49 protein-coding genes (2 of these 49 only partly in view) are annotated in these 57,671 nt (G+C 44.3%); 22 read left to right on the forward strand and 27 right to left on the reverse strand.

Annotated elements, in window-relative coordinates; translation table 11 throughout:
- The 4 genes from SCB77_RS09510 to SCB77_RS09525 form a co-directional block, all read right to left on the reverse strand.
- Window positions 1-87: the 5' portion of a hypothetical protein gene (locus tag SCB77_RS09510; protein ID WP_320186197.1), read on the reverse strand. The gene continues 1,392 nt to the left of window position 1, outside the view; only the first 87 of its 1,479 coding nucleotides appear in the window; the start codon lies at window positions 85-87; the stop codon falls past the left edge of the window.
- A 110-nt stretch (window positions 88-197) separates the two neighbouring features.
- Window positions 198-1,379 (reverse strand): DUF4369 domain-containing protein, encoded by a 1,182-nt coding sequence (locus SCB77_RS09515; protein ID WP_320186198.1) that lies wholly within the window; start codon window positions 1,377-1,379, stop codon window positions 198-200.
- 55 nt (window positions 1,380-1,434) lie between these two features.
- The gene (locus SCB77_RS09520) at window positions 1,435-3,771 is read right to left on the reverse strand and encodes a glycoside hydrolase family 95 protein (protein ID WP_320186199.1); all 2,337 of its coding nucleotides are present in this window, start codon (window positions 3,769-3,771) and stop codon (window positions 1,435-1,437) included.
- A gap of 3 nt (window positions 3,772-3,774) precedes the next feature.
- Window positions 3,775-5,661, reverse strand: a complete 1,887-nt coding sequence (locus SCB77_RS09525) for an alpha-L-fucosidase (protein ID WP_320186200.1) — start codon at window positions 5,659-5,661, stop codon at window positions 3,775-3,777.
- Window positions 5,662-5,994: 333 nt separating this feature from the next.
- On the opposite strand from SCB77_RS09525, the gene tpx reads away from it, so the two are divergent.
- Window positions 5,995-6,492: a thiol peroxidase gene (gene tpx, locus SCB77_RS09530; RefSeq protein ID WP_320186201.1), complete on the forward strand. Its 498-nt coding sequence runs from the start codon at window positions 5,995-5,997 to the stop codon at window positions 6,490-6,492.
- A gap of 61 nt (window positions 6,493-6,553) precedes the next feature.
- Here tpx and SCB77_RS09535 read toward each other — a convergent pair whose 3' ends face one another.
- The gene (locus SCB77_RS09535) at window positions 6,554-7,726 is read right to left on the reverse strand and encodes a trans-sulfuration enzyme family protein (RefSeq protein WP_320186202.1); all 1,173 of its coding nucleotides are present in this window, start codon (window positions 7,724-7,726) and stop codon (window positions 6,554-6,556) included.
- A gap of 404 nt (window positions 7,727-8,130) precedes the next feature.
- On the opposite strand from SCB77_RS09535, the gene SCB77_RS09540 reads away from it, so the two are divergent.
- From SCB77_RS09540 to SCB77_RS09550, 3 genes are all read left to right on the forward strand, one after another.
- The gene (locus tag SCB77_RS09540) at window positions 8,131-9,351 is read left to right on the forward strand and encodes an OmpP1/FadL family transporter (RefSeq protein ID WP_320186203.1); all 1,221 of its coding nucleotides are present in this window, start codon (window positions 8,131-8,133) and stop codon (window positions 9,349-9,351) included.
- Between the two features lie 5 nt (window positions 9,352-9,356).
- On the forward strand, window positions 9,357-10,649 hold the full coding sequence (locus SCB77_RS09545) for an SGNH/GDSL hydrolase family protein (protein WP_320186204.1): 1,293 nt from the start codon (window positions 9,357-9,359) through the stop codon (window positions 10,647-10,649).
- A 266-nt stretch (window positions 10,650-10,915) separates the two neighbouring features.
- A complete protein-coding gene (locus SCB77_RS09550; RefSeq protein WP_320186205.1) occupies window positions 10,916-11,332 on the forward strand; it encodes an OsmC family protein in 417 nt (138 codons plus the stop codon).
- Here the strand turns inward: SCB77_RS09550 and SCB77_RS09555 are convergent.
- Entirely contained in the window at window positions 11,319-12,371 is a 1,053-nt protein-coding gene (locus SCB77_RS09555; protein ID WP_320186206.1) for a DUF2157 domain-containing protein, read from the reverse strand. The two genes, SCB77_RS09550 and SCB77_RS09555, sit on opposite strands and share 14 nt — an antisense overlap.
- 159 nt (window positions 12,372-12,530) lie before the next feature.
- Between SCB77_RS09555 and uvrA the strand changes: the two genes are divergently transcribed.
- Window positions 12,531-15,380, forward strand: a complete 2,850-nt coding sequence (gene uvrA / locus SCB77_RS09560) for an excinuclease ABC subunit UvrA (protein ID WP_320186207.1) — start codon at window positions 12,531-12,533, stop codon at window positions 15,378-15,380.
- Between the two features lie 17 nt (window positions 15,381-15,397).
- Here uvrA and SCB77_RS09565 read toward each other — a convergent pair whose 3' ends face one another.
- On the reverse strand, window positions 15,398-16,057 hold the full coding sequence (locus SCB77_RS09565; protein ID WP_320186208.1) for a helix-turn-helix domain-containing protein: 660 nt from the start codon (window positions 16,055-16,057) through the stop codon (window positions 15,398-15,400).
- Window positions 16,058-16,160: 103 nt separating this feature from the next.
- On the opposite strand from SCB77_RS09565, the gene SCB77_RS09570 reads away from it, so the two are divergent.
- The 6 genes from SCB77_RS09570 (at window position 16,161) to SCB77_RS09595 (ending at window position 25,252) form a co-directional block, all read left to right on the forward strand.
- The gene (locus SCB77_RS09570) at window positions 16,161-16,550 is read left to right on the forward strand and encodes a type III secretion system chaperone family protein (protein WP_320186209.1); all 390 of its coding nucleotides are present in this window, start codon (window positions 16,161-16,163) and stop codon (window positions 16,548-16,550) included.
- 4 nt (window positions 16,551-16,554) lie between these two features.
- The gene (locus SCB77_RS09575; RefSeq protein ID WP_320186210.1) at window positions 16,555-17,232 is read left to right on the forward strand and encodes a PspA/IM30 family protein; all 678 of its coding nucleotides are present in this window, start codon (window positions 16,555-16,557) and stop codon (window positions 17,230-17,232) included.
- A 2-nt stretch (window positions 17,233-17,234) separates the two neighbouring features.
- Window positions 17,235-17,429, forward strand: a complete 195-nt coding sequence (locus tag SCB77_RS09580; RefSeq protein ID WP_274267147.1) for a DUF4177 domain-containing protein — start codon at window positions 17,235-17,237, stop codon at window positions 17,427-17,429.
- A 14-nt stretch (window positions 17,430-17,443) separates the two neighbouring features.
- Window positions 17,444-18,127: an OB-fold-containig protein gene (locus tag SCB77_RS09585; RefSeq protein WP_320186211.1), complete on the forward strand. Its 684-nt coding sequence runs from the start codon at window positions 17,444-17,446 to the stop codon at window positions 18,125-18,127.
- A 13-nt stretch (window positions 18,128-18,140) separates the two neighbouring features.
- The gene (locus SCB77_RS09590; RefSeq protein WP_320186212.1) at window positions 18,141-20,255 is read left to right on the forward strand and encodes an SPFH domain-containing protein; all 2,115 of its coding nucleotides are present in this window, start codon (window positions 18,141-18,143) and stop codon (window positions 20,253-20,255) included.
- A 152-nt stretch (window positions 20,256-20,407) separates the two neighbouring features.
- Window positions 20,408-25,252, forward strand: coding sequence for a DNA repair ATPase (locus SCB77_RS09595; RefSeq protein ID WP_320186213.1), 4,845 nt, complete (start codon window positions 20,408-20,410; stop codon window positions 25,250-25,252).
- Between the two features lie 34 nt (window positions 25,253-25,286).
- On the opposite strand, the gene SCB77_RS09600 is transcribed toward SCB77_RS09595, so the two are convergent.
- Complete coding sequence (locus tag SCB77_RS09600) at window positions 25,287-26,813, reverse strand: TPM domain-containing protein (RefSeq protein WP_320186214.1); 1,527 nt, start codon at window positions 26,811-26,813, stop codon at window positions 25,287-25,289.
- A gap of 145 nt (window positions 26,814-26,958) precedes the next feature.
- On the opposite strand from SCB77_RS09600, the gene mutL reads away from it, so the two are divergent.
- The 4 genes from mutL to SCB77_RS09620 are packed head-to-tail and all read left to right on the forward strand — an operon-like array spanning window position 26,959 to window position 31,526.
- Window positions 26,959-28,845 carry a DNA mismatch repair endonuclease MutL gene (mutL, locus tag SCB77_RS09605; RefSeq protein ID WP_320186215.1) on the forward strand — a complete coding sequence of 629 codons (1,887 nt, stop codon included), beginning with the start codon at window positions 26,959-26,961 and terminating at the stop codon, window positions 28,843-28,845.
- A gap of 32 nt (window positions 28,846-28,877) precedes the next feature.
- Window positions 28,878-29,531, forward strand: a complete 654-nt coding sequence (locus tag SCB77_RS09610) for a rhomboid family intramembrane serine protease (RefSeq protein ID WP_320186216.1) — start codon at window positions 28,878-28,880, stop codon at window positions 29,529-29,531.
- An 8-nt stretch (window positions 29,532-29,539) separates the two neighbouring features.
- Window positions 29,540-30,415, forward strand: coding sequence for a rhomboid family intramembrane serine protease (locus SCB77_RS09615; protein WP_320186217.1), 876 nt, complete (start codon window positions 29,540-29,542; stop codon window positions 30,413-30,415).
- A gap of 1 nt (window position 30,416) precedes the next feature.
- Complete coding sequence (locus SCB77_RS09620) at window positions 30,417-31,526, forward strand: endonuclease/exonuclease/phosphatase family protein (RefSeq protein ID WP_320186218.1); 1,110 nt, start codon at window positions 30,417-30,419, stop codon at window positions 31,524-31,526.
- Between the two features lie 48 nt (window positions 31,527-31,574).
- Here SCB77_RS09620 and SCB77_RS09625 read toward each other — a convergent pair whose 3' ends face one another.
- Entirely contained in the window at window positions 31,575-32,657 is a 1,083-nt protein-coding gene (locus SCB77_RS09625) for an alkene reductase (protein WP_320186219.1), read from the reverse strand.
- A gap of 196 nt (window positions 32,658-32,853) precedes the next feature.
- Here SCB77_RS09625 and SCB77_RS09630 point away from each other — a divergent pair, with 196 nt between their 5' ends.
- Window positions 32,854-33,846: a bile acid:sodium symporter family protein gene (locus tag SCB77_RS09630; protein WP_320186220.1), complete on the forward strand. Its 993-nt coding sequence runs from the start codon at window positions 32,854-32,856 to the stop codon at window positions 33,844-33,846.
- Window positions 33,847-34,017: 171 nt separating this feature from the next.
- Here SCB77_RS09630 and SCB77_RS09635 read toward each other — a convergent pair whose 3' ends face one another.
- Window positions 34,018-35,046: a methionine synthase gene (locus SCB77_RS09635; protein ID WP_320186221.1), complete on the reverse strand. Its 1,029-nt coding sequence runs from the start codon at window positions 35,044-35,046 to the stop codon at window positions 34,018-34,020.
- 20 nt (window positions 35,047-35,066) lie between these two features.
- A complete protein-coding gene (locus SCB77_RS09640; protein WP_320186222.1) occupies window positions 35,067-36,074 on the reverse strand; it encodes a DUF1852 domain-containing protein in 1,008 nt (335 codons plus the stop codon).
- Window positions 36,075-36,537: 463 nt separating this feature from the next.
- Between SCB77_RS09640 and SCB77_RS09645 the strand changes: the two genes are divergently transcribed.
- Window positions 36,538-37,020 (forward strand): Lrp/AsnC family transcriptional regulator, encoded by a 483-nt coding sequence (locus tag SCB77_RS09645; protein WP_320186223.1) that lies wholly within the window; start codon window positions 36,538-36,540, stop codon window positions 37,018-37,020.
- A gap of 30 nt (window positions 37,021-37,050) precedes the next feature.
- On the opposite strand, the gene SCB77_RS09650 is transcribed toward SCB77_RS09645, so the two are convergent.
- Window positions 37,051-38,667 (reverse strand): S41 family peptidase, encoded by a 1,617-nt coding sequence (locus tag SCB77_RS09650; protein WP_320186224.1) that lies wholly within the window; start codon window positions 38,665-38,667, stop codon window positions 37,051-37,053.
- A gap of 192 nt (window positions 38,668-38,859) precedes the next feature.
- Between SCB77_RS09650 and SCB77_RS09655 the strand changes: the two genes are divergently transcribed.
- From SCB77_RS09655 to SCB77_RS09665, 3 genes are all read left to right on the forward strand, one after another.
- A complete protein-coding gene (locus SCB77_RS09655) occupies window positions 38,860-39,429 on the forward strand; it encodes a hypothetical protein (protein WP_320186225.1) in 570 nt (189 codons plus the stop codon).
- An 84-nt stretch (window positions 39,430-39,513) separates the two neighbouring features.
- Complete coding sequence (gene fumC / locus SCB77_RS09660) at window positions 39,514-40,911, forward strand: class II fumarate hydratase (protein ID WP_320186226.1); 1,398 nt, start codon at window positions 39,514-39,516, stop codon at window positions 40,909-40,911.
- A gap of 4 nt (window positions 40,912-40,915) precedes the next feature.
- Entirely contained in the window at window positions 40,916-41,449 is a 534-nt protein-coding gene (locus tag SCB77_RS09665; protein ID WP_320186227.1) for a fumarate hydratase, read from the forward strand.
- 89 nt (window positions 41,450-41,538) lie between these two features.
- On the opposite strand, the gene SCB77_RS09670 is transcribed toward SCB77_RS09665, so the two are convergent.
- Complete coding sequence (locus SCB77_RS09670) at window positions 41,539-42,648, reverse strand: toxic anion resistance protein (RefSeq protein WP_320186228.1); 1,110 nt, start codon at window positions 42,646-42,648, stop codon at window positions 41,539-41,541.
- On the reverse strand, window positions 42,649-43,437 hold the full coding sequence (locus tag SCB77_RS09675) for a hypothetical protein (RefSeq protein WP_320186229.1): 789 nt from the start codon (window positions 43,435-43,437) through the stop codon (window positions 42,649-42,651). It abuts the gene before it with no gap.
- Between the two features lie 213 nt (window positions 43,438-43,650).
- Here SCB77_RS09675 and SCB77_RS09680 point away from each other — a divergent pair, with 213 nt between their 5' ends.
- The gene (locus tag SCB77_RS09680; protein WP_320186230.1) at window positions 43,651-44,652 is read left to right on the forward strand and encodes an acyltransferase; all 1,002 of its coding nucleotides are present in this window, start codon (window positions 43,651-43,653) and stop codon (window positions 44,650-44,652) included.
- On the opposite strand, the gene SCB77_RS09685 is transcribed toward SCB77_RS09680, so the two are convergent.
- The 9 genes from SCB77_RS09685 to SCB77_RS09725 all read right to left on the reverse strand — a co-directional run bounded on the left by SCB77_RS09685 (window position 44,642) and on the right by SCB77_RS09725 (window position 52,926).
- A complete protein-coding gene (locus SCB77_RS09685) occupies window positions 44,642-45,856 on the reverse strand; it encodes an MFS transporter (RefSeq protein ID WP_320186231.1) in 1,215 nt (404 codons plus the stop codon). The genes SCB77_RS09680 and SCB77_RS09685 overlap by 11 nt on opposite strands.
- An 82-nt stretch (window positions 45,857-45,938) precedes the next feature.
- Window positions 45,939-46,388: a copper resistance protein NlpE gene (locus tag SCB77_RS09690; RefSeq protein WP_320186232.1), complete on the reverse strand. Its 450-nt coding sequence runs from the start codon at window positions 46,386-46,388 to the stop codon at window positions 45,939-45,941.
- Between the two features lie 130 nt (window positions 46,389-46,518).
- Window positions 46,519-47,082, reverse strand: coding sequence for a nitroreductase family protein (locus SCB77_RS09695; protein ID WP_320186233.1), 564 nt, complete (start codon window positions 47,080-47,082; stop codon window positions 46,519-46,521).
- 39 nt (window positions 47,083-47,121) lie between these two features.
- Window positions 47,122-48,384, reverse strand: a complete 1,263-nt coding sequence (gene pepT, locus SCB77_RS09700) for a peptidase T (protein WP_320186234.1) — start codon at window positions 48,382-48,384, stop codon at window positions 47,122-47,124.
- Window positions 48,385-48,507: 123 nt separating this feature from the next.
- Entirely contained in the window at window positions 48,508-49,296 is a 789-nt protein-coding gene (locus SCB77_RS09705) for a DUF4197 domain-containing protein (RefSeq protein ID WP_320186235.1), read from the reverse strand.
- Between the two features lie 60 nt (window positions 49,297-49,356).
- Complete coding sequence (locus SCB77_RS09710; RefSeq protein WP_320186236.1) at window positions 49,357-50,190, reverse strand: endonuclease/exonuclease/phosphatase family protein; 834 nt, start codon at window positions 50,188-50,190, stop codon at window positions 49,357-49,359.
- Between the two features lie 81 nt (window positions 50,191-50,271).
- Window positions 50,272-51,033 (reverse strand): glycerophosphodiester phosphodiesterase family protein, encoded by a 762-nt coding sequence (locus tag SCB77_RS09715; RefSeq protein ID WP_320186237.1) that lies wholly within the window; start codon window positions 51,031-51,033, stop codon window positions 50,272-50,274.
- 77 nt (window positions 51,034-51,110) lie between these two features.
- Window positions 51,111-51,761 (reverse strand): HD domain-containing protein, encoded by a 651-nt coding sequence (locus SCB77_RS09720; protein WP_320186238.1) that lies wholly within the window; start codon window positions 51,759-51,761, stop codon window positions 51,111-51,113.
- 4 nt (window positions 51,762-51,765) lie between these two features.
- The gene (locus tag SCB77_RS09725; protein WP_320186614.1) at window positions 51,766-52,926 is read right to left on the reverse strand and encodes a THUMP domain-containing class I SAM-dependent RNA methyltransferase; all 1,161 of its coding nucleotides are present in this window, start codon (window positions 52,924-52,926) and stop codon (window positions 51,766-51,768) included.
- A 69-nt stretch (window positions 52,927-52,995) separates the two neighbouring features.
- Here SCB77_RS09725 and SCB77_RS09730 point away from each other — a divergent pair, with 69 nt between their 5' ends.
- Entirely contained in the window at window positions 52,996-53,370 is a 375-nt protein-coding gene (locus SCB77_RS09730; protein WP_189627043.1) for a DUF3127 domain-containing protein, read from the forward strand.
- A gap of 58 nt (window positions 53,371-53,428) precedes the next feature.
- On the opposite strand, the gene SCB77_RS09735 is transcribed toward SCB77_RS09730, so the two are convergent.
- The 4 genes from SCB77_RS09735 to SCB77_RS09750 form a co-directional block, all read right to left on the reverse strand.
- Window positions 53,429-54,070, reverse strand: coding sequence for a hypothetical protein (locus tag SCB77_RS09735; RefSeq protein ID WP_320186239.1), 642 nt, complete (start codon window positions 54,068-54,070; stop codon window positions 53,429-53,431).
- Window positions 54,060-54,611 (reverse strand): RNA polymerase sigma factor, encoded by a 552-nt coding sequence (locus SCB77_RS09740; protein ID WP_320186240.1) that lies wholly within the window; start codon window positions 54,609-54,611, stop codon window positions 54,060-54,062. Before SCB77_RS09740 ends, SCB77_RS09735 begins: the two co-directional genes overlap by 11 nt.
- Window positions 54,612-54,714: 103 nt before the next feature.
- The gene (locus SCB77_RS09745; protein ID WP_320186241.1) at window positions 54,715-55,968 is read right to left on the reverse strand and encodes a YeiH family protein; all 1,254 of its coding nucleotides are present in this window, start codon (window positions 55,966-55,968) and stop codon (window positions 54,715-54,717) included.
- Window positions 55,969-56,121: 153 nt separating this feature from the next.
- Window positions 56,122-57,671 carry the 3' portion of an acyl-CoA dehydrogenase family protein gene (locus SCB77_RS09750; RefSeq protein WP_320186242.1) on the reverse strand. 229 nt of this gene lie beyond the right edge of the window, so the window shows 1,550 of its 1,779 coding nt (coding positions 230-1,779); its start codon lies off the right edge, out of view; it ends in the stop codon at window positions 56,122-56,124.

The following is a 57,671-nucleotide window of genomic DNA, read 5'->3' on the forward strand; positions in this document are numbered from 1 at the left end:
CGGATAAGATTCTCGCTTACAGGAACTAGCAAAAATGATGGTTAAAATGGAAAAGCTATACCATAATGTGTAGGTACATTTTCTCATAATACGCCGAGCAAGTTTTAATCGGTCAGACTAAAGTAAGCGATAAACGGCGTACTGAAAAATGTATTTCAAAGATAAGAGATATTAAATACTTAAAAACGGATACAACGCTATTTCGCCAATTCTTCTTTTAATTTTCGTTCCAACTGTCCGTCAAGAGGATACGTAAAAGCATAATTGATGAGCTTCAAATCCTTAGCATTTACCAACAAGTAATGCGGCAATTTTCGGACAGCATAATTCGTTACCATAAACTCTTGGTCGGCTGCATTCAGTCTGTAATTGTGCTTGCCTAAAGACAGGTCTTTACTGGCTTTCTCCCAAGCGTCGAAATCCTTTTCCCAAGTAAGGAAAATAGGTTGAACGCCCAATTTGTGTAGTGCGGCCGACTTATTTTTTAATTGCTGTATATCGGCCTTGGCTTCCTTGTTCCAGCTCCCCCAGATCACAAACAACAGGCTGCCATCAGCGCGTAGATCAGCCAAATTGAGACTGTCACCAACGATATTACGCGGATGGATATCCGGAAAATCGGGCATTTTCGCAAAAAAATCATGTACCTGTTCTACTTTGCTCATCGCTTGTTTATACATCGATAGTTGCTTTAAACTATCGGGCATACCCGTCAAAATCTGATAGTACGTACTATGGTTATCTTTTCCTATTTTGGATTCTTTGATCAAATAGATCTTAAAAGCCGCAGCGACGGTCGGGTCGTCAAGATATCGCTTTCTTAACTGATCCGGATGACTGTCACGTTGCTTGGATAACCGTTCATACTGTTCTACAGCCCCCTGATAGGTCTTCGGGTTATCAAAGGACAAACGAAGTTCCGCAGATTTTTTCTGCAAAGCTGCCAACTCCTGTTTCAGCACGTTCTCCATCGTTTGATAATTGTTCTGGGCGACAGAATTTGTTTGGAAAGAGCCCGATTTAATTGTTCCTCCCGACACATTCCCTTCAAAATGATAATCCTTTCCATTTTCAATATACACTTTAAACTTCTGCTTCTGCATCACTACATTGTAGAAGTTCGGTTCATCCAATTCGCCCGACAAGGTGAAGGATCCGTTTAAAACGCGTGCAGAAAGCAGCGGTTGCATCGTGTTTTCATCTGTGTTAATGTACACTTGGGTACTGTCCGGCAAATCAACCTTTCCTGTCAACTTTACCTTTACCAAATTGGGGTAAACCACGCTATCCTGCTGTTCTACATTCTGCTTGGCAGTAGGGTTACACGCTAGAAATAGAAATCCGACAAAAAGAAAAATAAGGAAGTGCAATCTGTTCATAACTGATTTATTTATCTAAAAATATAGAAAAAATAGCGATAGCTCGCTATTTTCCCTATATTTTTTTTGCGACCTTCTTGCCATTCACCAATACGGTCACCATCTTGCCTTTAGCTCCCGAAATTCGATAATCGACAACGACGCCATCTTGCCACCTGATATCCAAGACATAGTTACCACGTGCTTTAAGTCCCTTGACCTCGCCATCGCGCCAAGCGCTTGGCAACGCCGGCAGCAGATGTATGTAGCCATCGTGCGACTGCAAGAGCATCTCGGCTATGCCAGCCGATCCGCCAAAATTTCCATCTATTTGGAAGGGTGGATGCGCACAAAATAAATTAGGATAAGTTCCGGCTCCCACGCCCTTGTATCCTATATCATCCGCAAAAGCAGGCTTCAACAGCTGTCTTAATATCTCTAAGGCATGGTCTCCATCATGCAATCGAGCCCAAAAAAGAATCTTCCATGCTCTAGACCAACCTGTACCCTCGTCGCCCCGTACTTCCAAGGTTTTCCGTGCTGCATCTGCCCATTCGGAAGTCGATATCGGCGATATGAATTGAGCGGGATATAGCCCATAGAGGTGTGAAACATGTCGATGTTGCGGCTCAACTTCGGGATAATCCTGCAACCATTCCATGACGCGACCCGAGGCACTCACAACAACGGGCGGAGGAATGTTCTTCAACTGCCTTTCCAACTCCACCACAAAGGGATCCTGAAGGTTTAAAATCTTGCTTGCCTCCAACACTGATCCATAAAGCTCGCGCACAATCTGGTTGTCGATCGTTGGCCCCATCACAACCGCTGTTGTTTTACCATTCGCTAGGCGAAACGCATTCTCCGGAGATACCGAAGGCGAAGTCACCCACCAGCCCGTCTTTGGATCCTGCACTAGGGTAGCCTGATAAAATGCCGCGGCTCCTTTCAAAATGGGATAAATCTCAGCAAGGTATTCGCGATCCTGCGTAAAAAGATAGTGTTCCCACAGGTGATTGCAAAGCCAACCCGATGCCGTACTCGCTCCCCAAGAAGCCTGTTCGCCTGGAGCGGAATATCCCCAAATATTGGTCATCATATACACCACCCAGCCGGGTGCATTGTAGTAAGCTTTTGCTGTACTTTCACCCGATTTTGCGATACGCTTGATCAGCTCAATAAAAGGACGATGGTACTCCGATAAATTTCCGGTTTCCACCCCCCAATGGTTCATCTGCGCATTAATATTGAGATGGTAATCCCCATTCCATGGCGTTTGGATCTGATGGGCCCACAAGCCTTGCAAATTCGGTGGTAATGCCTTTTCCACGTGCGGAGCAGTACTACAGATACTTAAATAGCGTCCAAACTGGTAGTACAATGCAGCAAGTCCATTATCTTGTGCGGGGTCTTGATAAAACCGCTGAATGCGCATATCCGTAGGTACCGTATCTCGGCTTTCAGCATCTTTTAAATGTAAAGAAACACGATCAAATACCTGCTTATATCTATGTTGATGACGCGCTAATAATTTCTTGAACCGCCAGTGATCTGCACCCTGAAGTATATCTTGATTCGCTTGTATGGGATCATGCCCATAATAATCTGTGGATGCCGTAAAATAAATCAACACCTCATCGGCATTTTTGATGATGATTTGGTTGTCATATACCTGCCGAGTACCTCCCTTAGCTTCGATTCTAACCCGCCCGGCAAACTGCAGTCCGTTCCCTCCTTTTCCATCGGGTAAGGTTCCTTTCCAGTTCAGCTCTTTTTCAGAAACCTGCATATCCTGAACACGCTCATCTCGATAAAAATGGGTAGCAAAGCTAATCGCTTTTTTTTGGCTCGCCGTCAGACGGATCACCCCCATATTTTGATCAAATGACGTGAAATACTCGCGCAAATACCGGATATCCCCTGCACGGAAGGAGGTGCTGGACACCGCGCGCGAGATATCCAACGTACGCCTATATTCCGAAATATCTCCGGAAATGCTATGCAAAAAATTCAAGTAACCAAAATTCTGAAAACAACCGTATGGAACATTTGCTCCATTTCCGTAACCAGAACCAGCACCTCGACACACAAAATTTTTATTGACCAGACGTTCGGCCTCGTCATTTTTGTCAGCAAACAGCAGTTGCTGTATGTCCGACACACTTTTATACGCTTCGTAATTATTTGGATCTTCTGAACTTCCAGACCACATGGAAATCTCATTGAGCACAACGGATTCATCATGTACTTTTCCATTTGGCATCATGCCTATCCGTCCATTACCCAATGGAAGACTCTCCTCCCATCGCGCTGCAGCCTTATTATACCACATCGTCAGGGACTGCCCTTTCAATCCCGCACCATCAAAAGAGCCCGCTGCAAGCAGCAAAAAAATTAGAAAGCGTATCATCATAATCTATTTAAAGAAAGAGAAAGCAGCTACAGAAAAGGTTCCCCCTACCGTTTCCTTAGGCACAAATCGAAGAAATTTAGTCGATACAGGCTTCTCGAAATAAATAACCTGCTCAATAGGATTCGCTTTGATATTTGCATATTCGCCAGCTTTCAAAGGCGTCCACTTTTTCCCATCATTACTTGTTGACACTTCATAGCGCAAAACCACACCATCGGTTTTGCCATCTTGCCGAGGCAAATAGCCGATGGCAGATACAGGCTGCTTCAACTCAAAGTCAACAGCAGTAACTACAGAACCAATCGCTTCAAATGTCTCATTCTTACCATCCATCGCCTTTGGAAGACCTTTTAGATTCTTTATACTAAACGCTGCTGTAGTCAACCGCTGCTGCTCAGATTCTCCTTCATCGTAAGCAAAATCTTCTGCATACTCGGAGAACAACCCGAAATCACTTAGCGTAGGTGCTACCGGCGCATATAATTTGACCTGAAGCTTTGAAGCCGTCATCGGCTGCGCTAATTTGATCAATCTGTTTGCTCCAACACTCGTTGCTGACACCAAATGTTTCCAAGCGCCATCTCTGTAAACGTCGATAGAAACGCTATCCAAACGTTGCCCCAGTTTAATATTCTCCCGTAAACGAATGATATCAAAGGTTTTTTCGCCGTCCAATGTCAAGGTCAACGTCGGATTTAAAACCGCATCGTCCGAAGCATAATAGCTATATCGGTCTTCGTCTAATATCCATTTAGGCCCAAATTTATCCGAACTTGCACGTACATTGGATGCCGTAACATCTGCGCCCTTGGCCAGATTTTTCGAAAAAGTAGCCTTAATTTTTTCTCCAAATGCTTTCAACGATTTCACATCGTTTGCATGTAAATAGCCATTTGGCATCGGAGCAAGACCAAGGTTCATGTTGGCTCCGCGGCCGACCGACTTCAAGTAAATTTCGAAAAGCTCATCCGGTGTCTTGACTTTATTATCTTGATCAGCATGGTAAAACCATCCCGGACGTTGTGGTACGTCACATTCCGCAGGAATCCAATGGCTGCCGTTGCGTGTTCCGGAAGGCGACTCCGAATAATCGGATTGCCCGGGAACCGGCGGCTTTCCATCAACGCCTTTGGGCGTGAAGGTAGCCCAACTCGTTTCATCCGCAAAGCCATGCTCATTCCCGACCCAGCGCATATCAGGCCCCACATCGGAAAAGATCATCGCCATAGGCTGTTTCTCTCTTACGATAGGCCAGGTTTTCTCGTTCCAAGCATAATATGTGGTACGATCTATTGTGCGCTTTTCATTTCTTCCCCCATAATAGCCATCTCCGCCATTGGCACCATCGTGCCATGAGGTGAAGAGGGTTCCATATTGAGTCATCAGTTCCGTCAGCTGCGCCCGATAGGCATCTGCGTAGGCCGCCGTCCCATAGCGAACGTCGTTTCTATCCCATGCCGACAGATACACACCAAACTGCATACCCTGTTTGTGTGTTGCTTCCATGAATTCCTTCACCATATCGCCCTTGCCGTTTTTGTAGGGCGAGCTTGCAATACTGTAGCTCGTCGTCGCTGTAGGCCATAGACAAAATCCATCGTGATGCTTCGCGACGGATATTAGCCCCTTGAATCCTCCTGCTGCTGCAGCACTGGCGATTTGGTCAGCATCAAAATGCTGCGGATTGAAAATCTCGGGGTCGGCATCGCCATAGCCCCATTCCTTATTTTGGAAGGTCGTTGGTGTAAAATGTATCAAACAATATGTTTCCATTTCGTGCCAACGCAATTGACGTTCAGAAGGCAACACTCCATATGGCTTAGGTTCTTCTTGAGCCTGCAAACAAAGCGGCAGCATTAACGAAAACAAAAACGATTTATATCTTTTCATGATAGCTTACTTGAATTGGTGAAAATAATAATAATTGACGAGATATTAAACACGTCTTCTTGAGAAAAAAACGAGCATATCTATTTTGCGACTTCGGGAAATAGGCAAACTTGGCGACAAGGCCGCTAAGCGTCAGAAAAACTGTTCAACAACCACTAGATCAACAGGAAACATCATAAAAATATTACAAAACTTTGCGTGTCAAAACACCACTCCGACGCAGTTTCGAACAAACATCCTACAACTAGCACAATGGCCTTTTAAGCGGTAAAAACACCCACTATGTTGATTATATTTCGTATCTTAATGCACATTATTTCAAATTTGTAAAAAATGGCAACAATAACATTCAAAGGTACAGCGATAAACACGCACGGTGAATTGCCAGCAGTTGGCTCAACCGCACCTGATTTTAAATTAACCGCAGGTGATCTTTCTGAAAAAGGCTTAAGTGATTTCAAAGGAAAGAAGATCATCTTGAATATCTTCCCCAGCGTGGATACCGGAACCTGTGCAGCGTCGGTACGAAAATTTAATGAAGAAGCAGCAGGGTTAGCCAACACCGTGGTATTATGTATATCGCGTGACCTACCCTTTGCACAGGGGCGTTTCTGCGCAGCAGAAGGAATAGAAAATGTCGTTTCTCTTTCCGAGTATAAAGACAGTAATTTTTCGGATGCCTATCAACTAAAAATCGTAGACGGTCCCTTAGCTGGCTTACTAAGCCGCTCCGTGGTCGTGATTGATGAGAATGGACAGGTGGCATACACCGAACAGGTAGCTGAGACAACGGAAGAGCCTAACTACGAAAAAGCGCTGGCTGCGCTGTAAATAAGAAGCGAAAGAACAAGATATGTAAAAGGCGGGAAATCCCGCCTTTACTATGCTATATCTATTTTGTCGCCTCTAGTGCTTGCAAAATATCGCCAATAATATCATCCTTGTCTTCAATACCGACGGAAAGACGGATACTTCCCGGCTTGATACCCAGACCAAGGCGTTCTTCCTCCGACAACTTTGAATGCGTAGTAGAGCCGGGGTGAGTCGCAATCGAGCGCGCATCACCCAAATTGGAGGTGTATAGAATCATCTTTAGGGAATCAAGAAACCTGTAAGCGCGTTCTTTGCCTCCAGCCACCTCAAAAGTCACTATTCCGCCGCCCGCTTTCATTTGCTTTACGGCCAATTCATATTGTGGGTGAGAAGGTAAGAAAGGATATTTAACATCCACAATCTCGCTATGCTTTTCCAAGGTTTCGGCAAGCGCCAGCGCATTACTGCAGTGCCTATCCATCCGCAAACCGAGTGTATCAATACTTTTAGACAACACCCAAGCGTTAAACGGAGACATCGCCGGACCAGTGTGTCGTATAAAGAACATCAGCTGATCAATCAGCTCCTGCATACCAACGATGACACCGCCCAACACGCGCCCCTGACCATCCATGTACTTGGTGGCCGAGTGTATCGATAAATCGAACCCATAGTCCAGTGGCTTCTGCAGGTAGGGCGTTGCAAAACAATTATCGATAGCAAAGATGATATGCGGATACTTCGCTTTTAGTTCTCCCAAAAAAGCAAGATCGGCCAATTCCAACCCGGGGTTGGAAGGCGACTCCAAGAAAACGATTTTTGTGTTTGGCTGAATAGCCTTTTCCCAAGCTTCGCTATCTACAGCATCCACATACGTATGCGTAACACCCCAACGCGGAAACAGCTGCGTAAATAGCTGATGCGTCGACCCAAAGATTGCTCGTGAAGAAACAATATGATCTCCGTTACGGATAAATCCTGCAAAAGATGCGAAAACGGCCGCCATGCCCGATGCGAAAGCCAAACCAGCTTCAGCATTCTCCATGATGCACACCTTATTGATAAATTCTGTGGTGTTTGGGTTTGCATATCGTGAATAAACCATTCCCTCTTCTTCTTCCGCAAAAATTGCCCGCCCCTGTTCAGCACTATCGAAAATAAAGCTTGATGTTAAATATAACGGAACCGAATGCTCCCGCGTTGCTGAGCGCGGGGCCTGTTCCCGAATGATTTTAGATTGATCTTTTTCCATGATGAGCAAATTTAATTTTTTTAGTCTAGTACTTTGATATGTTTTTTAATTTTTCTGTTGCTAAAAGCAAAAACTACAGCAACGCAGTACGCAACAAGAGCCCGACAGGCTGATGTAAACCATCCGCCGTTTTTCGTAAATAAACTTTGTACCGCTCAGAAAGCGTTAAAAATCTATTTTTCAACTTTTGGGGAATGATTTTTGCACCTTGTTTAGAAGCGCCAATACGTACATGAGTAAAAGCAACAGAATTTAAAAAAGACCGCTAGAGCGTTAAAGGGAAACTTAAAATCGGCTAAAAACGATTTATTTATTTTAGCCAAAAATTTGCTTTCTTGTATTTAAAATACTATGTTAGCATATTATTTTAATTGTACAAAATCCGCTAACCAAAAAGTATTTGTATGAAAAGATTACTACTCGGATTAATGCTAGCCAGCCCTTGCCTACTATGGGCACAAGGGTCGCAAGTAAACACACAAAGCCAAAAAGCCGTCGGGATGTCAGGCGCCGGCTCCGCACTATTTATTGATGAAGCCTCGATCTTTTATAGCCCAGGCGCGCTTTCAAAGATGGACCACAATGCCATCACTGTTGGTGCTAGCGGTGTAATGTATCGCTCAGCATTCCAGCAAATGGGCAGCAGCGACGTTCATAACACGAAGTTTAAGATCACACCTCCCTTTGCAGCGTTCGCGACCTTTGGCCCAAGCAACAGTTGGTGGAAAGCTGGTATCGGCGTATACACGCCGTTCGGGGGTTCCGTAGATTGGGGCAATGAATGGCCCGGCCGCTATGAGTTGAACCATTTGCAGCTGCGTGCGATTTTCATACAGCCCACAGTGAGCTTCAAAATCACCGAAAACTTCGGTATCGGCGGTGGTTTCGTGTATAACTTTGGACAGGTCGATCTTTCACGCTCCTTACCCATAGCCAATACGGATGGACAGCCTGCACAGGCACAACTAACCGGTGTAGGTACAGGCATGGGCTTCAACGTCGGCGTACATTACCACTTGGAAAATGAATTTGCTGTATCATTAAGTTATCGATCGAAGGTTGTCACCAAACTGCGTGATGGAGATGCCGAATTTACGGTGCCAGCGGCAGTCGCGGCATCCTTTCCTAACACAACCTTTGATGCGGAACTGCCCTTACCTGCTTCGTTCAACCTCGGACTAGCTTTTCCTGTAGGGGAAAAAGTGGACATTGCTGCAGATGCTACACTGATCGGGTACGACATTTACAAAGAATTGGTCTTCGATTATCAAGACAACACCCCTCTTCTGCAGGATACCAGACAAGTTAAAAACTACCAAAATGCCTTTTCTGGAAAGGTGGGCGTAAACTATCAAACCACCGATCATCTTGCTCTCCGTGCTGGTGCTGGCTATGTGTATACGCCTGTGCAAGGCCCGTATGTATCTCCCGAAACGCCGGACAACAACCGTGTGATGGGATCCGTGGGATTCACCTATGACATCAACGACCGTTGGGACATCACGGGAGCCTACGTCTTCCAGCGTCTCTTGGAGCGTTCGGTGACAAGCGCCGCCACAGGCCTCTCGGGAACGTACAAAACGAACATCCATGCACCAGGTATATCACTAACTTATAAATGGTAATCAACATGAAAAGAGCATTTAATCATACATCGCTTTATATAGGTCTTGCAGCACTGGCTTTAGCCGCCTCCTGTAAACCAGAGATAGATAGCTTCGAAGCGCAGGCAGGAGAGGCAAACTTTACAAAATACATCGCCGTTGGAAATTCACTGACCGCTGGATTTGCAGATGGTGGACTCTACTTGGAAGGACAAGACGTCGCCTACCCCAACTTGATTGCCGAACAGCTGAAGCAAGTTGGAGGTGGCGAATTCCGCAGTCCTTTATTTTCCGAAGACCAACGCAATGGGTCTGGCTATTTGCAATTGGCAGCCTTGGTGGACGGGCAACCGCAGATGACCAATGTCACCAGTAACCTCGCCTATCGAAGTTCGAACAGATTGACGAAATTTACAGGAGAGATCGAAAATTTGGGCGTTCCCGGCATGCGTCTTGATCTGGCTTTTGCTCCGCAATTCGGTGCCCTGAATATGTACTTTGAACGCCTACTTACCGATGCCGAAGTTAACCAAAGAACCTACTTTGACTTTGCCGGCGGCAGAAACCATACGTTTTTCAGCTTCTGGCTGGGCAACAATGATGTTTTGGGCTATGCGATGAACGGCGCCGTGCAAAACCCGCAAGATCCTACCACGACACTTACCAGCGTCAACACATTCAATACTAGATACACAGCTTTCATTGATAAGCTAACGGAAAATCAGCAGAAAGGTGTGGTAGCGACTATTCCAACGGTCACCAGCATCCCTTACTTCAACACCGTTACTACAGCGCGACTAGAGGCTGGGGTATCCGCAAGCACGGGCGGTCAGTTTACTAAAATCTATATACAAACGGCAACTGGTCCACGAGAAGCAACAAGCGAAGATCTGTTTACACTAACCTTTCCTACAGACACTCTTGGAAAAACAAGCAACGGTATCCCAGGCTACGGCCTAATCCAGCTGAACCCTTTGGCTGATCGATTCGTTTTAGATAAAGATGAGATCGCCGAGATCAATGCACGGGTAACGGCTTTTAATGAAATTATCAAAACCGTTGCAAGTAACAAAAAACTGGCTTTAGCCGATGCGCAAGCTTATTTAAATCGTGTAAAAAGCCCAGGCATCATCTATAACGGTGTCGGTGTTAATGCTTCATTTATCACCGGAAACGCGTTCTCCTTGGATGGCATACATCTAACCCCAATGGGCAATGCACTTATCGCCAATCTATTTATTGACGCTATCAATACCAAATACGACAGTAGCATCCCGAAAGTGGATGCAACGCAGTATCGCGGTGTTAAATTCCCGTAGATATGTAAAAGAACACACCTGTATACCATGGCAATGGCCCAGCTCTTAAGAACGGCTGGGCTTTTGCGATTGTTGAGCCGGCGTAGAAGTAGCATATGTAGGCATTTATGTTCACGCAGCAAAACATGTTCATCAGAACAGCTATCGTAACTTTCTTTTGTTATCCAGAAAGCCTATCTTTGAACAAAGGTCTTTTCAGAAAAAGCTAGCGGCGACATAGTCGGTACATCGCTAGCTTTTCATAAGACTCTTAAATTCTAACAGGCATGAAAATACACTTAAATCGCAAAAACGAAGCGGTACATTTTGAAGCATCGAGTGAGCTTTCCACCGTGAAAGTAAATATCGACGGATCGGAAAGTATTGGTGGAGAAGGTAAGGGCGTGCGCCCGATGGAACTGGTGCTTATGGCTCTAGGCTCCTGCAGCGTATTCGACCTGAGCAGCATTCTTAAAAAACAACGGCAGGAAATTACGGACATACAAGTAGAGGTGGAAGGAAAACGTCGCGAAGAAATACCAAATACCTTCACCCACATACACATTACATTCACTCTAATCGGAAAAATCGACGAAGAAAAGGCTCAAAAAGCAGCCGAATTAGCCGTCAAAAAATATTGCTCGGTGCATGATATGTTGGCAGCTGGCGGCGTAGACATCACCTACAGCATTAACTTCGGTTAACCTGATCTTTACTCCAGATCTTTTCGGCCCATCGGCCCACAAACCAAAAGGATACGGCCAGCAAAAGGAAAAAGATCGTCCGGTTGATGTTATCCCAAAGATATTCTACAAATCGCGTGTATAGGTTTAAAATAAAGAAAACGAAACCTATGTCACGCGATACGGTATCTTTCACTTTCATACCATATAGCGCCAAACCCAGCGACAGCGCCACAGCCAATACCCCCCAATACAGGATGTGATATTGCCGTACCTGTGTCCAAGCGTCGAAGCTACTGTAGTTTCCAAAAATAGACAAGCACCAAAGGGCAATCATACTGTACAACAGCCCCACGACATAGCTGGTCGATTGAAACGGTTGTAACATTTTCACCTGCGGTTGCCCCCAGATGGAAAAGGCTGTCAACAACAAGCCGAACAGCGTGAACCGCAATGGGTAATTCATTCCCCAAAATTTAAACCCCCAGTTACTATGAGAGGCGGTCTCCGTGGCAAACCAAATGCCGAGCGCCACCAGCGTAAAAACCCAAATAAGTTTAGAATTTAGCTTGACTGATAAAACGGCATAAATGACAATGGAGAGTAGAAATAACAACGTATACTGGCTGGTGCTGCGATCAAGTACTTGTCCCAAAAAACCAATACAAGCTGCCGTAGAAAAGGATCCTGCCAACATCATCGTCTCATTGGAAAATGCCTTTTCCGGATATTTCTTTTTATTGCGGAAGCCAAGCATATAAAAAAGGATTGCTAATCCGGCAAAGAACAAACAGAAAACAATATTTGGCGTTTCATAAAACTGTTCCACGAAGCGAACCAGCGCATCATCGGCAAACAAAGAAAGTACCGAAAAAACAAGGGACACCAAAGCAACCCAAAAGGCATAGCGCGCAAGAATTTTCCATTCAAATCCTTTCTCGTCGATGCTCGCTTTGAGCTCGTCCACCTTATGATCGTCCAACATAGCATGATCCTTCCAATAGGTCAACGCGTGCTCCACCACCTCTTTTTCTTGCTTTGTTAGGTCTAGTTTTTTCAAAATGATTTTCCCATTCTATACCTCAATAATACAAATTAATGGCCAAAGAGTTCACCTATCATCTAAAAATCAAAATTTATTATTTCGGCGACAGGTCGTGCCCCTACTCCGTTTAAAATTCTGTACCTTTGTAACTTGCAAAATTCAGAACAAAAAAGCATGAGTTCCTCCAAGCAGAACAAGCATATAGATCTAGGCGAACAGAACGAAATTGAAGTATTTGGCGCGCGAGCGCACAACCTCAAAAACATCGATGTAAGCTTCCCCCGCAATGAATTGGTCGTTATTACAGGATTAAGCGGCAGTGGAAAATCATCCTTGGCTTTCGACACCATCTATGCCGAAGGACAACGTCGGTATATGGAAACCTTTTCGGCCTACAGCCGTCAATTCTTGGGAGGAATGGAGCGCCCCGATGTGGATAAGATTGCAGGCCTAAGCCCTGTGATATCCATCGAACAGAAAACCACCAACAAGAATCCGCGCTCTACAGTTGGGACGATCACCGAGATCTACGATTTCTTACGCTTACTCTACGCGCGAGCAAGCGAAGCCTACTCCTACGCTACCGGAAAGCTTATGCAACGAATGTCCGAAGAGCAAATTGTGGAGAAGATTATGGACGAGTTTAAAGACGAGCCCATATATATTTTAGCTCCCGTGGTAAAGGGACGTAAAGGACATTACCGCGAGCTTTTTGAACAGATTCGTAAGCAAGGCTACACTAAAGTTCGCGTTGATGGGGAGATCTTGGACATCGCTCCCAAGATGCAAGTCGACCGCTATAAGATACATGATATTGAAACCGTGGTAGATCGGCTCTATGCTTCTGAAGGCGACCGCAAACGGCTCTACACTTCCGTGATGCAAGCCATGAAAACGGCCAAGGGTATCATTAAGATTGCAAACAAAGAGGGACGCGAGCACTTCTTCAGCCGCTACCTGATGGATGCGGAATCGGGTATTTCCTACGATGAGCCACAACCCAATACATTTTCCTTCAACTCGCCTTATGGTGCCTGTGCAAAATGTGACGGCTTAGGTTACATCTTCGAAATCGATAAGGACATTGTCGTGCCCGATAAAAAACTCAGTATACAAAAGGGTGCTATCTTGCCTTTGGGGCCTGCTCGTGAATCATGGACCTTTCAGGTGATTAAAGCCGTGGCAAAGAAAATGGACTTCAGTCTCAGCACAGCGATAGAGAAATTGAGTGATGAACAGCTCGATATATTACTATTTGGCGGTGAAGAACCGATGAGCCTAACCGTTTCTTACGGCAGCTATGGCTCCCGCGAATACAATGTGCAGTTCGCTGGCATCTTTAAGATGCTGGAGGAGATCAATGGCAAAAGCAGCGACGATGCACCTGCTTTGGACGATTTCCGCACACGGGTAACCTGCCCATCCTGCAAAGGCGCACGTTTAAAGGAGGAATCTCTGCATTTCAAGATCGACAACAAAAACATTTCCGAACTATCGGCAATGGACATCAACAGCTTGCAAGAGTGGTTCGACGGCATTGAAGGACGCCTTAACGACCGTCAAAACACCATTGCCTCGGAAATACTAAAAGAGATCCGCGCGCGGATCGGTTTTCTACTGGATGTTGGATTGAGCTACCTTACCCTCGATCGTTCTTCAAAAACTCTCTCGGGAGGTGAAGCGCAACGCATACGTTTGGCCACGCAGATTGGTTCGCAATTGGTCAACGTGCTCTATATATTGGATGAGCCCAGCATTGGGCTACACCAACGCGACAACGAACGACTGATCAACTCGCTTAAAAACTTGCGCGATATCGGCAACTCCGTTTTGGTGGTAGAGCATGATAAGGATATGATTCTGCATGCGGATTATGTTATCGACATGGGGCCGGAAGCCGGGGTGCACGGCGGACAAGTGGTAGCACAGGGCACACCAAAAGAAATAATGAAGGCGGACTCCCTCACAGCCAGCTACCTCAACGGTCAAAAAGAGGTAGCAATTCCTAAAGAACGTCGCGCCGGAAGCGGACAAACACTTTCATTAAAAGGAGCTTCAGGAAACAACCTGCGGAACGTCAGCGTCGATTTTCCTTTAGGAAAACTGATTCTCGTAACAGGCGTCTCCGGATCGGGCAAATCTAGCCTTATCACCGGAACATTATATCCCATACTCAACAAACACTTCTTCCGAGCGAAGACAACGCCGATGCCGTACAAATCTATTGAAGGTTTGGAGCATATCGATAAGGTCATCGAGATCGATCAGAGTCCGATCGGACGCACGCCACGATCAAACCCGTCCACCTATACCGGCGTGTTTTCGGACATCCGCACCTTATATGTACAACTACCTGAAGCAAAAATCCGAGGCTACAAACCGGGGCGCTTCTCCTTCAACGTTAAAGGCGGACGTTGTGAAACCTGCCAAGGCGCCGGCTTGAAGATCATCGAAATGAACTTCTTGCCCGATGTGCAAGTACCTTGCGAAACCTGTCAAGGAAAACGTTATAACCGAGAAACACTGGAGGTGCGCTACCGCGGAAAATCCATCTCCGACGTATTGGATATGAGTATCGATGAGGCTGTGGATTTCTTTGAGAACATCCCATCCATCTACCGGAAGATAAAAACCTTGCAAGATGTGGGCTTAGGCTATATCACCCTCGGACAATCTTCCACTACACTTTCTGGAGGCGAGGCACAACGGGTGAAATTGGCAACCGAGCTATCTAAAAAAGACACCGGAAACACTTTTTATATTCTCGATGAACCGACTACTGGACTCCATTTTGAAGACGTCAATGTGCTGCTTGGTGTGATCAATAGATTGGTCGATAGAGGCAATACCGTATTGATAATCGAACATAATCTGGATGTCGTCAAAACCGCAGATTGGGTGATCGATATGGGCCCTGAAGGTGGTAGAAATGGCGGGCAACTCATGTTTGCAGGCCTGCCGGAGGATTTGATCAAACAGAAGAAAAACGAAACCGCACGATTTTTAAAACTGGAGATGGCTTAAGCCATCTCCTCTATTTTCTACATCACTCGTTCAAACTTCCCAAACAACTTCCAAAAGTGCGACGCTGTTTCGGCGCCATATACTTCCTTCTTCCAATCATTTAGCACCAGCGCAATATCCTTCCCGGCTAGTTCATAACGGCCGAAGAATGGCGTATCGCCATCAAAGTAACCGAAATGATCGCCTAGTGTATGTAAGATATCAACGGTAACCTGCTCAAAGAACAAAATCATATGCTCCTCAAAAGCAAATCCGACGGGATGTGGAATAAAAGAACTATTCTCCACCGCTAGAAATTTGTTATTACTATCAAGAGGAAAATGTATTATGGGGCGTTTTTCGATAGGCTGCCCCACAGGATCATATTGCCGGAAATACTCGCGATCCAAAAATGGAATTTTAGCAAAGCTGCCCCCATCCTCCGAAACGGATTCGACAGGAAAATAATCTTCAAAATTGAGGATTTCATTTACGGTAAGCTGCTTCTCCAGCAATTCGGCAATTGGTATGCTAAAATATTTTGCAATCTGTAGCATGATTTCAATTTTCGGCTCCGCCCGTAGCTCTTCATAAGAGGAAATATTACCTCTCGTTAATCCAAATAGGTCTGCAAAAGCCTGTTGACTTAGCCCTTTCACGTTTCTTAGCTTCTTTATATTGTTCCCAATTTGGCTCATCCTAAATTATTTTCAAAATATGTTGTAAATTTATTTGCAAAATAATTTTGCATTTCATATCTTTATGCAAAGAATATAAGCAAATATACAATTTAATTAGCCAATGTACTTTAATAAGATTGAAAAATATATAGAAAACAGCGGATTCAGCATCAGCAAAAAAGATGAACATGACGGTCTCTTCATCATTGAAAGTGATGCTGACGGGATTCGCAACCTTATTATTGGGGTCGCGCCACCTGTTATCATCTTTGAACTGTATCTTTTCACGATGGCTGAAGATCGACTGGAAATCTTTAAGTCTTTACTTATTAAAAACAGGGATATCATCCATGGCGGATTTGCGCTGACCGAAGATGGCAAAAAGGTCATTTATCGCTATACGCTACAGGTACACAACTTGGATCAAAACGAATTCGATGCCGCCGTTAACTCGCTGTCATTATTACTAAGCGAATACTACGAACAACTTATACAATTTTCAAAAACATAACGTGATGAATATTTTCAAAAGACTTTTAAAGATAGGACAGGCGGAAATCCATGCGCTAGTAGACATGATGGAAGATCCGATAAGCCTTACCGAACAAGGAATCCGAGACATGAAGAAGCAACTGCATGACAGCACGGAATCAGCCGCAAAAGTAAGAGCATCCATTATCCGCAGCGAAAACCTGATCACAGAAAAAGAACAGGAAGCCGCCCAAATGGCAGAGAAGGCCAAACTAGCACTCAGCAAAGCACAAACAGGCGAGTTGACGACGGAACAAAGCGAAAGACTAGCGGCAGAAGCACTTTTGATCAAGAAAAGAATCCTCGAAGAAGTGCAGGCATTAAGCCTAGAGATCAGTGAGCACGCAGGCAAGCGGGAAGAGATAAACAAACATATCGAGGTCCTGCAGTTCAATATCAACAAATGGGAAAAAGAACTGACCACATTGCGTGCGAAACAAAAAGTAAACGAAGCAGCCTCCATGGCGAACCAACAGATGGCGAACATTGATAGCAACAGCACTTTAGATATGTTGCAGCGCGTAAAAAATAAGGTAGCTAACGATGAGGCTCTTGCAGAAGCCTATGCCGAGATGGCTCAAAATAAAATAGAACTGCCCGACGAACAGAAAGCCGTGCAAGATGAATTAACAGCATTAAAAAAACAAATGGGGATTGACTAACTATGAAAAGATTCGAATACAAAACCGTAAAAGTAGAGCCAAAGGGATTTTGGCAAACAAAACTAGATCCAGAAGAGCTGGATAAAATCCTGAATGCACTCGGCCAAGAAGGATGGGAACTTGTCGGTATGCAAGACCTTGCAGTGAGTGGCACTTCATGGACGTTTCACTATACATTTAAAAGACCCCTTAACTAAATCATTCAGTTCACATGGACGCTATCCTACATTTGCTATTTAATCCGCTACCCAATGCCATCATGACGGTATTGACGGCCATCTCTCTACTCTATTGGCTGTTCACGATGCTGATGGGTGATGGTTTTGACTTTGGCGATGCAGATGCAAACATCGACTTCGACGGTGCAGACGTCCACGAGGTAGACAGCCCCGACGATGCCGATTTGCAAAGCGATGGCGAGCCCTCATTATTCTCTAAAGCGATGAACTTTATCAATATTGGAAAGGCACCTCTTATGGTTATTGCCACGCTATTCAAATTTATCGGTTGGCTGATCACGATCGCATCTTCCTTGGCATGGAACCTGGCCCAGTTCGGATGGAAGTCCATCTTGGCATTGATTCCCATCTTTATCCTGACCTATTTGCTGATGCACTACGTCACGATACCGGTGGCCAAGCTCTATAAAAAAGTGGGCTACACCGGTGAAGAGCCCCACGACTTCTTAGGACGCGCGGGAAAGATGCGCACCTCTATTGAAGGAGACCGCATAGGGTCTGTCGAGATTGTTATCGATAGCGATGTGATACGCCTATCCGTAAAAAGCCATGATGGCGCTAAAATTGCCTACGATGACTTGGTGGTGATAACTGGGGAAACAGCCGATAAAAAAATCTATTACGTTAAAAAAGAAATAAACTTACAAAGCATCTAAATTATCTTAATCAATGACAAGCAGCACTTTATTATTTGTAGACGGACTCACGGGATTAGTTTTGATCGCCGTAGGCGTAGTCGTATTCCTCATTCTAGCATTTTTTGTAGTACTCAGCATGTTCTACAAAAAGATCCCTCAGGGAAAAGCCATTGTTAGAACAGGTGTGGGAGGCTCCAAGGTAGCTTTCAACAAAGGAATGTATGTGGTACCTGTATTCCACAAAATGGAGATCATGGACATCTCCGTCAAGAAGATCGAAATCGCACGTATGCAACACGACGGCTTGATCTGTAAAGACAATATACGTGCAGACATCAAGGTAGCCTTCTTTGTGCGCGTCAACAAATCCGTTGACGACGTGATCAACGTCGCACAAAACTTAGGCTGTGATCGCGCAAGCGAACCGGAAACATTAAAGAATATCTTCGAATCCAAATTCTCGGAAGCATTAAAAACCGTAGGTAAGAAATTTGACTTCATCGAACTTTATGAAGCCCGCCGTGAATTCCGCGAAGAGATCCTCAACATCATTGGCACCGACCTGAATGGCTACATCCTAGACGACTGTGCCATTGACTACCTCGAGCAAACTGAACTTAAATTCTTAAGCCCAGACAATATTTTGGACTCAGCGGGTATCAAGAAAATCACGGAGCTTACTGCACAGCAAAACATCAATGCCAACCTCATCCGACGCGAAGAGGAAAAAGTAATTCGTAAGCAAAACGTGGAAGCGCGCGAAGCCATCTTGGAGCTCGACAGACAGCTGGCCGAAAAAGAAGAAAAACAACGTCGGGAGATTGACAACATCAAAGCGAGGGAAGATGCTGAAATCACCAAAGTACGTGAAGAAGAACGCCTGAAATCGGAAACCGTGCGTATTGCGACCGAAGAACAACTGGCCATCCAAGAAGAAAACAAACTGCGCCAGATTATCATCGCCGAGAAAGCGAAGCTACGCACCGACGCCGTAGAAACCGAGCGTGTGGAAAAAGATCGGGCATTGGAAGCCACCGAACGCGAGCGTATCGTTACCCTAGCGCAAATCGACAAGGAGCGTTCCATTGAGACCGAAAAGAAAAGCATTCAGAATGTGATCAAGGAGCGCGTACAGCTGGAGAAAGGTGTCGTGGAAGAACAGCAATCCGTAAAAGATGTTGAAACGTTCCGCGAAGTGGAGCGTAAGAAGCAGGCAGGCGTTATTGCCGCCTCACAGGAAGCTGAAGAGCGCTTAATTGCAACAGTTAAAGCCGCAGAAGCAGCCCGGATCGCTGCAGAACAAGAAGCAGAGAAAAAAGTGATCGACGCGGAGGCAGCACGCAAAATTGCAGAAAAGAAAGCTCAAGAGCTGTTAATAGAGGCCGAAGCCAAGAAAGAAGCATCAGCCAAAGAAGCCGAAGCACGCAAAATTATTGCAGAAGCACAGGCAAAAGAAGAGGCTGCGATTGGACTATCAGAAGCGGAAGTAATGATCGCAAAAGCGGAAGCCGAAGAAAAGCAAGGTACCGTAGAGGCAAGCATCATCGAAAAGAAAGCGGCAGCATTACGTACCGAAGGATTGGCGCAAGCGGAAGTGGTACGAGAAAAAGCCTTGGCAGAAGCAAAAGGCATCGAAGAGAAAGCTGCTGCTATGAAACAACTCGACGGTGTGGGTAAAGAGCACGAAGAGTTTAAATTGCAGCTACAGAAAGAACGCGATATCGAAATGGCGCACATCAATATTCAGAAAGATATCGCCACCGCACAAGCGGATGTGTTATCGGAAGCCTTGAAATCCGCGAAGATCGATATCGTCGGTGGAGAAACCATGTTCTTCGAAAACATTGTACGTCAAGTGTCCAACTCGAAAGGCTTCGATCATTTGATCAACAACTCGAGACATGCGACAGACATCAAAAACTCCCTTATCGGCGAGCATGGCGACGGCGACCTTGGCGAAAAAATCAAAAGCTTGGCAGATAAGTACGGCATCTCGTCCAACGATATCAAAAACCTAACCGTCTCGGCCGCTTTGTTAAAGTTACAACAAGCTGCCTCTGACGATAAAGAAGATAGTGGATTTATAAGCTCTCTATTTTCATTAGCAAGCAATTTGGGCGTATCCAACAAAAAAATCAGCTTGTAAACACGATACAGTTACCGGCCTTCGTCGGTACAAGCCATACTGTTCAGGAGCCCGTAGGGCACCTGAACAGTGCTTAATTGATCACAAAAATTGCGTAATAGCAAGAAATGACGATGTAATAAGCTTAAGTCATCCAAGATTTACACACAGGAATGCAAGAAAACAACGAAGTAACAGCAACAAACAATAGCCTCGACGCGGGCGCATATGAAATCATCCGTAAGCGATTATTAACGCAGAAAGATGAGTTATCGACGCGGTTGCAAACCCTCAACCAGGCTAGAAAAGAGATTTTCAATGCAACCTCGTTTGTATTGAAGGCAAATCAGCGCATCACCACGGACAACAACTGTGTTGCCCGCGGGATCATTGCCTTGGAGAATGTCTGTATCTTTGGATACAATGTTCACTTTGGCCTTCGCTCAGAGATTAAACTGGAAGATGTTTTCAGCATCTACCTCTTCGAGAACAACCAATTTATTCCGCAGACGCTCGATCTTATCCATGATGCGGCCTTTATGGCCGATTACCAGAACCTCTATAAATATTACCGAGATTCCATATTTGCACGCTTTCGCCGTACCGAGAATTACCTGTATATGATTTTCCAAACGAGCAAGAAAGCGACGGATCTCAAAGCTTTCAAGTGGCTCATAAAAGATGGGAAACTGCACTATCAGGATGATCGAAGCATACATGAAGTACGTCTGCCCGACCAGTTTGAATTTGAATGGACAAAAACTGGTCTTGAAGATCGGCGCTTAGGAAAATTTCCCCACGTATCGATCCTAGACAAAGTTTTTATCGAAGCATTGCATGGCGATATCACGTTCAAGGTCGAGGACAACACCGATAGCGGAAAAGGTATTTTCTCAGAAAAAGTTACCAACCTTGATCAGCAGCTCGATGACGCAGAGTACCACTATGCCGATTTAGGCAATCTAATCGCCATACGCATCAAACCTTATCAGGAAGAATTTCGTGCTTACGTTTTTAATCAGCGCACGAAAGAAGTGGTTAACCTCAAATCCCTGAACGACTCCGCGATCCTACTGCCCGATAACCAAGGTATTATCTTCTCCAATGGCTACTATCTTCAGAATGGCACACACAAGCTCTTCGACGGTGGTCTCGAAAACGTCACCTTCCTACGCAAGATAGCATCCCCGAATGGCGAGGATTTCTTATACGTCTTTACGCAAACGGAAAGCAACACCTACATTCTGATGTCCTACAACATCATTCAACAAGCTGTCGAAACACCCATTATCTGTAATGGCTTCACCATATTTCAAGATGGCAGCCTGACCTATTTCCGCACGGAAGCCGAAGCTACTAGGCACCATCAGGTACAAATTTGGGACACCCCCTACATGGCCGTCCTAAAGGAAAACGAAGAAAAGAAAAATGACCCGCTGTACAAAGTCGGCAACAAGCAGATTGTACAGGCGATGGCCGAAGCACAGGAAGTGATCCAATTGCTGTACAAGGAAGATAGCTACGAAGGTCTCTACGAAGACATTCTGAAGAAATCCACCAGCTTACTGGACTCCTACTTTTGGATTGAAGACGAAGCATTAAAAAACCTTGGCCAGCCACTCAAGCAAATTCGAGAGGTAGCCAACACGGCCATCGACGAGTTCGTTAAAGTACAGGCACAACGCAAACATGCCGAAGAACGACTATCAGCGGCAAAAAAGAAGCTGGAAGAACTACAGTTTACGGTCAATAGCACAACAATTACGCAGCTGGATCAGCTGGTCAACCAACTCGCTGATGCACGCCGTAATTTAGGCGAAGTAATCGAACTAAAAAGCGTTCGCTATGTAGATCTTGAGCAGATCGAAAAAATACTGGTTCACCTAAACGATATCATCGAGGAGTTGTCGCAAAAAACCATCTCGTTCCTCTTAAAAGATGATGCTCTCAACAGCTATGAAGCGCGTGTGGTTGAGCAACGTAAATTGGTCGAAGCTATACAGAAAGCCTTTGATGCGAAAGCGATTGAAGAAAACAACTTGGCTATATCGACCGAATTGGAGTTACTGATTGACATCTTGCATAGCCTCAAGATCGATGACGCCACACAAACAACACAAATTGTAGAAAAGATATCGGTTATCTTTGCCTCCCTCAATGAGGTACGCGCCCAACTGACGCGCAAGCTACAGTCCTTGAAGAGCAAGGAAGCTACGGCTGAATTTTCTGCACAGCTCACTTTGCTGGAACAATCGGTAACCAATTATCTGGAACTTTCTTCATCAGCCGAAAAAGTAGAAGAATATTACACCAAAATTTTGGTGCAACTGGAGGAGCTAGAAAGCCGTTTCTCCGAATTTGACGACTTTGCCCTCAAAATTGCCGATAAGCGCGATGAAATCATCAAAGCCTTCAACAGTAAACGCGAACAGCTTATCGAGCAAATCAATAAGCGCAGCATCGCTCTAGAGCAGATTGGCCTTCGTGTGTTAAAAAACATCGAAAACAAATCCAACACCTTCAAAAGTCGGGAAGAGATCTTGAGCTTTTATGCGGCCGACCTGATGATCGATAAGGTGCGCCAACTCGTCGCGGAACTAAAAGGACTGAACGATGTTTCCAAAGCAGAGAATTTGGAAAACCTGCTCAAGAAATCGCAGGAAGATGCGCTACGAACGCTGCGTGACAAGTCAGAGCTCTACGTGGATGGCGAAAACATTATCGCCCTCGGAAAACATAAATTTACGGTCAACAAGCAGTCGCTGAGCCTTACCTTGGTGAGGAGAAATGAAGAGCTTTTCTACCACCTGACGGGAACAAGTTTCTACCAAAAAGTACGAAATGACGAGTTTTTGGCCTACGCAGACATTTGGGACCAAGAGTTGATCTCGGAAAACAAAACCGTTTACCGCGGGGAGTACCTAGCTTACAAAGCATTTTTGGCATCTCAGGAGACATCCGATTTTGATGCGGAAAGCTACATCACCCAAACGGTGGAACAACAGTACTCGGAAAGCTACATGAAAGGCGTGCACAACATCGATGCATTAGCCATCTTTCACGCACTGGAGAAACTGGACAAGAAGCTGGAACTTCTGCGCTATGAGGGTTCCTTACGGGCTTCAGCACAGCTCTTCTACAATCATCTTCCCGAAGAGGAACGATTGCGTCTGGCGCGTTTGATACAGTCTACGCATCGTGTGTTAAAAGCATTTCCTACTTCCACGCACTACCAATCGGCAATTACGGAAATCACGAAACAGTTTCTTGCAAAACCGACACAAACGGGGGGGACGACTGTTGAAGCCTCCGAGCTAGCAACTTATCTTTTTGAGACCTTTACACGGTATGGAAAGTTCGCCCTCGCCGAGCAGGCCGACCACCTTCGCCAGGAATTTTTACGGTTTTTGGGCGAAAAGAAAGCGCAGAAAGATTTTGAAAGCGATGTGCAAAGCAGTCATTTTGACCTTACGGATCGATTCTATTTGGCACTTAACTGGCTACACTCTTATGTTGATCAGCAAAAAAATGCGGAGCAGCTGAAGCATTTGATCTCGGAAACAGCCGCCGCCCTCCTCTTCCCGAACGATAACTATCAGCTTGTTTTCGCGCACGAGGATATACATATAGAAAATCTCAAAGGCAATCATCCCGCCTTAGAGAACGGAAGCTACAGCATCCCCTACCATGACTTTATCAAAAAACTAAGCAAGTTTGCCAAGGAGGATGTACCACGTTATGGAGCTTTCACCAAGCTAAAAGAACAGATCAGCAAGACCTATGAAAAGGAGTTGAAGATCAACGAATTTGAGCCTAAAATCTTAACCTCGTTTGTCCGTAACAAACTGATTAATGAAGTATATTTTCCGCTGATCGGAAACAACTTGGCAAAGCAACTGGGTGCTGCCGGCGACAACAAACGTACCGCACGCATGGGCATGCTCCTATTGATATCGCCCCCGGGGTATGGAAAAACCACACTGATGGAATACCTCGCAAAAACCATGGGCCTGCATTTTGTCAAGGTCAATGGTCCCACAATCGGTCACCATATCACTTCCATTGATCCCGTCGAGGCAAAAACATCGGGCGAACGCGAAGAGCTGAAGAAGGTAAATCTGGCCTTCGAAATGGCAGACAATGTGATGCTGTACCTCGATGACATCCAGCATTTAAGTGCTGAATTCCTTCAAAAGTTCATCTCCCTAGCCGATGGTCAACGTAAGATCGACGGTATCTTTGACGGCGAAAGTAAGACCTACGACCTGCGTGGAAAACGCTTTTGTATCGTCATGGCCGGTAATCCATACACCGAGAGCGGCGCTAAATTTCAGATCCCCGACATGTTGGCCAATCGGGCCGATGTATACAACTTGGGTGATGTGATAGGTGACACCGAGCACCTGTTCAACCTCAGTTTGGTCGAAAATGCAGCTATTGAGAATAGTTATCTCGCGAAAATTGCCGGCAAGTCTTTCCCTGATTTTTACGCGTTAATCAACTTTGTCGAAACTGCTGCCGAGCAGCTTCCAAACCTGGAAGGCAACTACCTTAAACAGGAGATTGACGATTTCATCGCTGTATTAAGGCATGTACTTACTATCCGAGACACGGTGGTCAAGGTGAACCAAAACTACATACGTAGTGCCGCCATGCAGGATAGCTACCGCACGGAACCGCCATTTAAGATGCAGGGGTCGTACAGGAACATGAGCAAGCTAGTTGCACAGGTGGTACCGATGATGAACAGTAAAGAAATTGAACAGGTGATATTGGCACACTATGAGAGTGAATCGCAAACCCTTACTGCCGATACAGAGAGTAACTTGCTTAAACTAAAGCAGCTTGCAGGCTTACAAACTCCAACTGAACAAACACGCTGGGCAGAAATCATCGAGATCTTCCGTAAGAACAATAAGCACGGCGGGCTTGGTAAAGACGAGAAGGTCTTTGCGCAGCTGCTGTCCTTCAACGAGAATCTCGAAGGGATTATAAAGGCTATTCAAAACAAAGATTAAACAACAAAAGGGGCATGCCCCTTTTGTTGTTTTACTACCATCGTCCTCCTGCGCCACCGCCGCCGGAAGATCCACCACCGAAGCTTCCCCCACCGCTGCTAGACGAACCGCCGCCCGACCATCCACCTCCGGAGGATCCACCGCTACTGCTTGAGCTACGTGTCTTCTTGGGAATCGTTTCCGTTCCAAGATCCTCATTGTGCTTACAAAAAGCACATCGGTTAAATAGCTTACGCAGTCCCGTGCTGCTATAGGTTGCAGCCTTGAGGGTCTTAGAATCGCGCAATTTATATGTTTTAAAACCGCAAGAGGGGCACACGGCGTGGGTTGACTTGCCATCCCAACTCAATACACGTCTTTCCTTGGTCAGCTTATTGATCCACACCTCATAAAATTTGGTTTCCAACGACTCTTCTTTAAGCTGCCCGGCGCTCAAGTAACTTTTGAAAGTCTTTAAATCCACCACATCTCTGTTTTGCCGTTCCCAGTTCCCACTATCATCGGGCGCAGCAAAACGTACTGCCGTCTTCCGATATTTCCGCAACAAAGCAAAGAAGCTAAATAACATCAAAGGAGAGAACAGGTAAGGCACGATCGCTGCCCGTTGGAATTGTTGGAGCGCTTTGAGTTTGTTTTCCTCGTCGAGAAACGACTTCTTGATTTGTCCTCGAATTTCGTATATCTTAAACAGTAGCACATAGCTCCCACAAAGAGCCAACAGGTATGGAATTCCCGACGCTTGGAACAGCCTTTCCATATCGTTGAGAAACACCGCGAAAAACAACATCAAGAATAGCAAGGTAAAGCCCGCAGCAGGAATACTAAGCAACACATAAGCGAACCAGCCTGTGCAGCCTTGTTTCTTTTCATATTTCAGCGCCCCTTTCCACTTCCCTCCCGATCGATCTAACCAAAAATAGAGAATAGCATACAGCGCGATGACAGACAGAGCAAAGAGAAAATTTTCATTACGGAAGCTCATATAAGGTCTAGCTTCTGGCATCATCCGCTCCAATTCGGCTTGCACATCATCGGCCAACAAGGCCTGCTCCACCGCTCGTGATACTTCCAGCACTCCTGCGTCGTAATCACCGTTTCGAAAATTCGGCACAAGATACTTCTCGCCCATCCGATGCACATATACATCCGGAAAAATTCCTTCTAGACCATAGCCAGACACAAACCGATATTCACGTCGATCTTTTGCCACGACGAGCAACAATCCGTTATCTGCGCCGTTCTTCCCAATTCCCCAAGTCTTAAAGACCGATAGCGCAAACTCAAAAATATCCAGACCTTCAAAGTCATTGATCACCACAACAGCATACTCACTGCCCGATCGTTCTTCAATAGCTCGGGATATCGTGTTGATCTGCTCCAGCGTACCTGCAGAGAGAATTCCATCCGGATTACTGACATAGGCATTTTTATCATGCTCCATAGGGTGCGGGAGCGAAGACACCGTGTATTGCCCCAACGCAGGACTGCACATCCATAGCAAAGGCGTGAGCAGAAGAAGATAGCGCCGTATATCTCGGCGAAAGATTAGAAGCGTATGCATATGTATTTTAATAAGCAGGTATTAGTTTAGTACTACCCTGCAAGAATCGTGCAAGATCTTGTACTTTATTTTGACAAAAGAACAAGGTTTTGAACTTCGTAAAGTCGCATCAGATTAGCAAGCATTTTCGTAACTTTGTTCTCGTATGTCAGATATTATTCAGTTGTTGCCCGATTCGGTAGCCAACCAGATTGCTGCAGGAGAGGTGGTTCAACGCCCTGCTTCGGCAGTGAAGGAATTGGTGGAGAATGCTATTGATGCAGGAGCAGATAAAATCAAGATTATCGTAAAGGATGCTGGAAAGTCGTTAATTCAAATAATCGATAATGGGTGTGGTATGAGTGTGACCGATGCGCGTCTTTGTTTTGAACGACATGCGACCTCGAAAATCCGTCGTGCCGAAGACCTTTTTGCGATACGCACCATGGGCTTTCGTGGCGAGGCGATGGCTTCTATTGCGGCGATTGCCCAAGTAGAGCTTAAAACACGCCGCGTAGAGGATGAACTCGGAACAATCGTAGAAATTGAGGGATCCAAGGTCGCCAAGCAGTACCCAGAGGCTCTACCTTCAGGAACTACGATATGCGTAAAAAATCTTTTTTACAATATTCCTGCACGTCGTAATTTTCTGAAAAGCAACGCGGTGGAAATGCGGCATATCATTGATGAGTTTCAGCGTATTGCTTTGGCTCATCCAAGCATCTTCTTTAGTTTGCATAGCGATGGAAACGAGCTATTCCATTTACCGTCCGAAACGTTAAAACAGCGTATCGTACATCTATTCGGAAATAGCTATAATCAGCGCCTTGTACCCGTTGAAGAAGAAACCACCATCATCGCCCTACGCGGATTTATAGGTAAACCTGAATACGCTAAAAAAACAAGAGGAGAACAGTTTTTCTTCGTCAACAACCGCTTCGTCAAAGATCCGTACCTGAACCATGCGGTCATGAGTGCCTATGAAGATATTCTCCCTACGGAGACGTTTCCACTGTATGTACTTTTCATCGATATTGATCCTGCTAAGATCGATATCAATGTCCATCCAACAAAGACGGAGATCAAATACGAGGACGACAAAGCGATATATGCCATTCTACGGTCGGCGATAAAACGCTCCATCGGTAGGTACAACATCGCGCCGACCTTAGACTTCGATCAGGAAACTAGTTTCGCCAACTTAATCACTAGCAAACCCTTAGATGAAATTCAGGTGCCAACCATATCGTTCAACCCTAATTTCAATCCTTTTGAGGACCCTAAATCCTCATCAAAATCGCGTAGTTCGGCTTACGTAGAGGGCTTTGAAAAGAAAGCGGGCATTCCACAAAATTGGGATACCCTATATCAGATTTCGGAACAGCAAACCGCTGAACAATTGGCGCTTCATCCCACAGAACCAGAAACGGGTGCACCGACAACAACTGAGCGCACACAGCAAAAAGGAAATTCAACGGAAAGTAAGAAGCAATTTTTTCAGCTGCACAACCGCTTCATTGTTTCTCAGATACATTCGGGCTTCATGCTGATTGATCAACAGGCGGCTCATGAGCGCATCCTGTACGAACAGTACATCCAACAGCTGGAAAACAACCAAGGCACAAGCCAACAGAGTTTGTTTCCACAAACCGTGGAATTGAATAGTGCTGATTTTGCGTTGATGGAGGATATTCTTCCAGAGATACAGACATTAGGATTCCAACTACGCCCATTCGGAAAAACGACCTTTATCGTGGACGGTCTTCCTGCCGACTTAGGATCAGGCATCAACGAAGCCAAAATTCTGGAGCAACTTTTGGAAGATTTCAAAAACAATAAGGACGCACTACAGCTTAATAAGAGGGACAACTTGGCTCGTAGCTTGGCAAAGAATGCCGCCATCAAACCGGGCACCTCATTGGACAACCAAGAAATGGCCGAGCTCATCGACAATCTGTTCGCAACGGAATCGCCTAGCGTCTCCATTTTTGGTAAACCAATCATCGTCACCATAACCTTGCAAGAGCTTATGGAACGCTTTAATAGAAATTAAGAACAAAAGTCTATATAGTTTATTTTTAAAATATGTTTTCGAACCTCACAACAGTCGTTAAAAATCTATTGATAGCCAATGTTATCTTTTTTATAGGCTCACAACTCATTCCTCAAGTAGCATATACATACCTTCCGGCATTTTATCCTGATTCGCCACATTTCTATATCTGGCAGGTGATAACCTACATGTTTATGCACGCTGATTTTGGGCATATATTTTTCAACATGTTTTCACTGATAATATTCGGCCCTATACTCGAACAAACATTAGGATCCAAAAGGTTTATCAATTTCTACCTTGTATGTGGTCTAGGCGCGCTGCTATTACATTTTTCCGTGGATGCGTTACGTGTTTTCCAGGCAACCGGCACCTTGTTCCCTTATCGTACTGGACAAGTAATTACGGGCGTTGATGAAATTTATCTAAGCCCCATTTTAGGGGCGTCCGGTTCGGTATTCGGTATTTTGCTTGGGTTTGCATACCTCTACCCAAACATGCGCCTGATGCTCCTTTTTCCACCAATACCCATCAAGGCAAAATACTTAGTTGGTGGGTTGATCGTTATTGAATTGTATATGGTAATCACCAAATCAGGAGGGAACATTGCCCATATGGCGCACATAGGTGGGGCTCTTTTTGCTTATTTGATGATGAAATTATGGGGCATTCGTAAAGGTTATTAATATTGAACATGAAAGAAAGCGCGTTAAAGACATTTTGGCGGGACACCTATCAGGGTCAATCACCTGTACCTTTTATTATTTCGGTGCAGGTTCTTCTGTTTGTGCTCATCCATCTTTTTGAACTGATCCAAGATATTGGGCTGGTCAATTTCTCTTTATACAACTATGTGAGCAATGAGCTTACGCTACCGCTTTCTTTTCTCCAGTTTATAGAGCAACCTTGGAGCCTACTTAGTTACTCTTTTGTATATACGGGCTTGCTCAGTCTTATTTTCGACTGCCTGTGGCTATTTTGGATGGGCAACACCTTTCTTAACTTCTTAAACAGAAGGCAATTTTTGTTTGTTTACATCTCATCTATTCTCGTTGGCGGGCTCATTTATCCGGCATTAGGTATGATTCCTGTGTTTCAACATAGTACGCAGCTGTCCTTTCAAGGCGCATCGTTTGCATTAGGGGCGCTCGTTGCCTCAATAGCCACCTTGGTACCTCGCTCGGAAATCCGCCTCATTCTGTTTGGCAATGTTTCCTTGAAAAATATCGCGCTGGTATACGTCGTACTTTCTGTAATATTCATCGGACTAGTCAATAAGGCCGGCGCAATTACCTTTCTGTTTATTGCCCTTTGGGGACTTCTCTTCACGCGAGCACTGCAACAGGGCAATGACTTCAGCTTATTTTTCCAACTACGGAAACGCTCCAAATTGAAAGTCGTATATAAAGGGAAAGTATCCAAATCTACATATACATACAGACACCAGTCAGACCTGCCCAACCAAGAAGAGATCGATGAAATTTTGGATAAAATTTCAGTAGAAGGCTACGAAAGCTTAACTTCACAAGAAAAAGAAGTGCTTTTCAAAGCAAGTAAAGACGAGCAGTAACATGGCAAAGAAGAATATTTTCAGGAGCGACCTGGGATTTTTTAGTAAGACAGTATTTATTTGCAATATTATTGCGATACTCCTGTTACTGCTAAGCTATGCTGCGGCCTACATCAATCCGAAAATCATTTGGCCCATTGCTTTTTTCGGATTGGGATACCTGCCGATCCTTCTCCTTAATATAGGTTTTGTATGCTATTGGCTCGTGCGTAAGCCTAAATATGCCCTACTGATGGCTCTTCCCATCTTGCTAGGCTGGAATTTGCTAAACCAACATCTCGGTTTTCGGAAACAAGAACATCGAACGGAAAAACCCGATAGCACCTTGCGTATCATGACCTTTAATGCGCATCTATTCACAGAGATCGACAAGATCCCCGCTACCGATGTTAAAAATGATGTCATCAGCTTAGTTAAAAAGACCAACCCCGACATACTTTGTTTTCAGGAGTTTTTTTCCAAGATAAAAGGGACCAAAAAGATGACAAAACGTATCGTGGAAGAAGCAGGATTTCAAGATTATTACTTCGAGCCGGCGATGAAAAGCGAACACGAAGCCTATGGTCAGGTCATCTTCTCTAAGTTCCCCATCATAAACTCCGGTACTATTACCAAAAACGAATATGGAATAAACCGGATTATTTTTGCTGATATTCTGCGGAACAATGATACAATTAGGGTTTATAACGTACATTTACGCTCATTCGGTTTACAGACAGAAGACAAAGAATTTATCCAAAATCCCTCCCACAGTGCAAATGAAGAGCACGCAACACGACGAGTAGGCCGAAAGCTGAAGTATGCCTTTGAAGGCCGTAGCAGACAGGCTGAGGCATTACGCGATCATATGGATAGCACACGCTACCCTATCATCGTCATGGGCGATTTTAACGACACGCCCATGTCCTACAGCGTGAACCTTATCCGCAACGGCCTAAAAAACACCTTTCGTGAAAAAGGAAGCGGCTGGGGCGTAACTCACTATGAAATGCTACCTTTTCTCCAGATCGACTATATTTTCTGTAGTCGAAGATTCCATGTGGAGCACTATCACGTCGTCAAGGAAAAGCTTTCCGACCATTACCCCGTTTGGGCAGATATTAGGTTTTAATCCTAAAATCCAGCTATCGTCTTGACTATGTTTATTCGCATGGCGTAGTTATTCGACCCAAAGCGGATAATCAATATAGCCTTGTTCGCCACCACCATACATCGTTGACCTGTCCAGCTCGTTAAGCGGGGCATCTTTTTCAAACCGCTCAGGCAAGTCTGGGTTTGCAATGTATAACTTGCCAAAGGAAATAAGCGCTGCAACACCTTTTTCAAGTTCCGCTTCGGCTGACGCTTTATCATAACCTGCATTAGCAATCACCGTCTGGCGAATCTTGGTGCCAAAGAATTCAATCTCATTGTCAGCACCATAATGTTCAGGCGAAGCGAAATGAGGACTGCGCCGCATGAGCTCTACATAGACGAAATCCAGCTTATTTAGCTCTTCAATGAGGTGTATATAGGTAGCAGTAGGATCATCCAACACAATATCGCCATATGGATGGAAAGGAGATATTTTAATACCCACCTTTTCGCTGCCCACCGCAGAAATTAACTCTTGCATTACCTCCAGCACAAAACGGGCATTGTTAGGAATGCTACCGCCGTAAGCATCCGTCCTTTGATTGGCACTTTCCGCCAAGAATTGGTTGGGCAGATAGCCATTGGCTGCGTGTAGCTGAACCCCATCAAATCCGGCCGCGATCGCATTCTTTGCGGCTTGTCCATAGTCCTTTATAGTCTGCTTGATTTCTGGGATAGTCATTTCCTGAGGTATCTCGTAATCCTTCACGCCCTGAGAGGTAAAATGCTTCATTCCCCGAATAGGCAAGGGCGATGGTGCAGCTGGGAGCTTGCCATTCCGGTCTACGGAGTGTCCTATGCGGCCGGTGTGCCAAAGCTGGGCAACAATGATACCGCCTTTATCGTGCACGGCCGTTGTAACCTTTTTCCATGCTTCGATCTGTTGCTCGGTAAAAATGCCGGGGGTGAGCGGACTGCCGGTAGCATCTTCACTTATCCTGATGGCTTCGGTAAGCAGCAAGCCTGCACCTGCCCTTTGGCTGTAGTATGCTACTGTCATATCACCCACGAGGCCATTCATGTCTGCGCGACCTCGCGTCATTGCCGCCATCGCTATTCTATTTTTTAGGCTCACATCGCCTAATTGTATTTTTTCTAAAAGTTTCATATTGCCTTTTCTAAAATTGTTACCGTTGACCGAACGCTAGTAGATATCCCTTATTTACCGATTCTTCTACAATAGTAGTATATTGTTGTCGATGCTCATCATCGGCGCCGTCTGCGGAAGATATTTTTTCACCAAGCTCACCTAAGTGAGATATTTTTGTAATTTTGGCTCAACCGAAAAATATATTAAGAATACATTGAAGAAGTTATTAGCAGTATTAAGTAAAGCAGGTTTCGACGGTTTCCTGTTAATGATAGCCATCATGATTCTGTTGGCCTATTTTTTGCCACAACCAGGCATGGTTAAAGAACCTGTGTCCCTAGAGGAGATTGCCAACGCAGGTGTCTCGTTGATTTTCTTGTTTTATGGTATGCGACTGAGTGTTGAGAAACTAAAAGCTGGGCTTGCCAATTGGAAGATGCATATTATCGTCCAGTTGACAACCTTTTTATTTTTTCCGCTTATCGTTTTGGCATCTCGCCCCTTATTCGTCAACACTGATTTCGAGCTACTTTGGTTGGGCGTATTTTTTCTAGCAGCTTTACCGTCTACCGTTTCCTCTTCGGTGGTCATGGTTTCCATTGCTAAAGGCAACATTCCCGCAGCCATCTTCAATGCGAGCATTTCCAGTTTAATCGGCGTAGTGGTTACACCACTTTGGGTTGGGTTGTTCATCGCTTCGGCGACGGGCGATTTTGATGTCACGGATATCGTCATAAAGTTGATTCTTCAAGTCTTGTTACCTGTCATCATCGGTATTGCCCTAAACGCGCGTTTTGGAGCCACGGCCGAGAAATATAAGAAACAGCTCAAAATGTTCGATCAGGCAGTTATCCTCACCATCATTTATACTTCATTTTGTAAGTCATTTTCCGAACACCTTTTTGAAGGTTTCACCGCCCTTGAACTTGCCGGGCTCGCCATGGGAATGATGGTTTTGTTTTTTGCCGTATTCCTTTGTATCGGCCTACTCAGTCGCTTGTTTGGCTTCTCAGATGAAGACCGTATTACCGTCTTATTCTGTGGTTCTAAAAAATCTTTGGTACACGGCACTGTCATGTCGAAAGTGCTGTTTCAGCACAGCACCATCACCGGCATCGTATTGCTACCACTCATGCTCTACCATGCCCTGCAATTGATTGCTGCCAGCATCATAGCGCAGCGTATGGCTCGACGGAAAGAAGGATAACTTTTTTAGGTCTGCCCCGTCTATTCTTTTTTCGCAAAAGAATACTATTCAGAGAATCAATCTGTGAGGCAATTTCTATATTCATTCGTTAGTCCGTAGCGTCAACATGTTGACATCTACGGACTAGCGAATGAACAAACTTTACCGGCTTCCGATTAACACTTTATAGCCCTAAATCGCAAATTCTTTACGAATAATTTCTGCTCCTGCGCTTAAAGCACTTAACTTACCTCGTGCTACGTCGCGAGACAAAGGAGCCATACCACAGTTTGTCGAAGGGTAAAGGTTTTCTATATCCACAAACTCAAGCGTTTTACGCAGGGTATTAGCTACTTCTTCAGGAGTTTCGATCGTGTTGCTTGCCACATCAATGGCACCGACCATTACCTTCTTCCCACGAACCAGTTCAATTAAATTTAAAGGCACATTCGAGTTGTGGCATTCCAACGATACGATATCAATATTAGATTTCTGTATTTTCGGAAAAATCTCTTCGTATTGACGCCACTCGGATCCTAATGTCTTTTTCCAGTCGTTATTCGCCTGTATACCATAGCCGTAGCAGATATGCACTGCAGTCTCGCATTTTAAGCCTTCAATGGCTCTTTCTAGCGCTGCCATGCCCCAATCGTTAACTTCGTCAAAAAACACATTGAATGCAGGTTCATCAAACTGAATAATATCTACCCCTGCCTCTTGCAGCGCTCTTGCTTCCTCATTGAGTGCCTTCGCGAATTCCCAAGCCAATTTTTCTCGGCTTTTATAATGGTCATCGTATAACGTATCCACCATAGTCATAGGCCCCGGTAAAGCCCATTTTATAGGTTTATTAGTCTGCTGACGTAAGAATTTAGCATCATCAACAAAGACTGCTTTTTGACGAGCAACCTCCCCCACAACAATAGGAACACTCGCATCATAACGATCACGAATTTTTACGACTTTTCGATTTTCAAAGTCTACACCACTTAAGTGTTCGATAAAAGTGGTCACAAAATGTTGACGTGTTTGCTCACCATCACTAATGATATCAACCCCTGCCAATTGCTGCTCTTGCAACGAAATACGCAAAGCATCTTGTTTTCCCTCGATTAACTGATCGCCCTCTAACTTCCAAGGTGACCATAGCTTCTCCGGTGGTGCAAGCCAAGCGGGTTTCGGTAAACTTCCCACAATTGAGGTGGGCACTAATTTCTTCATATAAAGCGTATTTTAATATATTATATTGATGAAAGAGCGAAGTTGGTAGACCACTCTTCTAAAGCACTTCTGTGCGGTTTAATGAAATGCTCTTCTGCAAATTTACCTTGTTGTATAGCTAACTGACTGCGCTCTTCTCGGTTGTACACAATTTTTGTTAACGAATGGTCCTGATTTTTCAAACTAGGCTTATAACACACACCTGCGGCAGCATTAGCATTATAAATTTCAGGTCTGTAAATCCTCTGAAACGTTTCCATTGTACTAATGGTGCTAATTAATTCAAGATTTGTATAATCAGCTAGTAGGTCTCCAAAGAAGAAGAATGTCAAAGGTGCGGCGCTATTAGCTGGCATAAAATACCTGACCTGCAAGCCCATTTTTTTGAAGTATTGCTCTGTTAAAGATGAATCATTGGGCAGGTATTCATAACCTAATATCGGATGATGATTTCCTGTCCGATTATACGTCTTATTATCGGATACACTCAAACAGATAACAGGCGCTTTGTTAAAATGCTGTTTGTACGTTTCTGAAGCCACAAAATGCTTGAATATATTGCCATGTAGATCCCCAAAACCTTCAGGAATGCTAAATTTATCTTTACCCTTGTTATGCTCTAACAGCAATACGCTAAAATCATAATCGCGCACGTAAGAGGAAAAGTTATTTCCAACAATACCCTCAATGCGTTTGCCGGTATAGTGGTCGATAATATGCGTTTTTAAAATCTCAATTGATGGGAATGTCGTACCGCTACCATCGATATCAATATCAACAGAAACAATCTCTAATTCAACTGCATAGCGATCGCCATTAGGATTATCCCAATTTGCCAAGCTATTAAAACGATTATTTATCATATTAATAGTATTGCGCAAATTTTCTTGACGACTTTCGCCTCTTGCCAAGTTAGCAAAGTTGGTCGTGGTACGTGTACTATTGGCTGGTATATAGTCCTCATTAAAATAAATGCTCTTTAAGGAGAACGTAAAATCAGATTTGATGGCATGCAGCGTGTTTTCCATATCTTCGTTTAATTTATTCTTGAATTCTCCTTCATGATCATCTTCATGCTATTAAATTCAGTTATTTTGTCTTACAAATTTCAAAATAAAAGATGAATTAATCTAATTTACCTTCAAATCAGACAATTATTCTTTTACAGCGTTTGCAAAAGATAAATATACTTTTTCCGACCATAAAAACTAAATAAAACAGATAATTTTTCTTGGCAGACTTAGCAGTATTCGACTTTGGGCTGTCTAAAATACCGCTTCCCTATTAGTACCAGGCCTTTGTGAAAAAACATGAATGTGCAGATCTTAGGTTATCCGCCGACAAAGTGGGATCGCAAACAGTACACGATTGAACCGAACAAAATCGATATTCAGGATTTTATAATTCGAAAAACCAAATAAATCAGGTAAATTAACCTCGTTTTACCGTTCATGCAAAACAAAAAACTATAAAAAAGCTAAAAATAACGATATGAAAGAAAATCAGTCTGTAGATGGTGTAGATAGCATTGACCTACAATTACTAAACATACTGCATAATAACTCAAATATCACGACAAAGGAACTTGCACAAATGGTAAACCTTTCTGCCTCGCCGGTATTTGAACGCGTAAAACGTTTGGAAAAAAAAGGTTATATTAAAAAATACATTGCCATACTGGATGCCGAAAAGCTAAATCAGGGCTTTACGGTATTTTGTAACATTAAACTAAAACAGCACGACCGCAGCATAGGGCATAGATTTGTAGAAGATATCATGGAAATTGACGAGATTATAGAATGCTACAACATTTCCGGCGACTATGATTTCCTTTTAAAGGTAACCGTGCGCGACATGAAACATTACCAGGATTTTGTGTTTAACAAGCTTGGTTCTGTCGATAGTATAGGCAGTACACACAGTACTTTCGTTATGGCTGAAATAAAAAACACGTATGGCGCATCAGTGATCTAGCAGAGCTTTGCTGAAAGCATTATTTATATATCATGAAGCATCCATGAAATCCAATGCTCGTCTCACAAACGCATCGCTCCGGTTTTTCACTTTAAAGTAAGCCTCTCTGCCGAAGTAAAAGCGTCCCACCAATGCTTCAATATCGCTCTCGATAACTTTTCGAAGATCATTCTTCTTCCGATCAGATATCAAAAATCCTTCTCCACGAACGAAGTCAATGAATCGATGATACTCATTATCCGGCAAATGGTAACCCTGAAGAAAATTATCAATCGAATAAGCTGGCAGCTTCTTGGTAAAACGCGCATAAACAAATTGCTCGATAAAGCTATATTGAATCAAATCTTGGTAGAACAAGCTCAAAGCGTTGGAATCAACCGGAACCACCACATCGGGCAGGATACCGCCCCCACTATACACCGGCTTACCAGCTTGGGTTTTAAAGGTTTTTCCATGCGCATAGAGTGTATCCAGCGCCCATAGGCCTTCATACATATTATTGAAATCGACCATATTGGACCAATTCGGACTATATTTCTTTTGGATACTTCTACCTAAGGGTGTAAAGTAACGAGCGATACTAAGATTTACTGTCGAGCCATCAGAAAAATCATACTGCTCCTGAACAATACCTTTGCCATAGGATCTTCTACCAATGATTGCTCCACGATCCCAATCTTGCACGGCACCTGCTACGATCTCACTGGCGGATGCCGTATTTTCATTGATCAAAACAGCCAGCTCTCCACTGGAAAAATTACCACCCTCATCGGAGAAATAATCTTGTTTCTCTTCGTGTGCACCCTCCGTATAAACAACCAACCGTCGATCACTGAAAAACTCACTCGCCATCTTGATGGCCATATGAAAATAACCTCCACCATTGTCTCGAAGGTCGAGAATAAGCTTCTTGGCACCTTGCTTTTTCAACTCCACCACCGCTTGACGGAACTCATCACCGGTGTTAATACCGAACCTTCGTACCTTGACATACCCAACCCCTGGCCGTATCATGTAGACCACGTCCAACGAACTTACCGTTACCTGATCGCGCACCACTTTAATTGGTTTTGGTAGTTCGTCGAAATCTCGTTTAATATGAATGTTTAGGGAAGTACCCCGTCGGCCACGAATAAGTTTCTCCACGCTTTCTCTGGAAATATTGATTCCTGCGACCGTTTTGTTGCCAATCTTCAACAGTTTATCACCCACACGAAAGCCTGCTTTTTCCGCAGGTCCACCACTGATCAAGGAAACGATCATCAGGGTGTCATTCAAATTGAAATATTCCATTCCAATCCCTTCAAATGTACCTTCTAAGATTTCCGTTTGCCGTTGTGATTCATTTGGCACGAGATAACTGGAATAAGGATCCAGATGCGAAATGATGTGGTTGATGGCACCATTCTGCACGGAGTCTACATTAACACTATCCACATAACTGTCGGCCACCAAGTCCAACAGCTGTTGTATCTTCCAAGTATTATTGGATAAACCAATGGGCACCAAACTATTCCCAGGCTTGCTGCCCTGCTCGTCCACATAGTTCTGTCCCAACAGGATGCCCAGTAGCAACACTGCGGCGTATGTAGCTGCGACAAATAGATTTCGTTTAGTACCTTTCTGCATGTATAAATTCGTTTGCAAAATTAAATAGTTTTCTTCAATTTGCGCGGTAAATTAACACGTATTTGCTTAAAATACACTTAAAAACGACTATTGTTTCGTAATGATCCCGTAATATTTGAAAGTGCTGGCAGATAATTTCTTTTTTCCATTTCACATCAGCAATTTTGCATGTAACTTTATCCATCGTTGGACAACTAAAAGACATCAGCTTTGCACGAAATAGAACCCTACTATAATTGGCGCGACGATTACATCGCAGCAGAAGACGAGAAATCGCCATTTTACGGCGTCATTTATAGCGAATTTGAATTTGATAAGAAGATCTATAACTTTCTCCTCCATCCGCAATGGGACGATTTTGGATCCCAAACCTTATACATCAAGATTCTCTATGTTGATTATGATAAGGGATTTTGCATTATGGAATTTATCGGAGAATGGAATGACGCCATTTACAACGACATCATGCTCTTAAAACGCGAAGTCATTGACATGCTTATCGCCGAAGGTATCGACAAATTTCTATTGATCGGAGAGAATGTGCTTAATTTTCATGGATCGGACGATTCCTATTACGAAGAGTGGTATGAAGACAGTAGCGATGGTTGGATTGTGGCCCTGAATTTTAGGGAGCACGTCATACAGGAATTTAAATCGCACGGCATCGATTACTACATACATTTTGGCGGCGAGTTAAACACCTTTCCTTGGCGCACATTGAAGCCAAAACAACTGTACCACCATATTCAGGAGCGCATCAACAAAAGGCTCGGGATGTAGCGATACGTACAAATGAGCGGGGTAATTGTACCCGCTTCTCTATTATTTTCATTAACTTTGTTAGCAAATAAATACGTTAAAATTATGTCATTCAGAATAGAAAAAGACACGATGGGCGAAGTACAGGTTCCTGCAGATAAATACTGGGGAGCACAGACTGAGCGTTCACGTAACAATTTTAAGATTGGACCTTCGGCATCTATGCCAAAAGAAATTATCGAAGGCTTTGCCTACCTTAAGAAAGCAGCTGCCTATGCAAATCATGAGCTTGGTGTCCTACCGGTAGAAAAACGCGATGCCATTGCAGCTGTTTGTGATGAAATTCTCGCTGGAAAACTTGACGATGAGTTTCCGCTGGTTATTTGGCAAACAGGATCTGGCACCCAATCCAACATGAATGTGAATGAGGTTGTCGCCAACCGCGCGCAAGTGTTGGCTGGCGGAAAGATAGGCGAAGGGGAACCCGTATTAAAAGCGAACGATGATGTGAACAAATCCCAATCATCGAACGACACATTCCCTACAGGCATGCACATCGCTGCCTACAAAGCCGTAGTTGAAGTTACTATTCCAGGTGTAGAAAAATTGCGCGATACGTTGCAACGCAAATCGGACGAATTCATGCAGGTCGTGAAAATTGGACGTACCCATTTAATGGATGCTACACCAGTGACATTGGGCCAAGAACTATCCGGCTATGTTGCCCAGTTGAACTACGGTATCAAAGCGGTAAAGAATACGCTCGCTCACCTATCCGAACTAGCGTTGGGCGGTACTGCTGTAGGAACCGGATTGAATGCGCCCAAAGGATATGATGTCTTGGTCGCAAAATATATTGCCGAATTTACGAGCTTGCCATTCGTGACCGCTCCAAATAAATTTGAGGCTCTAGCGGCACACGATGCAATCGTAGAGACACATGGCGCCTTAAAACAGCTTGCCGTGTCCTTAAACAAAATTGCTAACGACATCCGTATGTTGGCGTCTGGCCCGCGTTCAGGTATCGGCGAGATATTGATCCCGGAAAATGAACCCGGATCGTCCATCATGCCAGGAAAGGTAAACCCTACGCAATGTGAAGCCCTAACGATGGTTGCTGCACAGGTAATGGGTAACGATGTTGCCATCACTATTGGAGGCACGCAAGGACATTATGAATTGAATGTATTCAAACCTGTCATGGCCGCCAATTTCCTACAGTCGGCGCGCTTAATCGGTGATGCCTGTGTGTCTTTTGAAGAACATTGCGCGATCGGAATCGAGCCAAATTACGCCCGCATTGAGGAATTGGTAAACAACTCCCTTATGCTTGTTACAGCATTAAACACGAAAATTGGGTATTACAAAGCGGCTGAAATCGCACAAACAGCCCACAAAAACAACTCCACCCTAAAGGAGACAGCCATTGCTTTAGGCTATGTAACGGCTGAAGAATTTGACGAATGGGTAAAACCAGCAGACATGGTTGGAAGCTTAAAATAAATAGGTGATAGATCTATCCGGACAAAAGATAAAGATAACAGCATGCTTGACGATTATGGCGAGCATGCTGTTTGTTGTAAGCAGCTGTGTGCGTCATTCGGAAATGCAAACCGAAGGAGCTGACTTCCTGCAAGGTGTTTGGGTGCAGGACAGTATTCCGCATCAGTCCCAAATGATGGATTACACCTTGCACGAATTTAAGTTTATTTGCGACTCGGTATATACAACGATGCATGTTAATGCTAGCGTGCAGCGCATTCCCGACTCCTGCTACAAAGATGGCGAATGGACCGAGTATGCGAAAGGAGTCTATGTGATGCGTGGCGATAGCTTGATTGGCGAAGGCATTTACACCAAAGAGAACGGCAAATACAAGACGGCAGGATGCTATAAAACAGGCACCTACCTACCTCGTTACCGTGTCGCTTACCATGATGCAGATTCGTTGGTTCTAGAAAGTCGCTTTGACCAAAGACGCCTCGTCCTGCGTAAAATACATAGCATATCTTGTGTGCCCAAACGGCGGTGGGAAGATTAAGAATCTAGATCAATATAAAAAGCGTTTGTCCGACATGAACAAACGCTTTTTTTATCAAACACGGATCTCTGTCCTATGGACAGATGCCATTAATTGATCAATTTATTATCATCGGTAGATGACTTCAACAAATGTGTTTTCAAGTCGCTCTCGGCTTGAATCAATTCCTGCTCCACGACTTTACGCTTCTCACGTCCTTCACGCTGTATCTGCAGCACCTGCTCAATGGTAGAAACGATATCCTGATTAGCCTTCTTGATCGTCTCGATATCAACGATGCCACGCTCGGTTTCTTTTGCAATATTGATTGTCGATTCCTTCAACATTTCCGAATTCCTCCGCAGCAGCTCATTAGTGGCATCAGTCACCGCTTTTTGAGCTTCCAACGCTTTTTGCGAATGAGCAATACCAAGCGTCAATACCATTTGGTTTTTCCATAAAGGAATAGTATTCACCAATGACGACTGAATTTTCTCCATCAAGGAAGAACTGTTATTCTGTATCAAACGGATTTGTGGAGCAGTTTGCAAGACGACCATCCGCGTTAGCTTAAGGTCATGCACCTTACGCTCAAAACGTACAACATGTTGTTCCATGTCTTTATATTGCTGAATCTTATGCTGATCGCCAGACTCTTCCGCCTCGGCCTTCATTTGCGGTAAGGTGACGCTGTGCACTTCCTCCAACTTCTCTTCACCAGCAGCAATATACAGCGATAGTTCCTTGAAGAAATTTTGGTTTTCGACAAACAGTTTATCGAAGATGTTGACGTCCTTCGCCAGATTCTTGTAGTGGCCTTCCAACTTAAGCTCAATCTGATGAATGTTTTTCTCTACACTTTGGTACTCTGTACGCATACGTTGCAACTTCTTCTTCAGATTGTCGAAAAATGGTATCAAAGGCTTTTTATTCAGATTCTCATCAAACGATTTGATGTCGGAACGAAGGTTTAGGAGAATATCCTCTGCCCCACCCATATCCTTAGTACGCACCTGCTTTAAGATCTCATTGGAGAAATTACTCACCTTAGTTTGACTTCCCACGCCATATTGAATGACGTCGGTGGTCGAGGTCAAGTTAATCTTGCTCTTATATTGTTGAATTTGGGATTTCTCCTCATCGGTAAAATTTACAGCTACCGACTTGTTCTTATCTTTCTGGTTTTCTTCGTATGTGGTTAAATCGAGATTTGCCATCATCTATTCGTTTAAAAGGTTTCTATTTTTTAAGCTTTGAATGTATACATCTGTTTCCGCAGATACATCTAAAATACCAGATTTAAACTGGTTGGTCACTTCCTGCTCTATCGCTATTGCGGCTTTCGCAATAACATCTTCTAACTTTTTCTTCGACTCCATCGTCACGCTGTTATTCAGTCGCGAGTTTTCGATCTCGTCATATTTCATCAAGACGTTAACCACGGTAGCATGTCGCACCAAAAATTTCTCAGCTTCCATCTTGTCGTTACTTTCCAAGAGTTGAAAAAGATGTATTATTTTATCTATGTTTTGATGGATCGCTCGATTATCGATCTCCTTTCTCCAATGGATAAGTCGCTCGATGAACAGCTGCGGCGTGTCCAGCACCGCTTGTGGCAGCTGCTGCACCCGATTGCGCGAGGCCGCCGTTGGAATCCAAGCCAACGGCCGGATCTCAGCGAGCTCCAAACGTTGTAGGTAGGGCTTCGCGCGGTTTAACAGCAGACCATTACCAACGATATAGGATGTCACAGATCCGCCCAATGTAAGCAACATCGCCTGCGACAACGTCCCAAAAAAATAGATGAAAGACGCAAATAACGCCAGCTCTACCATCAATAGTGCGATTCCCATGGCATACCAAGAGCGTATTTTACTCTTGCGCGCCTGGTTAAGCATTACAAATGGAAAAATATGGACAGGCAAGGGAACGAACATCACAATAGATATGAAGGTCCAGGTCAATTGCTGTAGCTCCCAGCGTCTAGATTTCTTTGTAGCGAATCCCATTCTGCAATTTACTTATTTTTTTTAATTCCTTATGCTATAACTTAGTAGCTTTGATCAATTCTCATTCCAATGCCAGCGATCGGCACAAAACCCCCTTTTCCGAATACTGTTTTATGCTCCGAGACAGACAAACTGACCACTTAACAAGGTCTAATCCACTAACCACGGAAAAAATAGCAGCTTATCCGATCAAAAAATAAATTACCTTTAGCCATGCAAAAGCCGATTCCATACCTCGTCACGCTACGAATACTTGCTACTTTTCTAGTTATCCTGATCCACGCCTCTACCGGATACTTGAATCAATTTAACGCCACCTCCTTGGAGTGGAATTATGCCAACGTCCTGAACAGTATGTCTCGATTCTCGGTTCCCCTATTCCTCATGATCTCTGGAGCGCTGCTATTGAACAAACAGGAAGACAGTTTGGTTTTTTACAGAAAACGCATGACTCGGATTCTATGGCCTTTCCTATTTTGGATCGCGGTATACCTGCTGTATTATTTTTACAGGTATACCAACTTTGAAGTACTGCCCGCTCAGCGCGTTATCGAGATCAGCATCGACAAGATACTACATGGTCCCAGCGCACATCTATGGTTTCTATACATGATCCTAGGTGTATACCTCGCTATCCCTTTTCTCCGGATCCTCGTGCAACACGCATCACACCGCGACCTCTATATCCTGTTGGGTCTATGGGCGGCATCACTGCTTATCATGAACAAAAGCTACGCTTCCTACATGCCAAAAATTGACCTCACATTCTTTTCCGGTTACCTAGGCTATACTTTGTTGGGCTATCTTTTGGCAAATAGAGAATGGAGGATTTCCACTCCTGTGCTCATCATCTCCATCCTACTGCTCATCCTATTTAACACCTTGGGAACTTGGCAATACAGTGCATCGATTAACAAGTTTTCTCCTGCTTTTTACGGCTACCTCGGGCCGAACAACGCGGTGCTAGCTAGCCTCGTATTCCTACTTTGCAAGAGGCTTTGCGTACAACCTCCTTCCTCTTGGCTTCAAACACTAGACAACCACAGCTTTGGCATCTATCTGGTGCACATCATCGTGCTTAACTATGTTCATCCATTGGTTAACCTGCCAATCTTCTATAAAATTCCGATCGCTACGCTGGTAACCTTTATCGGGTCCTTTGTGGCCACCTACTTGATTCGAAAAATACCTTATGGAAGCGTTATCAGTGGCTAATTGCATCTGTCCGCGTCCTTGAACGTCGTCTGCCACGGCCAAACAAAACGTGCGCAATAAATGCCAACGCGCTAAATGTTGTACCGACGATACAAACGCCTGCCCAACCGTTGTACTGCCAAGCAAGTGCTGCCAAATAAGTTCCCAATGAGCCTCCTATAAAATAACAGACCATATAGACGGTATTCAACCTGCTCGTTGCGTCAGTCGGAATAGAGAAATAATCTGTCTGGTTCATAATATGGGAACTTTGGAGACCAAGGTCGACCAAGATAATTCCGATGATCAAGCCCGTATAGGTGTGCTGCCCAAAATAAATGAAAGCCCAGCTGAGCAATAGGATTAGAATCGCTCCATAAATCAACTGGTACACGGAGAAACGCTGGTTAAATCGCCCCACAAACGCGGCTGCAAATGCGCCTACGGCACCAATAAGCCCAAAACTCCCCACCACGGAAGATCCCGCATGGAAAGGAGCTCCTTCCATATGAAAGACCAAAGTAGTGAATACCGCCGACATCGCGCCAAATCCCATTGCTCCCCGAAAGGAAGCCAATTGCAGCTTAGGTTCGGTTTTTGCCAAATGCCATACCGATTTCATTAACGATCCGTATGAACCTTTAAAATTAGGCTTTATCTCGGGTAGAAAAAACCACACCAACAACCACGTTAATACCATCGTCCCCGCAGCCAATTCAAACATGGATCGCCATCCCCAATACTCCCCGACGATACCGCTCAGAAAACGAGATAACAGGATACCCATGAGCAAACCCGACATCACCAAGCCAATACTGGAGGATTTCTTTTCAGGAGTAGCCAACACCGCGGCCATAGGCACAAAAATCTGCGGAATAACGGAAGTAACCCCGATAAGAAAACTAGCGATGTAGAGTAGCCAAAGTTGTTGTGCAAAAGCCATCAACAGCAATGCCGCGATAACGAACAGCAAATCGATTAATATCAGTCGCTTACGAAGCAATTTATCGCCTAGTGGCACAATAAACAAAAGACCACAGGCATAGCCCAATTGTGTCAGTACAGAAATCTTGCTTACCGTTCCCTCAGCCACTTTAAAATCGCTGGCTATTAAGCCTAACAAGGGTTGATTATAATAGTTGTTTGCCACCACCAAGCCTGACAAGATCGTCATTAGCCAGAGAACAGTGCTGGTAAGTTGGGGTTTTGTTTCTTCGGTATGCATACAGTGGTATCTAGAGGCGCCAAGGTAACCAATAAACAAAAAGCCCACAACCAATGTGTGGGCTTTAAACTGTAATTTTACATTACGCTTTCTTTTTATAGATATAATTATCTGCTAAGTCACCTTCGATCACTTTTCCGTCTTGATCCAAATGAAACAGTTGGTTCTCGCCCACCTTCAACTTAAGGTCGGTGTCCTTTCCTTTCAGGTGGATGACCGATCCGTTATCATGCCACATAATCTTACCATTGTCTTCGATCGTTTTCCCGCGATCTAAATATTCACTGCTAATCCGGAAGGTTTCATCCTTATTAATGACGATGCTTGTCTTAATCCCGGGACAGTCGGCACAAGGGATTGTTGCTTCATATGTTCCGGCCCAATCAATAGATTTTTGAGAGTTATCGCCAGTAGTTACTGCTTCGCTCCCTACCGAAGAGGTATCAGTCGATCCAGTCTCTCCAGAGGATGACAAATCCACGCAAGAGAACAAAGATGTACAAATAAGGACTAAACCCAACATTTTTTTCATAACAGCATTCTTTAAAGTGTTTGACATGATATTTTAAACACCTTATTAACGAATTAAAGAGAAAAAAGTTTAAAAAAAAGGTAAGGATTTTTCTAAACCTTACCTTTTTGACTTTAAAAACTAGTTGAGGCTACTCTTCCCAACGTATCTTCTCTTCAATAGCTCCACGAAGGGGCTCACGAGGCTCGCTGTTGTGGTGACCTAAATAAAACAAACCAATACATTTTTGGTTTTCTTCAAGCTTCAAAAACGACCCGAGGTGGTTGATCAGACCAGGTGTAGCCCAATAGCCGCCTATACCCAAGGAGTGCGCAGCAAGCCACAGGTTCTGTACAGCGCAAGATGTAGCCGCCAACTCTTCCCATTCAGGCAACTCTCCGGTGTAATTTACCACGATGGCAATGGCAACATTAGCCGTGGTGGCTTTTTTTCCCATATTGACCTCCGTCGCTTCGCTATATTTCTCCGCCGGTGTAATCTCTTTGTAGATGCCACTTAAAGCCGTTCCCAATCGCTGTAATCCCTCTTTTTGGAACACCACAAATCGCCAAGGTTGCGTCCGTTTGTGTGTTGGAGCTGCATTTGCTGCCTCCAAAATCGTTAATAGATCTTCTCTGCTGATATCTTGGTCCGTAAAATTATTTTGCGTTACCGTTCTTCTATATTGTATAGCTTTTAATACCTCGTTTTTCATATGTTATCTTATTTACTTATCTGTTTCTGTCTGTATCCCCTATGCTCTTTCTTCCCAAATTGTTACGATATGTAATATGGTACGTACCGCTTGTTCCATATCTTGACGACTTACCCATTCCATTTTACCATGAAAGGCATGTCCACCAGCAAACACATTGGGGCAAGGGAGCCCCATAAAAGAAAGACGTGAACCATCTGTACCGCCACGGATGCTTCGTCGCTCGGGTACTAGCCCCGTACGCGATATGGCTTCCAATCCGATTTCCATAATCTGCGGATGTTGGTCCAAGACCTCTTTCATATTTCTATATTGCTCATTTACCTTAAATTGATACGTTACCGCAGGATAACGCGCAATAACATCGTCAATGATCGCACGAAGTTCTGCTTCATGCTTCTCCAGATTTGCAGTGAGGTGATCGCGTATGATAAAATCTATCGCTGCACTGTCGACACCGCCCTGTAAATGATTGGGGTGAACAAAGCCTTCCTTTTTCGACGTTGTTTCGGGAGACAGGCGGTCTTTAGGAAGTGCCCGAATGACTTCCGCAGCTACTTTCAGTGCACTCACCATCTTGCCTTTGGCGAAGCCTGGATGCACCGAAACACCTTGTATAGTGACCTGCACGCCATCTGCCGAGAAGGTTTCATCTTCTATAGTACCCGCACGTTCGCCATCCATCGTGTAGCCAAAATCCGCGCCTAATTTATCGAGATCGACGTGGTTTACACCCTTGCCAATCTCTTCATCCGGCGTGAACAGAATTTTGATCGTACCATGTTTGATTTCCGGATGGCTCATCAACAAACGCGCCGCATCCATAATTTCGGCTACACCAGCCTTATCATCGGCGCCCAACAACGTGGTACCACTGGCGGTAATCACATCATGGCCGATTTGGTTTTTAAGATCGGGATGTTCACCAAAACGGATAACAACGGAAGGATCATCTGGCAAAACCAAGTCCTGTCCTTGGTAGTTTGCATGCAGCAGAGGCTTCACCTGTGCACCAGAGCAATCTGGCGATGTATCCACGTGGGAACAAAAGCAAATCACCGGTACATTCTTATCCGAATTGGATGGTATAGTCGCATACACGTAACCGTGCGCGTCCAAATGCGCATCAGCGACACCAATCTGTTGCAACTCCTCTACCAACAAACGGCTCAGATCTTTCTGTTTTGCCGTAGAAGGAAATGAATTTGATTGCGGATCGGACTCGGTATCAATCTGTACATAGCGCATGAAGCGTGCTACCACTTCAAAATCTGATATGCTATTAATCGGGAATGAACTCATGCTCTTCGTTTTTGATGCTCCAAAAATAACAAGTTCTGCACGATAATATAAGCTTATTATGCAATTAACTGTTAGCAAAGCGAATAGAATATTGCCCATCTAATGAAATTGATGGGCGCGCGGTTACTGCTTATCTACCCAGCCAAAGACCTTTGACAAAACATCCGAGCTACGGGTCCCGCCGATATTTTGACGAATCTTCAGTTCTTGATCTGCTACCTTGACAAAGAGACCATCAATGGCGCGTTGCGTCACATAAGCAGTCAGATTTGTTTCTACCTTATTGGAGAACGGTAAACGGTTGTAGGCCGATGTCAATTGGCTCCAATAGTCAGAAACATTATTCTTTCCCATTGCGGATTGGATAATGGGCGTAAAACGACTTGTCAACTCAGTGTTTGTCGTCGTTTTGAAATAATTCGTGGCGGCATTTTGCTGTCCGCTCAACAAAATCGCATAGGCATCCTTGATGGTCATCTTCGACAAGGAATTGACGAAGACAGTACCCGCTTCAGAAACTGCTGTTTCGGCGGCTCTATTCATGCTCGTAATAAACTGATCGCATAGAGCGCCCATACCTACGGCCCGCAAAGCTTTTTCTACCTTTTGTGCTTCCTCAGGCATCAAAATCTTGACAACAGCGTCACCTAGATAACCATCTTTCACCGCAAGCGATTTGATACTCGCTTGCAATCCGTTGCTCAAAGCTTGCTTGATCGCATTGTTAGCCTCCGTAGTGGTGATATTACCGCTCGCCGTAGATTTTGTCGAGGTCGCCGTTGTTTTCTTCGTTGTATCAGACGTTGTATCTAACTTCCCCAAGATCCCCTTTAACTTAGCGGACACCTGCGCTTCGGTAAATGATGCCTGAAAAACTAACAGGCCTATCGCCATCAATTTAAAAACCTTCATACTATGTTTATTTCTTTACACCAAAGGTAATGATTTTTCGAAGACCAATACTCTTCGAATCTACCAAGACAGTTCGGCCATAACCGGAAAATGATCCGATGGAAATTTACCTAGATAGGTGTCGGTGAGGATTCCATATTTACGAACCCGAAACGGTGTCGTGATAAAAATATGATCGATGCGCCCCTGCGTTTCTAGACTTTTGCCCCAACCGTTGAATGTCGCATTTGGCGCATAAACAATCTTTGCCTTATCATACACATCCTGCACGACACCACTTTTAGCCAATGTAAAATAAGCTTCGTTCGTTTCATCCACGTTGAAATCACCAGTCAAGATTAAGGGCAGGTCACGCGCAAATTCTTTAGCCTTTGCTAAGATGAGCTTGGCGCTCTCACGTCGTGCAACCACACCCACATGATCGAAGTGTGTATTCATAAAGATAAACTGCTTTCCTTGTTCCTTATCTTCCAAAACAGCCCAGGTACAGATTCGAGGCAACACCGCATCCCAGCCCTTATTAGGCTTCTCCGTATCTGTCGCTGATAGCCAAAAGGTGCCACTTTTCAGCACGTTGAATCTTTGCTCATTATAAAATATCGCCGAATGCTCCCCAGCTTGCTTACCATCATCCCTGCCTACACCCACATAACTAAAACCGGGCAACAGCTGTTTCATATCTTCAACCTGTTCGTAAAACCCCTCCTGAATACCAAAGACCTCAAATTCATGAAATTTGATTAGGTTGGTCAATGCCTGCTTCCTATCATCCCACAGGTTGCCTGTATCGGAATTGGTTTTCATGCGTATGTTAAAAGAGGCGACCGTTAACTCCTGTGCATCAACCACGAAAAAGAACAAGGAAAGAAATAAAGATAATAGACTAATTTTCATAAAAATATCCTTTACTGGATTAAAAAAAAGAAACCTGCTAGTCGAAGCATCGATGCAGGTTTCCGTTAGCTGTAAAAACGATTATTTTCCCAATAAACCGTTTAATCTCTCCGGTTCATCGGTAGAAATATAATCAATCTGATGGTCGATGAAGTAACGCATATCGTCCTCTTTGTTCACCGTCCAAACATTCGTTTTCAATTTTAGATCCTTCGCCTCCTTGATCCATGTTGGATTTTTCTGATAGATCGAAAGATGATAGTCAATGCCGCTTAACTTGGCATCCTTAATTTCCTGAGGAGTTTTATCACCCATCAGGTAGTGCACCATCGCCGATTTATCCAACTCCCTTAATTTCACACAGGCATCGTAGCTAAAAGCAATGTATTCAATCCATTTTTGCGCTTTTAGTTTTTTCACCAACGCCACGGACAATTCTGCGGATTTCAGCGTACGTTCTGTTCCCAGCTTGTTGGTTTTCAGCTCAAAAACAAGCTTCATATCCTTCTGCTTCATCCCTTCCTTCAAGTAGGCTTCTGCTGTTGGAATAGATTCACCATTCGGATGTTTCTTAGTCAGCAGTTCCTCATAAGTTGAGGTAGCAATATCCAACCCATAGAAATCATTGTCATGGTTCACCACCAAAACATCGTCCTTGGTAATATGTACATCGAACTCGCTCCCCCAAGCGTGGAGTTTCGCTGCTTCATGTAGAGATGCCAACGAATTTTGTGGAGCTTTGGTATTTTTCCAAGCGCCACGGTGTGCGATCATCTGTGTCTGTGCAAAAGAGGCCAAGCTCATAGCCGAAAAAAGTGTTAGTATAACCAGGGATTTTTTCATTATTATCTACTTTTGTTGTGTATATGCAGTTGATTTACCTGACGAATATACCCAATTCAAGTTAAGTCAATATTAAATTAGCGTTCGCCGTTCCATTCTCCATAAAATTGTTGCAGAAACAACTCCATGAATTGATGTCGTTCCGCAGCAATCGCCTTTCCCGCGGCTGTATTCATCTTATCTCGCAATAATAGCAGCTTTTCATAGAAATGATTCAGCGTAGGTGCTTTGGTATTTTTATAAGCTTCCTTCGTTAGCTGCTCTTCAACAGGGATCTCTGGGTTATAGATCTCACGGTTCTTGAACCCACCATAATTGAATGCCCGCGCAATACCTATGGCCCCTATCGCATCCAATCGATCTGCATCCTGAACCACCTCCAACTCCTTAGAATGGAAAGTAATTTCACCTAAAGATGCTTTAAAGGACATATTTAAAATAATCTGTTGCACATGTTCCACCGTGTCCCCATCGACCCCAATGCCAAGCAAAAACTCACCCGCAATCCGAGGACCAATGTGCTCGTCACCATCATGAAACTTGCTGTCGGCAATATCATGTAGTAAGGCAGTCAGCTCGCACACGGTATGATCAGCGGACTCTGTTTCGAGAATCAGTTTTGTGTTATTCCACACGCGTTGAATATGCCACCAGTCGTGTCCCGATTCCGCATTTTTTAAACGCTCTTTAACGAATGTGACAGTCTGTTCGATAAATGAGTCCTGCATAACCTTAGTTTTCTTTTGTTCCTTCGTACAACTCGTACTGTAATAATCTACAGTCCAATTTACCATTAAAAAACTCAAAACGACGCGATGCACGCAGGCCTATTTTTTTAGCCAAATCCGGATTTCCTGTAAAAACATAGCCACGATAGCCCTTACACTCCTGCTTGAGGAAATCGCCCACACGCTTGTACGTCTCCTCTAGCTTACTATGTACGCCCAATCGTTCTCCATACTCCGGATTAAACATCACTACGCCATTCCCTTCTGGCACAGTTGTCTGTGCGAAATCGCCAACTTCAAACGTGATGAGGTGCTCCACACCAGCCGTACGTGCATTCAATTTGGCAATCTCCACAGCTTCTGGCGCGATATCCGACGCCACGATCTGTGGCAGGTTAGCTTTCTCCGTAATCTCTTTAATACGACGACGCTCCTCAAAAAATACCGCTTCGTCATATCCAATGAAGTGCATAAAAGCGTAATTCATGCGCTGTAATCCAGGCACACGGTTTTGGGCGATCAAGGCAGCTTCAATAGCCAATGTTCCTGATCCACACATGGGATTGACAAAAGGCGATTTTTTATCCCAACCTGTAGCCAAAATCGTGGAAGTAGCCAAAGCCTCCAACATAGGTGCTTTACCAGGATGTTTACGATAGCCATGCTTGGCCAAGGTTTCACCCGAAGTATCAATAAATATTTCGGCACGTTCCTCCATCCAATGCAGATGTATAACCGTTCGGTTAAGTTCTGGCCCACTATTCGGGCGCATTCCTTTTTTATCTTTGATCCGATCCACAATCGCATCTTTCACCTTCACATTAGCAAACAACGGCGTCGTGATGGTTTCGTTGTGTACCGTGGAGGTTACCGAAAAATAACCGTCGAAAGGGATGATATCCTCCCACGCAATCGTCAACAAATTGCGGTAAAGCTCCTCTGGATTATGTGCGCGAAAAGCTTTGATTTCGTAGAGCACTTGACTGGCCACACGAAGATTTAAATTTAAACGAACACACTCGTTTACAGAGGCTTTTATCTCCACGCCGGTATTAAAAGCACGGACGATTGGGAATCCTAAATCCTTGACTTCTTGCTCCAAATATGGAGACAACCGTCTATTACAGGTGATGATTACCTTATTGGGGGTGTTGAAAACTTCCATCATATTTTTGCAAAGTTACTTATTCTGCTTAGCAAAAAATGCTTAATTTTACAGTTTAATAGTTTTGATATGGAAATAAGAGGAAAAGTTCACGAGATAGGCGCAACGCAACAAGTTACCGAGTCGTTTAAAAAGAGAGATTTGATAGTCGCGTATGCTGAAAACCCACAATTTGTAGAATACATTCGTTTTGAATCTACTCAAGACCGCGTAAATATATTTGACAATTTAGCCATAGGCGATGAAATCGAAGTTTCCTTTAACTTACGTGGACGCCCTTGGACAAACAAGGATGGTGTTACCACCTACTTCAACTCTTTGGTTGCTTGGCGCGTAACAAAATTGGCAAACACGGCACAATCAGCACCTGCACCAGGTTATGCAGATATGCCTCCAGTAGATATCTCTTCTTCAGGTGCAGATGACGACGATTTGCCGTTCTAAGCATACTAGAAAGCATAAAAAAACCTTAAAGTAATCTTTAAGGTTTTTTTATGCGATGTTATTCCGGAAAAACAATTTCTATTCGTCCCTCGCGCCCTTTCCATTTAGGTCCAGACTCCAATATCCTAATTACTTCAGCCGCTATTTGAGGCGTACTGGGCTGCTGCATCTCCACCGCATAGGCTGTACCATTATTATCTATCTTAAAAGAAACATCTATTTTTCTTTCGCTATTTGATCCAGAATAATGCGTTGACAGGAAATCCGCAAAAGCATCCCATCCATCAACCGGCACCGCATCAGCACCAGCAAGCGGACGAACAGACATTTTCGTCAGTACCTCATCCATCAATTCCACTTCCGTCACGTTACGAGCACTTCGATTTGGTAAATGCCGCATCAGCACCAATGTACACACCGTAACAAACATCACTGCAGCCACCAAACCTATTGCCAAACGTTGCCAACCGAAGAAATAACGGTTCTTCTGCTGCGCATGCTCCGTCAGCCGACGCTCCAAGCGTTGCTGTAAAAGGCTCAACGACTTCGCATCCACGCCATTCTGCAGCCGATAACCATCGATCGCATCTTGAAGAAAGGGATCATCCAAGGCTTCCCGCTCCAAGGCATGCATATCTTCTTTACTCATCAAGCCGTGGATGTAATTATGTATTCTTGACAGCTGATAGTTATTTTCCATTTCTCTTACTTTCCATACATATCTTCAGGTTGCGCTTACCATTCTGAATGTAGCTTTTTACCTGATTAAATTCCAAATTCATTTCTGTTGCAATATCTTTATAGCAACGTTGTTCAAGATAAAACAACCGTATGCAGCCGGCTTGCTTCTCTTGCAAACTGTCTAAACAGATCTCCATTCGTTCAAAATCCTCTTCCGTCCACTGATTTTCATCATGCTTCAGGTCAAGTTTGTTTTCCGACTCCAACAAATGGTTTTCTATATCGACAAAGGTACGTTGCTTCCCTTTGCGCAGCTCCATTAAACAATAATTACGCGCAAAGACATATAGCCAACTTTTGAAATTATCAACCTCATGCTGCCGCAATTTATCAATTAGCTGTTCGAAAATCTGCATAATTGCATCTTGACTAGCCTCTTGATCCTGAAGGTATTTATAGCACAAACCATAGAGCAAAGACATATAGGGAGCGTAGAGCTTCCCTAGTGCTTGCACATCGCCCGTATTTCTATAATGCAACAACAGCTCCTTTTCGTTCATGCAATTTTTCCTTCCATAATAAGATGCTCGAAAATAACAAAATCCATATAAAATCGGCAGAAATCTTCAACTACAGCCTATATTCTTACAAAGCATGATCCTACTATCGGAACAATAACAAAGCAATAGCCAAAGTAACCAAGACGTTAAAGAACTGTGCTATCAAAAAAGCGTAAAGCGGCTTCTTGTTACTGTGGACAAAAAGATCCTTAAAATTTGTTTCCAAGCCGATCGATGTAAAAGCCAGCGCAAACCAAAGTCCTTGTATACTTTTGAGGCTATCCTTGACCAGGTCTACACGTTCTGTGGGAATAACAAAGGAAAAAAGCAAAGAAGCTAAAACAAACCCAATTACAAATTTTGGAAAGCGCTCCCAAATGACCTTCAACGTCGGCTTTTCGGCATGTTCAGCGCTCTTTGATTTTGAATAGGTCCAATATATACTGATCGCAAAGGCGGCTATTCCCAGCAAAACATTTTGCGAAAACTTGACAATAGTACTGATCTTCAAGGCCTCTTCACCAACCAATGAGCCTGATGCCACTACCGCTCCCGTAGTATCTATACTACCACCAAGCCAAGCGCCTGTAACTTCTTGTGAAAGCCCCATCCAGCTAGCCATGTAGGGCATAAAAATCATCATCGGGATGGCCGTGATCAACACCAAAGAGATAACGTAAGATAGCTTTTTAGGATCTCCTTTGATAGCGCCCGAAGTCGCTATGGCGGCAGAAACACCACAAATGGAAACTGCGCTGGACAGCATCATCGACATCTCCTGATCTATCTTGAGCTTCTTACATAACCAAAATGAAAAATACCACACCGACAGTACCACAATCAATGCTTGCATCAAACCCAGCGAACCTGCTTTTAGAATATCGCCGAATATCACCGTCGTCCCAAGTAGCACCAACCCAATTTTCACATACAATTCGGTAGCAAGGGCCTCCTTAAACCAGGTCGGCAAGGTAAACAGATTACTGATAGCCAAACCGATGGCCAAACTGAAGATGACCGCTTCTAGATTAAGATCCTTAACCATCCCATTTCCGGCCATTAAAAGAGCGATCAACGTAATAACAAATACAACCGGAAAAACCAGCAACAGAAACTTCACGGGCTTTCCCAAAAGCACCGCCGCAACAATTGCTACGCCATACACCAACAAAAACTGACTGCCGATATGCTGTATATTATGAAGCGATAGTACATGATCTTGCAGATCGGAGAGTGCACTCCATGAAAAGGCTGGTTTTGGAATGACAAGCCCCCATAAAGACAATCCTATAATGGACAATCCCAAAATAACAACGACCCAATCTTCTGTAACTACACTTTTTTTCGATACTGACATCTAACTACGGTTTTTGATTAGCAATAAAAAACAATGCAATGAAAGTAAGGATATTATCATAGAATAGCAACGTAGGCTATATTAGAACCACAAAAAAGCCTGTCACAATTCTGCAACAGGCCCGTTTATAAAAAGATCGATAGTGCCGGTATGTTAAAACATGTAGCGATTTTCGTCGATCAGTTTTTTTGCGATGCGCTGACGTGCATCCTTGACATTAAATGGCTCCGCCTTGGTGAAGCGTCTTAACCCCACCAGCATCATCTTCAGCTCGTCACCCTCGCCGAAGGAATACAACGCTTCCTTACCGGCTACATGCACTTTGTCCAACGATGTGTAAAGATAGACGCGAGCCATATCTGTCGGCAATGCCGCCGCATCTTCACCTTGCGTGTGAAATATCTTCTCTGCGCGCAATAGCACGGATTCTGCGACATAAACATAACCGATGATGTCTGCTATATTCATCAGGATTTCTTCCTCCTTGGCCAAAGACATCATCAGCTTCTGTACCGCAGCACCAGCAATCAGGAGACCGGCTTTCTTTAGATTGGCGATCAGTTTCTTTTCTGTTGCAAAAGGTGTTTGATCGTCCTCACCAAAATCAGGAATAGCGAGCAGCTCATTGGCCACAGCCGTTGCTGGTCCCATAAGATCTATTTCGCCTTTCATCGCCCGTTTCAGCAACATATCTACAATAAGCAAACGATTCACCTCGTTTGTTCCCTCGAAAATACGGTTGATGCGCGAATCGCGATAAGCGCGCTCCATCGGCGCTTCTGCAGAATAGCCCATTCCACCGTAAATCTGTACGCCCTCATCAACCACATAGTCCAACATCTCCGAACACCACACCTTGATAATCGCACATTCAATCGCAAACTGTTCCACCGACTTCAGCTTCGCCTTCGCTTCTTCCATTCCCGATGCAACCAAAGCTTCGTAAGCATCATCAATATTCTGTCCAGCACGGTAGGCTGCTGCCTCGGTTGCATAAAGTCGTGTCGCCATCTCCGCAAGTTTATAACGCACTGCTCCAAACTTGGATATAGGAAGGTTGAACTGCACACGCTCATTGGCATAGCGTACGGCCTGCGTTATCACTGCGCGGGAAGAACCAATTGTGGCCGCGCCCAATTTAATACGGCCGATATTCAGGATATTTACGGCGATCTTAAAGCCATTCTCCCGCTCCGACAGCAGATTTTCTACCGGCACAGCGCAGTCATTGAAAAATACTTGCCGCGTGGATGACCCCTTAATGCCTAATTTATGCTCTTCGGGATTCATGCTGATTCCACCGAATTCTTTCTCCACAATAAAGGCCGTCAAGTTCTTGTCGTCATCGATCTTAGCAAAGACAATAAAAACATCGGCAAAGCCTCCGTTTGTGATCCACATCTTTTGTCCGTTGATCAAGTAATGGGTGCCCTCCGCATTCAATTTCGCCGATGTACGTCCAGAATTAGCATCAGAGCCCGCATTGGGTTCCGTCAAACAGTAGGCTGCTTTCCATTCCCCTGTGGTGAGTTTTGGGATATATTTCTGCTTTTGCGCATCATTACCATAATACAAAATCGGCAAGGTACCAATCCCCGTATGTGCCGATAAGGCCACGGCAAATGAATAGCCGCCCCCAACTGCATCGGCCACCAACATAGAGGTGTTAAAGTTCTTACCAAATCCGCCATACTCTTCCGGAA

Origin of the sequence: Sphingobacterium bambusae (genome assembly GCF_033955345.1) — a bacterium.
Lineage (GTDB): Bacteria > Bacteroidota > Bacteroidia > Sphingobacteriales > Sphingobacteriaceae > Sphingobacterium > Sphingobacterium bambusae.

What these genes read in the sequence shown, in the direction of transcription:
- SCB77_RS09515 (WP_320186198.1), bottom strand. Translation starts at nt 1,379, where the DNA reads ATGAACAGATTGCACTTCCTTATTTTTCTTTTTGTCGGATTTCTATTT.
- SCB77_RS09520 (WP_320186199.1), bottom strand. Translation starts at nt 3,771, where the DNA reads ATGATGATACGCTTTCTAATTTTTTTGCTGCTTGCAGCGGGCTCTTTT.
- SCB77_RS09525 (WP_320186200.1), bottom strand. Translation starts at nt 5,661, where the DNA reads ATGAAAAGATATAAATCGTTTTTGTTTTCGTTAATGCTGCCGCTTTGT.
- tpx (WP_320186201.1), top strand. Translation starts at nt 5,995, where the DNA reads ATGGCAACAATAACATTCAAAGGTACAGCGATAAACACGCACGGTGAA.
- SCB77_RS09535 (WP_320186202.1), bottom strand. Translation starts at nt 7,726, where the DNA reads ATGGAAAAAGATCAATCTAAAATCATTCGGGAACAGGCCCCGCGCTCA.
- SCB77_RS09540 (WP_320186203.1), top strand. Translation starts at nt 8,131, where the DNA reads ATGAAAAGATTACTACTCGGATTAATGCTAGCCAGCCCTTGCCTACTA.
- SCB77_RS09545 (WP_320186204.1), top strand. Translation starts at nt 9,357, where the DNA reads ATGAAAAGAGCATTTAATCATACATCGCTTTATATAGGTCTTGCAGCA.
- SCB77_RS09550 (WP_320186205.1), top strand. Translation starts at nt 10,916, where the DNA reads ATGAAAATACACTTAAATCGCAAAAACGAAGCGGTACATTTTGAAGCA.
- uvrA (WP_320186207.1), top strand. Translation starts at nt 12,531, where the DNA reads ATGAGTTCCTCCAAGCAGAACAAGCATATAGATCTAGGCGAACAGAAC.
- SCB77_RS09565 (WP_320186208.1), bottom strand. Translation starts at nt 16,057, where the DNA reads ATGAGCCAAATTGGGAACAATATAAAGAAGCTAAGAAACGTGAAAGGG.
- SCB77_RS09570 (WP_320186209.1), top strand. Translation starts at nt 16,161, where the DNA reads ATGTACTTTAATAAGATTGAAAAATATATAGAAAACAGCGGATTCAGC.
- SCB77_RS09575 (WP_320186210.1), top strand. Translation starts at nt 16,555, where the DNA reads ATGAATATTTTCAAAAGACTTTTAAAGATAGGACAGGCGGAAATCCAT.
- SCB77_RS09580 (WP_274267147.1), top strand. Translation starts at nt 17,235, where the DNA reads ATGAAAAGATTCGAATACAAAACCGTAAAAGTAGAGCCAAAGGGATTT.
- SCB77_RS09585 (WP_320186211.1), top strand. Translation starts at nt 17,444, where the DNA reads ATGGACGCTATCCTACATTTGCTATTTAATCCGCTACCCAATGCCATC.
- SCB77_RS09590 (WP_320186212.1), top strand. Translation starts at nt 18,141, where the DNA reads ATGACAAGCAGCACTTTATTATTTGTAGACGGACTCACGGGATTAGTT.
- SCB77_RS09595 (WP_320186213.1), top strand. Translation starts at nt 20,408, where the DNA reads ATGCAAGAAAACAACGAAGTAACAGCAACAAACAATAGCCTCGACGCG.
- SCB77_RS09600 (WP_320186214.1), bottom strand. Translation starts at nt 26,813, where the DNA reads ATGCATACGCTTCTAATCTTTCGCCGAGATATACGGCGCTATCTTCTT.
- mutL (WP_320186215.1), top strand. Translation starts at nt 26,959, where the DNA reads ATGTCAGATATTATTCAGTTGTTGCCCGATTCGGTAGCCAACCAGATT.
- SCB77_RS09610 (WP_320186216.1), top strand. Translation starts at nt 28,878, where the DNA reads ATGTTTTCGAACCTCACAACAGTCGTTAAAAATCTATTGATAGCCAAT.
- SCB77_RS09615 (WP_320186217.1), top strand. Translation starts at nt 29,540, where the DNA reads ATGAAAGAAAGCGCGTTAAAGACATTTTGGCGGGACACCTATCAGGGT.
- SCB77_RS09620 (WP_320186218.1), top strand. Translation starts at nt 30,417, where the DNA reads ATGGCAAAGAAGAATATTTTCAGGAGCGACCTGGGATTTTTTAGTAAG.
- SCB77_RS09625 (WP_320186219.1), bottom strand. Translation starts at nt 32,657, where the DNA reads ATGAAACTTTTAGAAAAAATACAATTAGGCGATGTGAGCCTAAAAAAT.
- SCB77_RS09635 (WP_320186221.1), bottom strand. Translation starts at nt 35,046, where the DNA reads ATGAAGAAATTAGTGCCCACCTCAATTGTGGGAAGTTTACCGAAACCC.
- SCB77_RS09640 (WP_320186222.1), bottom strand. Translation starts at nt 36,074, where the DNA reads ATGGAAAACACGCTGCATGCCATCAAATCTGATTTTACGTTCTCCTTA.
- SCB77_RS09645 (WP_320186223.1), top strand. Translation starts at nt 36,538, where the DNA reads ATGAAAGAAAATCAGTCTGTAGATGGTGTAGATAGCATTGACCTACAA.
- fumC (WP_320186226.1), top strand. Translation starts at nt 39,514, where the DNA reads ATGTCATTCAGAATAGAAAAAGACACGATGGGCGAAGTACAGGTTCCT.
- SCB77_RS09670 (WP_320186228.1), bottom strand. Translation starts at nt 42,648, where the DNA reads ATGATGGCAAATCTCGATTTAACCACATACGAAGAAAACCAGAAAGAT.
- SCB77_RS09675 (WP_320186229.1), bottom strand. Translation starts at nt 43,437, where the DNA reads ATGGGATTCGCTACAAAGAAATCTAGACGCTGGGAGCTACAGCAATTG.
- SCB77_RS09680 (WP_320186230.1), top strand. Translation starts at nt 43,651, where the DNA reads ATGCAAAAGCCGATTCCATACCTCGTCACGCTACGAATACTTGCTACT.
- SCB77_RS09685 (WP_320186231.1), bottom strand. Translation starts at nt 45,856, where the DNA reads ATGCATACCGAAGAAACAAAACCCCAACTTACCAGCACTGTTCTCTGG.
- SCB77_RS09690 (WP_320186232.1), bottom strand. Translation starts at nt 46,388, where the DNA reads ATGAAAAAAATGTTGGGTTTAGTCCTTATTTGTACATCTTTGTTCTCT.
- SCB77_RS09695 (WP_320186233.1), bottom strand. Translation starts at nt 47,082, where the DNA reads ATGAAAAACGAGGTATTAAAAGCTATACAATATAGAAGAACGGTAACG.
- pepT (WP_320186234.1), bottom strand. Translation starts at nt 48,384, where the DNA reads ATGAGTTCATTCCCGATTAATAGCATATCAGATTTTGAAGTGGTAGCA.
- SCB77_RS09705 (WP_320186235.1), bottom strand. Translation starts at nt 49,296, where the DNA reads ATGAAGGTTTTTAAATTGATGGCGATAGGCCTGTTAGTTTTTCAGGCA.
- SCB77_RS09710 (WP_320186236.1), bottom strand. Translation starts at nt 50,190, where the DNA reads ATGAAAATTAGTCTATTATCTTTATTTCTTTCCTTGTTCTTTTTCGTG.
- SCB77_RS09715 (WP_320186237.1), bottom strand. Translation starts at nt 51,033, where the DNA reads ATGAAAAAATCCCTGGTTATACTAACACTTTTTTCGGCTATGAGCTTG.
- SCB77_RS09720 (WP_320186238.1), bottom strand. Translation starts at nt 51,761, where the DNA reads ATGCAGGACTCATTTATCGAACAGACTGTCACATTCGTTAAAGAGCGT.
- SCB77_RS09725 (WP_320186614.1), bottom strand. Translation starts at nt 52,926, where the DNA reads ATGGAAGTTTTCAACACCCCCAATAAGGTAATCATCACCTGTAATAGA.
- SCB77_RS09730 (WP_189627043.1), top strand. Translation starts at nt 52,996, where the DNA reads ATGGAAATAAGAGGAAAAGTTCACGAGATAGGCGCAACGCAACAAGTT.
- SCB77_RS09735 (WP_320186239.1), bottom strand. Translation starts at nt 54,070, where the DNA reads ATGGAAAATAACTATCAGCTGTCAAGAATACATAATTACATCCACGGC.
- SCB77_RS09740 (WP_320186240.1), bottom strand. Translation starts at nt 54,611, where the DNA reads ATGAACGAAAAGGAGCTGTTGTTGCATTATAGAAATACGGGCGATGTG.
- SCB77_RS09745 (WP_320186241.1), bottom strand. Translation starts at nt 55,968, where the DNA reads ATGTCAGTATCGAAAAAAAGTGTAGTTACAGAAGATTGGGTCGTTGTT.